General features: G+C 62.9%; 40 protein-coding genes. 24 read left to right on the top strand and 16 right to left on the bottom strand.

The window, feature by feature from the left end:
• From Q0526_RS06475 to Q0526_RS06425, 11 genes are all read left to right on the top strand, one after another.
• Positions 1-933: dihydrodipicolinate synthase family protein (locus Q0526_RS06475; protein WP_298731758.1), on the top strand; the 933-nt coding region annotated here is incomplete at its 5' end.
• 72 nt (positions 934-1,005) lie between these two features.
• Complete coding sequence (locus Q0526_RS06470) at positions 1,006-1,479, top strand: YhcH/YjgK/YiaL family protein (RefSeq protein ID WP_298731756.1); 474 nt, start codon at positions 1,006-1,008, stop codon at positions 1,477-1,479.
• Positions 1,476-2,177, top strand: a complete 702-nt coding sequence (locus Q0526_RS06465; protein ID WP_298731754.1) for an N-acetylmannosamine-6-phosphate 2-epimerase — start codon at positions 1,476-1,478, stop codon at positions 2,175-2,177. The genes Q0526_RS06470 and Q0526_RS06465 overlap by 4 nt, the downstream gene beginning before the upstream one ends.
• Before the next feature lie 10 nt (positions 2,178-2,187).
• Positions 2,188-3,105 (top strand): ROK family protein, encoded by a 918-nt coding sequence (locus Q0526_RS06460; protein ID WP_298731752.1) that lies wholly within the window; start codon positions 2,188-2,190, stop codon positions 3,103-3,105.
• Positions 3,106-3,424: 319 nt separating this feature from the next.
• Entirely contained in the window at positions 3,425-4,348 is a 924-nt protein-coding gene (locus Q0526_RS06455; protein WP_298731750.1) for a phosphotriesterase-related protein, read from the top strand.
• A gap of 14 nt (positions 4,349-4,362) precedes the next feature.
• Positions 4,363-7,173, top strand: a complete 2,811-nt coding sequence (locus tag Q0526_RS06450; protein WP_298731748.1) for a sigma 54-interacting transcriptional regulator — start codon at positions 4,363-4,365, stop codon at positions 7,171-7,173.
• 145 nt (positions 7,174-7,318) lie between these two features.
• On the top strand, positions 7,319-7,789 hold the full coding sequence (locus Q0526_RS06445; protein WP_298731746.1) for a PTS sugar transporter subunit IIA: 471 nt from the start codon (positions 7,319-7,321) through the stop codon (positions 7,787-7,789).
• Positions 7,786-8,076: a PTS lactose transporter subunit IIB gene (locus tag Q0526_RS06440; RefSeq protein WP_298731744.1), complete on the top strand. Its 291-nt coding sequence runs from the start codon at positions 7,786-7,788 to the stop codon at positions 8,074-8,076. The genes Q0526_RS06445 and Q0526_RS06440 overlap by 4 nt, the downstream gene beginning before the upstream one ends.
• Positions 8,077-8,100: 24 nt before the next feature.
• The gene (locus tag Q0526_RS06435; protein WP_298731742.1) at positions 8,101-9,363 is read left to right on the top strand and encodes a PTS transporter subunit IIC; all 1,263 of its coding nucleotides are present in this window, start codon (positions 8,101-8,103) and stop codon (positions 9,361-9,363) included.
• A gap of 82 nt (positions 9,364-9,445) precedes the next feature.
• Positions 9,446-10,591 carry a galactonate dehydratase gene (gene dgoD / locus Q0526_RS06430; protein ID WP_298731740.1) on the top strand — a complete coding sequence of 382 codons (1,146 nt, stop codon included), beginning with the start codon at positions 9,446-9,448 and terminating at the stop codon, positions 10,589-10,591.
• Between the two features lie 12 nt (positions 10,592-10,603).
• On the top strand, positions 10,604-11,230 hold the full coding sequence (locus tag Q0526_RS06425) for a bifunctional 4-hydroxy-2-oxoglutarate aldolase/2-dehydro-3-deoxy-phosphogluconate aldolase (protein WP_298731738.1): 627 nt from the start codon (positions 10,604-10,606) through the stop codon (positions 11,228-11,230).
• Positions 11,231-11,327: 97 nt separating this feature from the next.
• Here the strand turns inward: Q0526_RS06425 and rpoN are convergent, their stop codons facing one another.
• Entirely contained in the window at positions 11,328-12,596 is a 1,269-nt protein-coding gene (gene rpoN, locus Q0526_RS06420; protein ID WP_298731736.1) for an RNA polymerase factor sigma-54, read from the bottom strand.
• 166 nt (positions 12,597-12,762) lie between these two features.
• On the opposite strand from rpoN, the gene Q0526_RS06415 reads away from it, so the two are divergent.
• Positions 12,763-13,314 carry a TetR/AcrR family transcriptional regulator gene (locus Q0526_RS06415; protein ID WP_298731734.1) on the top strand — a complete coding sequence of 184 codons (552 nt, stop codon included), beginning with the start codon at positions 12,763-12,765 and terminating at the stop codon, positions 13,312-13,314.
• 6 nt (positions 13,315-13,320) lie between these two features.
• On the opposite strand, the gene Q0526_RS06410 is transcribed toward Q0526_RS06415, so the two are convergent.
• From Q0526_RS06410 to Q0526_RS06380, 7 genes are all read right to left on the bottom strand, one after another.
• Positions 13,321-14,679 carry a radical SAM protein gene (locus tag Q0526_RS06410; protein WP_298731731.1) on the bottom strand — a complete coding sequence of 453 codons (1,359 nt, stop codon included), beginning with the start codon at positions 14,677-14,679 and terminating at the stop codon, positions 13,321-13,323.
• Positions 14,680-14,938: 259 nt separating this feature from the next.
• Positions 14,939-16,273: a DUF4340 domain-containing protein gene (locus tag Q0526_RS06405; RefSeq protein ID WP_298731729.1), complete on the bottom strand. Its 1,335-nt coding sequence runs from the start codon at positions 16,271-16,273 to the stop codon at positions 14,939-14,941.
• Positions 16,270-17,739 carry a GldG family protein gene (locus Q0526_RS06400; RefSeq protein WP_298731726.1) on the bottom strand — a complete coding sequence of 490 codons (1,470 nt, stop codon included), beginning with the start codon at positions 17,737-17,739 and terminating at the stop codon, positions 16,270-16,272. Before Q0526_RS06400 ends, Q0526_RS06405 begins: the two co-directional genes overlap by 4 nt.
• Complete coding sequence (locus Q0526_RS06395; protein WP_298731724.1) at positions 17,736-18,599, bottom strand: ABC transporter permease; 864 nt, start codon at positions 18,597-18,599, stop codon at positions 17,736-17,738. The genes Q0526_RS06400 and Q0526_RS06395 overlap by 4 nt, the downstream gene beginning before the upstream one ends.
• Positions 18,583-19,725: an ABC transporter ATP-binding protein gene (locus Q0526_RS06390; RefSeq protein WP_298731722.1), complete on the bottom strand. Its 1,143-nt coding sequence runs from the start codon at positions 19,723-19,725 to the stop codon at positions 18,583-18,585. The genes Q0526_RS06395 and Q0526_RS06390 overlap by 17 nt, the downstream gene beginning before the upstream one ends.
• Positions 19,726-19,894: 169 nt before the next feature.
• Entirely contained in the window at positions 19,895-21,103 is a 1,209-nt protein-coding gene (locus tag Q0526_RS06385; RefSeq protein ID WP_298731720.1) for a HAMP domain-containing sensor histidine kinase, read from the bottom strand.
• The gene (locus Q0526_RS06380; protein ID WP_298731718.1) at positions 21,100-21,774 is read right to left on the bottom strand and encodes a response regulator transcription factor; all 675 of its coding nucleotides are present in this window, start codon (positions 21,772-21,774) and stop codon (positions 21,100-21,102) included. The genes Q0526_RS06385 and Q0526_RS06380 overlap by 4 nt, the downstream gene beginning before the upstream one ends.
• A 159-nt stretch (positions 21,775-21,933) precedes the next feature.
• Between Q0526_RS06380 and Q0526_RS06375 the strand changes: the two genes are divergently transcribed.
• From Q0526_RS06375 to Q0526_RS06355, 5 genes are all read left to right on the top strand, one after another.
• Complete coding sequence (locus Q0526_RS06375) at positions 21,934-22,311, top strand: GntR family transcriptional regulator (RefSeq protein ID WP_298731716.1); 378 nt, start codon at positions 21,934-21,936, stop codon at positions 22,309-22,311.
• Positions 22,312-22,376: 65 nt separating this feature from the next.
• Positions 22,377-23,159 (top strand): hypothetical protein, encoded by a 783-nt coding sequence (locus tag Q0526_RS06370; RefSeq protein ID WP_298731714.1) that lies wholly within the window; start codon positions 22,377-22,379, stop codon positions 23,157-23,159.
• Between the two features lie 14 nt (positions 23,160-23,173).
• On the top strand, positions 23,174-24,613 hold the full coding sequence (locus tag Q0526_RS06365) for a hypothetical protein (RefSeq protein WP_298731712.1): 1,440 nt from the start codon (positions 23,174-23,176) through the stop codon (positions 24,611-24,613).
• A complete protein-coding gene (locus Q0526_RS06360) occupies positions 24,610-26,046 on the top strand; it encodes a hypothetical protein (RefSeq protein WP_298731710.1) in 1,437 nt (478 codons plus the stop codon). The genes Q0526_RS06365 and Q0526_RS06360 overlap by 4 nt, the downstream gene beginning before the upstream one ends.
• The gene (locus tag Q0526_RS06355) at positions 26,043-26,774 is read left to right on the top strand and encodes an ABC transporter ATP-binding protein (protein WP_298731708.1); all 732 of its coding nucleotides are present in this window, start codon (positions 26,043-26,045) and stop codon (positions 26,772-26,774) included. The genes Q0526_RS06360 and Q0526_RS06355 overlap by 4 nt, the downstream gene beginning before the upstream one ends.
• A 62-nt stretch (positions 26,775-26,836) precedes the next feature.
• Here the strand turns inward: Q0526_RS06355 and Q0526_RS06350 are convergent, their stop codons facing one another.
• The 4 genes from Q0526_RS06350 to Q0526_RS06335 form a co-directional block, all read right to left on the bottom strand.
• Positions 26,837-27,178, bottom strand: a complete 342-nt coding sequence (locus Q0526_RS06350) for a hypothetical protein (protein ID WP_298731706.1) — start codon at positions 27,176-27,178, stop codon at positions 26,837-26,839.
• A gap of 24 nt (positions 27,179-27,202) precedes the next feature.
• Positions 27,203-28,114 (bottom strand): hypothetical protein, encoded by a 912-nt coding sequence (locus Q0526_RS06345; RefSeq protein ID WP_298731704.1) that lies wholly within the window; start codon positions 28,112-28,114, stop codon positions 27,203-27,205.
• 126 nt (positions 28,115-28,240) lie between these two features.
• Positions 28,241-29,335 carry a serine/threonine-protein kinase gene (locus Q0526_RS06340; protein ID WP_298731701.1) on the bottom strand — a complete coding sequence of 365 codons (1,095 nt, stop codon included), beginning with the start codon at positions 29,333-29,335 and terminating at the stop codon, positions 28,241-28,243.
• Between the two features lie 2 nt (positions 29,336-29,337).
• Positions 29,338-29,766 (bottom strand): helix-turn-helix domain-containing protein, encoded by a 429-nt coding sequence (locus tag Q0526_RS06335; RefSeq protein WP_298731699.1) that lies wholly within the window; start codon positions 29,764-29,766, stop codon positions 29,338-29,340.
• A 168-nt stretch (positions 29,767-29,934) separates the two neighbouring features.
• Here Q0526_RS06335 and Q0526_RS06330 point away from each other — a divergent pair, with 168 nt between their 5' ends.
• A complete protein-coding gene (locus Q0526_RS06330; protein WP_298731697.1) occupies positions 29,935-30,171 on the top strand; it encodes a helix-turn-helix transcriptional regulator in 237 nt (78 codons plus the stop codon).
• Positions 30,172-30,228: 57 nt separating this feature from the next.
• Here the strand turns inward: Q0526_RS06330 and Q0526_RS06325 are convergent, their stop codons facing one another.
• The 3 genes from Q0526_RS06325 to Q0526_RS06315 are packed head-to-tail and all read right to left on the bottom strand — an operon-like array spanning position 30,229 to position 33,885.
• Positions 30,229-31,965, bottom strand: coding sequence for a glycoside hydrolase family 2 TIM barrel-domain containing protein (locus Q0526_RS06325; protein ID WP_298731696.1), 1,737 nt, complete (start codon positions 31,963-31,965; stop codon positions 30,229-30,231).
• A gap of 19 nt (positions 31,966-31,984) precedes the next feature.
• The gene (locus tag Q0526_RS06320) at positions 31,985-32,485 is read right to left on the bottom strand and encodes a GNAT family N-acetyltransferase (protein ID WP_298731694.1); all 501 of its coding nucleotides are present in this window, start codon (positions 32,483-32,485) and stop codon (positions 31,985-31,987) included.
• Positions 32,473-33,885 carry an MATE family efflux transporter gene (locus Q0526_RS06315; RefSeq protein ID WP_298731692.1) on the bottom strand — a complete coding sequence of 471 codons (1,413 nt, stop codon included), beginning with the start codon at positions 33,883-33,885 and terminating at the stop codon, positions 32,473-32,475. The genes Q0526_RS06320 and Q0526_RS06315 overlap by 13 nt, the downstream gene beginning before the upstream one ends.
• A 154-nt stretch (positions 33,886-34,039) precedes the next feature.
• On the opposite strand from Q0526_RS06315, the gene sdaAB reads away from it, so the two are divergent.
• From sdaAB to Q0526_RS06285, 6 genes are all read left to right on the top strand, one after another.
• On the top strand, positions 34,040-34,696 hold the full coding sequence (gene sdaAB, locus Q0526_RS06310) for an L-serine ammonia-lyase, iron-sulfur-dependent subunit beta (RefSeq protein WP_298731690.1): 657 nt from the start codon (positions 34,040-34,042) through the stop codon (positions 34,694-34,696).
• Between the two features lie 19 nt (positions 34,697-34,715).
• Positions 34,716-35,603: an L-serine ammonia-lyase, iron-sulfur-dependent, subunit alpha gene (gene sdaAA, locus Q0526_RS06305; protein ID WP_298731688.1), complete on the top strand. Its 888-nt coding sequence runs from the start codon at positions 34,716-34,718 to the stop codon at positions 35,601-35,603.
• A gap of 132 nt (positions 35,604-35,735) precedes the next feature.
• Positions 35,736-36,896: a Gfo/Idh/MocA family oxidoreductase gene (locus Q0526_RS06300; protein WP_298731685.1), complete on the top strand. Its 1,161-nt coding sequence runs from the start codon at positions 35,736-35,738 to the stop codon at positions 36,894-36,896.
• A gap of 24 nt (positions 36,897-36,920) precedes the next feature.
• The gene (locus tag Q0526_RS06295) at positions 36,921-38,156 is read left to right on the top strand and encodes a glycerate kinase (protein ID WP_298731683.1); all 1,236 of its coding nucleotides are present in this window, start codon (positions 36,921-36,923) and stop codon (positions 38,154-38,156) included.
• Positions 38,157-38,302: 146 nt separating this feature from the next.
• Positions 38,303-39,715 (top strand): MBOAT family protein, encoded by a 1,413-nt coding sequence (locus Q0526_RS06290; protein ID WP_298731681.1) that lies wholly within the window; start codon positions 38,303-38,305, stop codon positions 39,713-39,715.
• 12 nt (positions 39,716-39,727) lie between these two features.
• The gene (locus Q0526_RS06285) at positions 39,728-40,852 is read left to right on the top strand and encodes a hypothetical protein (RefSeq protein WP_298731679.1); all 1,125 of its coding nucleotides are present in this window, start codon (positions 39,728-39,730) and stop codon (positions 40,850-40,852) included.
• Between the two features lie 53 nt (positions 40,853-40,905).
• Here the strand turns inward: Q0526_RS06285 and Q0526_RS06280 are convergent, their stop codons facing one another.
• The gene (locus tag Q0526_RS06280) at positions 40,906-41,820 is read right to left on the bottom strand and encodes a MurR/RpiR family transcriptional regulator (protein WP_298731677.1); all 915 of its coding nucleotides are present in this window, start codon (positions 41,818-41,820) and stop codon (positions 40,906-40,908) included.
• Between the last annotated feature and the right edge of the window lie 61 nt (positions 41,821-41,881).

Raw genomic sequence — 41,881 nt, 5'->3', positions numbered from 1 at the left:
GACATCAACAAATACCGCGGTGTGATCCCGGCCTTCTATGCCTGCTATGACAAGAACGGGGCGATCTCAGTGGAAGGCGTCAAGGCGCTGGCCCGGCATCTGATCGCCAAGGGCGTCAAGGGCCTGTACGTGGGCGGTTCTTCCGGCGAGTGCATCTACCAAAGCGTGGCGGAGCGCAAAACCGTGCTGGAAGCCGTCATGAGCGAGGCCAAGGGCAAGATCACCGTTATTGCCCATGTGGCCTGCAACAACACCGCCGACAGTGTGGAACTGGCCGCCCATGCGGAACAGTGCGGCGTGGATGCCATCGCGGCCATCCCGCCCATCTACTTCCACCTGCCCAACTACGCCATCGCGGACTACTGGAACGCCATGAGCGCCGCCGCCCCCAACACTGAGTTCGTCATCTACAACATCCCTCAGTTGGCGGGCACCGCCCTGACCATGCCCCTGCTGGCCGAAATGCTGAAAAACCCCAACGTGGTGGCTGTGAAGAACTCCTCCATGCCGGTGCAGGACATCCAGATGTTCAAGGATGCCGGCATCGCCGCCCGGGGCAAGGACGGCTTCGCGGTCTTCAACGGTCCCGACGAGCAGTTTGTGTCGGGCCGGGTGATGGGCGCCGACGGCGGCATCGGCGGCACCTATGCCGTCATGCCCGAGCTGTTCCTCAAGATGAACGAGCTGCTGGGCAAGGGGGACATCGCCACCGCCCGTCATGTGCAGTATCTGGCGGACCGGATCATCTACAAGATGTGCGAGGCCCACGGCAACCTGTACGCTGTGCAGAAAGAGATCCTGCGCCGCATGTACGGTTTGGAGCTGGGCGGCGTGCGCCCGCCGCTGCCCGGTTTGACCGAGGCGGACGACGCCGTTGTGGTGGCCGCCCAGACGATGATCGAAAGCGCGCTGGCCGAAGTCCAGACGCTATAATCCGGCGGCAGGCTTCCCTGATTTCAGGGGAGCCTGTCCCTGTTTGGGGCGCCGCCCCGGAAAGGACCCCCTATGATCACCGATACCTTGCAGAATCTGCCGCGCTACCGCGGCCTGCACAAAAATTTGGACGTGGCCATCCGGTGGCTGATGGCCCATGACCCTGCCGCCCTGCCCAACGGCCGCACCGAGATCGACGGCGACCGGGTGTTCATCAACGTGATGGATGCCGCCCTGCGGGACGCCGAAGGCGCCGCTTTTGAGTACCACCACCGCTATGCCGATTTGCAGATCGACCTGACGGGGTCGGAGCAGTGGGGCTGGGCCGCCGCCGGGGCCGAGGACAAGCCCTACGACGGGGAGACCGACGCCGGTTTTGTGACCGGACCGGAGCAAGCCGCCGGCACCTTGGGGGATGGGCGGTTTGCCCTGTTCTTCCCCGGCGAGCCCCACAAACCCAGTTGCCGCACCCCGGACTGCGACACCGTGCGCAAAGCCGTGGTCAAGATCGAGATGCTGCACAACAAAGGAGCGTATTTGGAATGAAGAAGGAAGAAATTTTCCAGCAAATCCATCACGGGCTGATCGTGTCCTGCCAAGCGCTGGAGCATGAACCCCTGTACACCCCCGAAGGCGGCATTATGCCGCTGATGGCCAAGGCTGCCGCCATGAGCGGAGCGGTGGGCATCCGGGCCAACACCGTGCGGGACATCACCCAGATCAAGGCGGTGGTGGACCTGCCGGTGATCGGCATTATCAAAAAAGACTACCCCGGCACCCCCATGTACATCACCGTAACGATGGCCGAGGTGGACGCGCTGGTGGCCTGCGGCGTGGACATTCTGGCCGTACAGGGCACCAGCGCCCTGCGCCCCGACGGCAAGACGGCGGCGGAGTTTATCCGGGAAATCAAGGCCAAGTATCCCGACCAGTTGGTGATGGCCGACATCGCCACCTTGGAGGAAGCCATGGCCTGTGCCGCCGCCGGGGCCGACTTTGTGGGCACCACCATGCGGGGCTACACCCCCGAGACCACCGGCATCAACGACATCGACTTCGACTTTGTGGCCCAGCTTGCCAAGGAATGCCCCGCCAAAGTGATCGCCGAGGGGCACATCCACTACCCCGAGCAGGCCCGCAAAGCGCTGGAAGCCGGCGCCTATGCGCTGGTGGTCGGCGGCGCCATCACCCGCCCCGCCGAGATCACGGCCCGGTTCACCGCGGCCATTCAGGACTGCAAGTAAAGGAGCGGCCATGAGCAAGATCTATCTGGGCATCGACATTGGCGGCACAGCGGTCAAGCTGGGCCTTGTGGACGAGACCGGCGCCGTGCTGGACCGGACGGAGCGGAGCGTGAGCTTTGACGACTACCGCACCCCCATCTTGGACACCGTACAGGCAGCCGCCGCCGACTTTACCGCCGGACGGCGGGAACTCTTGTGCGGCATCGGCGTATCGGCCACCGGGCAGATCGACAGCCGCCGGGGCATCGTAGCGGGCACCTGCGGCAGCCTGCCGGGCTGGGTGGGCGCCCCCATCCGGGACCGGCTGGAAGCCGACTACCACCTGCCGGTAACGGTCGCCAACGACGCCAACTGCATGTGTCTGGGCGAAGTGTGGGTGGGTGCGGCCCAAGGCTGCACCGATGTCATCGGCATCACCATCGGCACCGGCATCGGCGGGGGCATCCTTACCGGGGGACGGCTGCTGGAAGGCGCCCGGGGTCTGGGCGGCGAGATGGGCCACTACCGCACCCACGCGCTGGACGGGGTGCCCTGCACCTGCGGCGCCAAGGGCTGCTGGGAACGGTACGCTTCCACCACGGCGCTGGTCCGGGCCGCCAAGGCGATGGACCCCACTCTGGTGGACGGGCGCGCCATCTTTGCCGCCGCGCAGGCGGGCCGCTGCGATGTGCTGGACCTGCTGGACCACTGGATGGACGAGATCGCCCAAGGTCTGGCGGGCATGGTCCACATCTTCAACCCCCAGCGCATCTTGGTGGGCGGCGGCGTCAGCGCCCAGAACACGCTGCTCATCCAACCGCTGGAGCGCAAGGTCAAGGCGGCGGTCATGCCCGCCTTTGCCGAAGGGCTGACCCTGACCGCTGCGGCGCTGCAAAACGACGCCGGTCTGGTGGGCGCCGTCTACTATCTGTTACAGCAAACTGCATAACCGTTTTCTCTTCTCCCGACCCGCTCTGCCGCTACGGCAGGGCGGGTTTTCCATTTTTTCCCGGAACCGGGAAAACGCCCCGGCGCTTCGGCGTTCACCGCCCCGGTACGGGTCAAGTCCTACGCCGCTCTATTTACAAAAAAAGCGGAAAACCTTATAATGATTTTGTCAAAATGTCACGATAAACACCATGTAAGTCCAGCTTTTACAGGCAGATCGCGCGGGAATCTGGAATCCTTTCGATTTGCAAACAGGGGCGGGGCCTGATTTTGTATGCCCAAAATCGCTTTTGTCCCCCCTTTTTGAAAGGACTGGTAGTATGAATTGGCATTGCGCCATGACGGTAACGGGACCGGTGGACGGGCAGGCACTGGGCGTGACCTATGTGCACGAGCACCTGATGGTAAAACCCCAACTGGACGACCCCGCTTACATTCCCTACACCTTGCAGGACGAGGAAGCCTCGGCGGCGGAGACCCAATCGTTTCTGGACGCCGGCGGCTGCACGCTGGTGGAGATGACCCCGCTGCACTACGGGCGGGACCCCGCCGCCTACCGCCGCATCGCCGAAAAGACCGGGGCGCACATCCTATGCTGCACGGGCTTTCACAAAGAGCTGTTTATGCCCCCGTGGTTTGATGAAAAGAGCGACGCAGAACTCTACGACCTGCTGATGGGGGAGATCACCGACGGATTGGACGGCACCGGGGTGCGCCCCGGTGTGCTGAAGCTGGGCACCAGCTACGAACAGATCACCCCCCGGGAAGCCCGGTCGCTGGCCATCGCCGCCCGGGTCCACCGGGACACCGGCATTCCCCTGAGCACCCACTGCGACAAGGGCACCATGGGGCTGGAACAACTGCAGGCGCTGGAGCACTGCGGCGTGGACCCTTGCGAGGTGCTGCTCTGCCACATCGACAGCCGCCGGGATACCGACTATGCCAAAGCCCTCTGCCAGACCGGCGCCACCATCTGCATCGACCATGTGGGGCGGGAACTGGCGGACACCGACGCCTTCCGGGTCCAGATGATCACCGACTTGGTGGAGGCCGGCTACGCCGACCGGGTGACGCTGGCCGGCGACATGGGCAAGACCGATTATCTGCCCGCCTACGGCGGCAAGCCCGGCTTTGCCTATATCCTGACCCGGCTGTACGACGCCCTGCTGCCCCGCATTGGGGAAACCGCACTGCACACCATTCTGGTGGATAACCCCCGCCGCATCTTTGCCGGGCAACCATAAAAAGGAGAACGGTCATGACTTCGTCCCTTACCCGCCTGATAGAACAGGAGGACCCCCGCCAGCCTTACACCGACGAACAACTGGCCCAGATGTTGGGGATACGCCGGGAACAGGTGGTGGAGCTGCGCCGTACCGCCGGGGTGGCCGATTCCCGCACACGGCTGCGGCCCATCCTGACCCGGGAACTCGCCCGCCTGCTGGCGCAGGAGCCGGATCTGTCCGACCGGTCGCTGACCGCCCGCCTGAACGAAAGCGGTTTCAAAGTATCCCGCTATCTGGTGCGGGAACTGCGGGAGACCCTGCCCCCAGCCCCCGGACCGGTCACGGCTGCCGCCGAGCCGCCCGCCCCGCAGGAGGCGGAGGAAAACCTCTTTGCCCGGATGATCGGCTTTGACGGCGGCCTGAAAGCCCAGATCCATCAGGCCAAAGCGGCGGTATCCTACCCGCCCAACGGGCTGCACACCCTGATCATCGGCCCCTCGGGGTCCGGCAAGACCCTGCTGGCCGAAACGATGTACCGCTACGCCATCCAGCAAAAGCTGCTGGCCCCCGACGCCCCCTTTGTGGCCTTCAACTGTGCCGACTATGCCGACAACCCCCAGCTGCTGAACAGCCAGCTTTTCGGCTATGTGCGCGGCGCTTTCAGCGGCGCTACCACCACCCGCAGCGGTCTGGTGGACAAAGCGGACGGCGGCATCCTGTTTTTGGACGAGATCCACCGCCTGTCCGGCGAAGGGCAGGAGATGCTCTTCTACCTGCTGGACAAGGGCGCCTTCCGCCGGCTGGGGGATTCCGGCCCCGCCCATCAGGTAAAGGTGCGGCTCATTGCCGCCACCACCTCCTCCCCCGAATCGGCGCTGCTGCTCACCTTCCGCCGCCGCATCCCCATCGTCATCTCGATGCCGGCGCTGGCCGACCGGCCCTTGTCGGAGCGGTTTGCCGTGGTGCAGAGCATTCTGGAAACGGAATACCGCAAGATCGGCCGCCGTCTGGTGGTGGAGCGGGAAGCCGCCCGCCTGCTGCTGCAATACGACTGCCCCGGCAACATCGGCCAACTGCAAAGCGACATTCAGGTTTGCTGCGCCAACGCCTTTTTGGAAAGCGTTTCCCGTCAGGAGGACGCCGTCTACATCCGGGCCGAGCTGGTCCAGCAGCTTTTGCCCGCCGTCACCGGTTCCCGCACGCTGGAAATCGAGAGCCAGTATGACCGGCAGTTGGTTTTTCCGCCGGGGGATGCCAAACCGCAGGCGGAAGCCGAACCCGACGAGCTCTACAAGCGGCTAAAAGAAGCCGTGGACAGCGACGATTCCTCCCCTGAGCGGATCCGGGGCCTGCTGAACCAGTTTATCCATCCCGGGCCCCGGGTGCTGCAAGAAGCCGCCGAGGCCGCCGAAGTCCGCCGCCGCAAACATCAGGAAACGCTGGCGCTGGTGCGTACCGTGCTGGCCGACATGCAGGACTGCCTGCTCTGTCTGGGCGGGGATTTTGAGGAATCGGTGGCCCTGTGCCTGACATCCCAAGGGCCCCACGGCGACCCCACCGACACCGCCCATCTGGCCGACAAATACCCCGCCGAGTACGAGCTGGCCCGCCGCTTTGCCAGCAAATACTGTGCCCTGCGCCCCAGCAACCTGTCGGCCTACCAAATCCAGATGCTCACCCTCTGCCTGTATGCCTTCTCGGCCCGGCGCACCGGCAAGCGCATCCGCATCATCCTGATGGCCCACGGGCAGGTCGGCCCCGCCATGGCAGAGGTGGTCAACCACATTTTGCAGGACGACAACGCCATCGGCTTTTCGATGGACTGGCAGGAGAGCAGCGAGCAGGTGCTGGAACGGGCCATCCGGCTGGTCCAGCAGGTGGACGAAGGACTGGGCTGCCTGCTGCTGGTGGATATGGGGTCGCTGGCCTCCTTTGCGCCGGAAATTTCGCTGCGCACCGGCGTTCATGTGCGCTGCGTGGCCCGAGTAGATACCCTGATGGCGCTGGATGCGGTCCACCGTGCCAGTTTTCGGGAGCGGTGTACACTGGACGAGCTGGCCGACACTCTGGAGATCGGCCGTCTGCACGCCGGTTTTTCCGATTTGGAACAGCGCACCGGCAAACCCTCGGCCATTCTTACCGTCTGCATCACCGGCGAAGGCTATGCCCGCCGCATTGAAAGTTTCCTGAAAGCCACCGTGGTGGAATGCCGGGACATCAAGATCGTGGATGTGGGCCTGCTGAACCGGGACGCCATGCTGGCCCGGGTGGAAGAGCTGCGCCATGACTACGACATTGTGGCCGCCGTGGGCACCATCAACCCCGAATTGCCCGGCATCCCCTTTTTGCCGATGAACTACATCTTCTCGGGACAGGGGACGATGGCTCTGACCAATCTGCTGGAAAGCCATTGCCAGCGCCCCAACGGGCTGGGCGACCTGCTGGACCCCCAGTTGATCCTTTGCGACGCCGACTTCAACGACAAGAACGACGCGCTGGATACCCTGTGTACCATGCTGACCGAAAAGGGCTGCGTCAAGCCGGATTTTCTGCTCAGTGTCTACAAGCGGGAGAATTTGGGCGCCACCTGCCTGCCCCAGCAGATCGCCATTCCCCACGGGGACCCGGCGCTGGTCACAAAACCTGCCATCTGCATCGCCAAAACCTGCCGTCCGGTGGACTGGTCGGGCGGTTTTGTGGCAGAAATTGTTTTTCTGTTCGCTTTGGATGAAAGCTGCCAAATTTTTGTACAAAGATTTTGCGATTTGCTCAAGGACGAAAACCGCGTGAAAGCGCTTCTTTCCGCCAAATCCGCCCAAGAAATTTACGATCTTTTGCGCTAAAAACAAAACCTGCCGTCATGTTGGCACGCAACTTGCTATAAGTAATGGGTGTAAGGATTCCAGATTCCTTGCGCCCATTCTTTTTTTGCATTTTGCAGGGGCGCACAGAGTTGACAGAACACAGCCAGAGGAGGTGAAGCACAATTTGGAACTCAATGAGATTCTTTTTCCCGAATGCATTCTGACCCATGTACAAGCAGCCAACAAAGAGGAGGCGCTGCACCAGCTGTACGAAGCACTGCTGCACGCCGGCAAGGTAAAGCCCAGCTTTTACGAGGCCGTGCTGGAACGGGAACGGGACTATCCCACCGGGCTGGAGCTGGAGCAATGGAACGCGGCCATTCCCCATGTAGTCCCCGCTCATGTGGAGCATTCCGCTATGGGCATTGCCATCTTGGACACGCCGGTGACCTTCCGGCGGATGGATGACGATGAAGCCACCGTGGAGGTCAAGGTAATTTTCAACATCGCTTTGGACCACAACGGCAAACAGTTGGATATTCTGCAGCAGATCATGGGCATTGTATCCGACGCTGACATCATGGGACAGTTGGCCACGGCCGACACCCCCCAAGACGTACTGCATATTTTACAAGAAAGAAGGATTTCCGTATGAAAAAAATTATGGTTTGCTGCGGCTCTTCCATGATTACCTCTACTCTGGCAATCAACAAGCTGAAGACCGCTATGGCCAACGCCGGCATTGATGTAAAGTTCATTCAGTGCAAATTTGCCGAGGTACAAGGCAAGATCAAAGTAGATCGCCCTGATGTCATTGTACCCACCGGCGCGCTGAAAGACAGCCTGACCGATTCCATCCCGGTGGTGCGCGGCACCTGCTTTGTCACCGGTGTGGGCGAAAAAGAAGCCATCGACGAGATCGTTAAGATCCTGCGCGGCTAAGCACCACTGTAAGGAGGAATAAACATGCAAGTCGTTATTGATGCTTTGAATTGGATCGCCGGTCTGGGTCCCATGTGCATGATGCCCATTATCATGTTCATCATCGGCATCTGCCTGCGGGTCAAACTGGGCACCCTGCTGAAGTGCTGCATCACCACCGGTGTTGGTTTTTGCGGTGTCAACCTGGTCATCAACACCTTCATCGCACAGGTAGGCCCCAGCGTGCAGAACATGGTCACCCGCTTTGGCCTGCACACCGATATTATGGACGTGGGCTGGCCTGCCCGCGCCGCCGCTACTTGGGCCTACCCCTTGGCCGCCGTGGTGGTCTTTGTGGTACTGGGCCTGAACCTGATCATGCTGGCCCTCAAGCTCACCAACTGCGTGATGGTGGACTTCTGGAGCTACAACCACTTCATCTTCTGCGCCGCCATCTGCTACTACGCTTCGGGCAGCGCCATCATCGGTCTGGTCTGCGGCGCCATCTGCGCCATGGTCACCTTCAAGCTGGCCGACTGGACCCAGCCTGTGGTGGAAGAATCCTTCGGCATCCCCGGCGTTTCCTTCCCCACCTCCAACAGCATCAGCTGGGCGCCCCTGGCCTACCTGCTGAACAAGCTGTATGACCACATCCCCGGCCTGAACAAGCTGAAGGCCGACCCCGAAAGCATCCAGAAGAAATTCGGCATTCTGGGCGAGCCCCTGATGATCGGCACCATTCTGGGCGCCCTGTTCGGCATTCTGGGCGGCAACGACGTTGCCGGCGTTATGAGCGTGGCTATGTACACCGCCGCCACCATGATGCTGACCCCCAAGATGATGCAGGTCCTGATGGAAGGCCTGATCCCCTTCGCCGATGCCGTCAAGGACCTGTTGAACAAGCGCTTTGTGGGCAACAAGTTCCACATCGGCATCGACGCCGCCCTGACCATCGCCAACCCCAGCTGCATCGCCGTCGGCATCCTGATGGTGCCCACCACCATCATTCTGGCCATGGTGCTGCCCTTCAACCGCCTGCTGCCCATCTCTGACATTGCCTATCAGGCCATGTGGCTGTCCGCCTATCCGGTGGCGTTCAGCAAGGGCAACGTGGTGCGCAGCTACATTTCCTGCGTGATCTTCACCTGCATCATGCTCTTCATCGCCACGGCGCTGGCACCGGTCCACACCTCGCTGGCTGTGGCTGGCGGCTACGAGCTGGCGGGCGCCGCCCTCATCTCCACCGAGGACGCCGGTCCCCACCTGCTCTCCTACCTGCTGAGTCTGGTAGCAGGTCTGTTCCATTGATTCTCTGATCTCCCCCTGCCGGAGGCGGTCCGGAAGGACCGCCTCCGGACCTTGTGTGGGGGACATAACCGGGAGGTTCTGCATGAAAATTTCTGGTATTACCGTATATGAAGTCAAACCCCGCTGGATCTTCGTCAAGCTGAGCACCGACGAAGGCATCGAGGGCTGGGGCGAGATGATCTCGGGCACCAAGACCGAGACCGTAGTGGCCGGCGCCAAAGAGATGGGCGCCTACCTGCTGGGCCGGGATCCCTTTGAGATCGAGCGCCTTTGGCAGGAGATGTACAAGTCCTTCTTCCGGGGCGGGCCCATCAACGGCACCATCGTTTCCGGTCTGGAGATGGCCCTGTGGGACATCAAAGGCAAGGCCTTCGGCGTGCCGGTCTATGAATTTCTGGGCGGCAAGGCCCGGGACCGCATCAAGGTCTACTCTTGGATCGGCGGCGACCGCCCCGACGACGTGGCCAAGGCCGCGCTGGAGCGCCGGGCCATGGGCTTTGACGCCGTCAAGATGAACGCCACCGAGGAACTGCACTACATCGATTCCTACGACAAGATCCAAGCCGTGGTGGACCGGGTGGCCTCCATCCGGCAGGTCTGCGGCGACGGCTTCGGCATCGCGGTGGACTTCCACGGCCGGGTCCACAAGCCGATGGCCAAGGTGCTGGCCCACGCGCTGGAACCCTACAAGCTGATGTTCTTGGAGGAAGTGGTCCTGCCCGAAAACGAGGAGGGCTTCCGGGAAGTGGCCCAGCAGGTTTCCACCCCGCTGGCCACCGGCGAGCGGCTGGTCAGCCGCTGGCAGTACAAGTCCCTCTTCCGGCAGGGTGCCATCGACATCATCCAGCCCGATGTGGCCCTTGTGGGCGGCATTCTGGAAACCAAGAAGATCGTGGCCATGGCCGAAGCCTTTGACATGGCCGCTGCGCCCCACGCCCCCTACGGTCCCATTGCGCTGGCGGCTACCCTGCAGGTGGACGTCTGCTCCCCCAACGTCTTTATTCAGGAACAGAGCTTGGGCATCCACTACAACAAGGGCTTTGACCTGCTGGACTTCGTGAAGAACAAAGAGGTCTTCCAGTACAAGGACGGCTATGTGAACGTGCCCGACAAACCGGGTCTGGGGTTGGAGATCGACGAAGATCTGGTCAAGGAAGTGTCGGCGGAAGGTCTGCACTGGACCAACCCCAAGTGGCGCAACTACGACGGCACCATGGCCGAATGGTAAGAGGTGACGGAGATGGATATGTATTCGATGGTATCGCAGAACCGCCTGCTGGGCATTCTGCGCAACGTCCCGCTGGAAAAGACGGTGGATTACGCCGAGGCTGCGGTGCGGGGCGGTGTGGCCTTTTTTGAAGTCGCTTTGAACAGTCCCCATGCGCTGGAGCAGATCACCCTGCTGCGCAGCCACTTTGGGGACCGCTGTCTGGTAGGCGGCGGCACCGCCATCACGGTGGAGCGCTGCCGTTCCGCCATTGCCGCCGGCGCCCAGTTTTTGCTTACCCCCGGCACCCCGCTGGATGTATTGTCCTACTGTGCCGCCCAGAACATCGCCCTGCTGCCCGGCGTCATGACCCCCACCGATGTGGCGGTCTGCTTGGAGTACGGCTACAAAACCATGAAGCTCTTCCCCGCCGGCAGCATGCCCGACCACTACTTGAAAGACCTGAAAGGGCCTTTTGACGACACCCACTACATGGCCATCGGCGGCGTGACGCCGGACAACCTGCACCACTTAATCGCCGACGAAGGCTACCTGAGTGTGGGCTTGGCCAGCAGCCTGATGCCCAAAGACGCCGTGGCTGCCAACGACTGGGAAACCTGCGAAGCCTATGTGCGGGATCTGGTCAGCCGGCTGCCGTAACCCCAAAATTCTCCCCTTATCCTCCAAAGTTTTTCTCCAAAGCAAAGCCCCGCGGGCCGGTAGCTTTACCGGCCCGCGGGGCTTTTGGTATGGTCGATCATCGTTTGCGTTCGGCGGCGCCGGGCACGCCCAAAAACAGCCGGTATTTGGCCACCGTCCGGCGGGATACCGTGATGCCCTGACGCCCCAGCGCGTCCACCAACTGGGCGTCCGAGAGAGGATGGGCGGCGTCCTCCTGCGCCAGCAGCCCGCTGAGGGCGGCCAGAATCTCGCTGCGGCTCTCGCCGCCGGCCTCCCGGCTGCCCGCCCGGGACAAAAAGAAGGTCAGCGGATAGACCTTGTCGGGGGTCTGGACGTATTTGCCCTTCAGCGCCCGGCTCACGGTGGAGGGGTTCAGCCCGGTTTCGGCGGCCAGTTGGTCCGCCGTCAGGGTGTGCAGCGCCTCGCCCCGCTCGAGAAAGTCCTGCTGGGTCTGTACAATGCACCGCCCCAGCGCGCAGAGGGTCTGCCGCCGGCGCTCCACACAGCGGACGATCTGCTCGGCATGGCGGCGCTGGGCCTGCAGATAGCTGCGCAGTTCCGGCGCAGCGTCGGCCAGCGGGGTGGTATACAATTCGCTGTACGGCACGCCGCCGCTCCAGCGGTCCCGCACCTGCACGGTCCAGCCGTCCTTTTCCCGGGCAAACACCAGATCGGGCACAATGTAGGCCGCCGTGTCCAGCCCGCCGTACTCCGCCGTGGGGTAGGGTTCCAGCGTGCGGATCTGGGCCGCATAGTCCTCCACCTGTTCCAGCGTCAGCCCGCAGGCCCGCATGATCCGCCGGTACCGCCGGGCTGCCAGATCTTCCAGATGGTCAAAGAGGATGTCATACAGTTTGGGGTCCACCATCTGCCGGTGGTAGGCTTGCAGCACCAGACTTTCGGCGGTGGTGGCGGCCCCCACCCCGGCCGGTTCCATCTGGTGCATCCAAGACAGGCACCGTTCCACCCGGTAGAGGGGCGCCCCCAAGATCTCGGATATTTCCTGCACGCTCTCGGGCAGCAGACCGGTGCCGCTCTCGAGAAATTCAGTCATCCGGGCAAAAAGGCGGCGGTCCTCGGCGTCGGCATCGGCGGGCAGTTGGCTTTCCAGCATCAGCCGCAGATCCTCCTGCGTTTTGTCGGCCACCGCTTCCTCCCGGGGGGCGGTGTCAGGCGCCGGGGTCCTGCGGGACACCGCGATCTTCTCCAGATCAAAGACGGGGTTGTCCACCTCTTCTTGTTTGAGCAGTTCCTCCAACCCGACGCCGTCCAGCGAGAGTACCGCCAGCGCCTGCATCTGCTGCTGGCCAAGACACTGCTGCTGCCGCTGTTCCTGTGACAGCATAGGCAGCCCCCTTTCCCCGCGGTGCGGGCGTTGTATTTTGCCTTCATTATAAAGAAAAAGCCGCGCCTTGTAAATAGCGGCAAGACGCGGTAGATTGCCGCTGGACGCGGCTGGTTTGCTATGATACAATAACAAAATACGAAGTTGCAGGCGGGAGGGAACGAATATGCCGGGCGATGTAAAACGTCAGATCACCGATACGCTGCTCCAGTTGCTGGAGAAAAAAAGTTTGGAGAAGATCACCGTCAAGGAGCTGGTAACGCTGTGCGGTATCAGCCGTCAAACCTTTTACTACCACTTTCAGGACGTGCTGGACGTGGTGGATTGGTGGACCCGCCAAGGGGCCCAGCACCTGCTGGAGCAAAGCCTGCGCACCGATGACCCCCGTCTGGCGCTGCGGATGTTTGTGGACTTTGCCTGTGACCGTGACCATCGCCAGACCTTGCAGCATCTGCTGGCCAGCCGGTGGCGGGAACAGTTGGAGCGGCAGTTGGTGGAGGTGTTTACCACCTACTTGCAGGACATGCTGCACCGGGCGCACCCCAACTTGGCTATGTCCCCCGCCGACGAGGAAGCCTTTTTGCTGTTTTATGCCTGCGGCATCTCGGGGCTGCTGATGGAAGAGAACCCCCGCACCGATGCCGAGCGGGAAACCCTGGTCAACCAGCTTTACTGGCTGTTGTTCCAGAATCCCTGGGGGCACATTTTACATTCCTAAGCCGGGTCACTCCCCTTTGTGAGGATGACTCACCGCCCAGAGCTTTTCGGCCTGGGGCTTCCATGCCTCGGCATAGGGGGTGGTGCGGTCGCAGAGTGTGTCCACCGCTTCCGGCGATTCGTAGTCGGTGGACTGGGCGCCGGTGTCGTGGACCATCTGGCGGAGTTTTTCGGGGTTTTCCAGCATGGGGCAGGGCCGCAGCATATTGCCGTTGAAGGGCTGACCGTCGTGGTAGGCCATAAAGAGGGGGCTCTTGAGGGCTTCCAGCAGCGTGCAGTTGCGGATGTTCACGTTGGAATAGTGGATAAAGACGCAGGGTTCCACATCGCCCCGGGCGTTGATGTGCAGGTAGCGCCGCCCGCCGGCGATGCAGCCGCCCACATACTCCGCGTCGTTCTGGAAGTCCATCGAGAAGATGGGCTTGGTCTTGCGGAAGGCCCGGATGCGGTTGTAGACCTCGGTGCGCTGTTCCGGGGTAGGCAGCAGTTGTGGCGCGGCCCCGCTGCCCACCGGCATGTAGTGGAAGAACCAGACAAAGAGCGCCCCGGCGTCGATGAGGGAGTCGAAGAACGCCTCGCTGCTGATGTCGGCGTAGTTGGCGCTGGTATAGCAGGCCGAGATGCCGAAGGGCAGCTTGTGGTCCTTGAGGAGCTTCATGGCTTTTTGTACTTTCTGGTAAGCGCCGTCCCCCCGGCGGGAGTCGTTGGCGGCCTCGAAGCCTTCCAGACTGAAGGCGGGCACAAAGTTCTTGACCCGCAGCATCTCCTGACAGAACGCCTCGTCGATGAGGGTACCGTTGGTAAAGCTCAAAAATTCGCAGTCGCTGTGCTTTTCACACAGGGCGATGACATCCTGTTTGCGCACCAGCGGTTCGCCGCCGGTAAAGATGTACATATAGGTGCCCAGTTCCTTGCCTTGGGTGACGATGGAATCCAGCTCGTCCAAGGTCAGGTTGAGCCGGTTGCCATACTCCGCCGCCCAACAGCCCGTGCAGTGCATATTGCAGGCCGAGGTGGGGTCCAACAGGATGGCCCACGGCACGTTGCAGTTTTCCTTGGCGCTGACTTCCTGCTGCCGGGCGCTGCCCTGCAAACTGGCATTGAGGATAAAGTTGCGGAAGAAGGTCTGCCGCACACCGGGGTCCAGTTCATAGACCTTCATGATCAGCTGATACCAGTTGTTCTTCTCCTCGATGGCCTTGCGGAAGGCGGCCCGCTGCTTGGCGTACCAATCCTTGGGCGTCACGGTGTCGATGAGCTTCATGATCTTGGGGATATTGATCTCGGGATCTTTTTCCAGATAATGCAAAACCTGCTCGATGCCGGCCGAGAGCGCGGCATCTTTCAAAGGCGTATTTTGTGCCATTACGGTACACCTCCATACCTTGCTAGTCCTTTTGTACGCGGCATGCTGCCAAACTATGCAGATACCAGCGTATCATATATAGGATACCACCGCAAAGCTTGTCGAAACACTGATAGTTTCCCCACTTTGTCCTGACACATTTTTTGTTTTGTTAGGCTGCCTTGGGGACAACGCAAAAACCCCGTACTGCTTACCGCAGTACGGGGTTTTGCGTTGGGAGGAGCCGCCCCCAAGGCGGCGAAAATCCCTTAGGCGCCGGTTATTCCAGCCCCAGCGTGATGGCGTTGACCGCTTCGGTCAGGTCCACCACCAGCGACCGGGAGATGAAGCCCAGCGTGGTGCCGTCCAACTGCGCCAAGCAGTTGTCGCCGTCATACTGGTAAAGGGTGACGGTCAGGGTGGGGTAGGTGTCGTTGTCGAGGTGCACCGTGAAGGAGATCTCCTGCTTTTTGGCGGGGCTCTCGGTGTTGAACTCGTTGATCTTCAGGGCGTCGATGGCGTCGGCGGTGTCCTCAAATTCCACCTCATCGTCGCCAATCTTGTAGGTGTCGCCGCTCTTTTCCACCGTGTAGGTGGTATCGTCGATGGTAAAGTCGATGCTCTGCACGTCATCCCAGTTCAGCGCCAGAATCTCGTCGGGGCGCAGCGTGTCGTACCCTACGTCGGCGATCTCCTCGTCGTAGGTGTCGCTGTCCACTTTATAGATGATGGGGGAATCGTCCATCCGCATATAGCGGTTGTCCCCTTCCTGCCCGAAGGCCAGCGCGAAGGTGTTCTGCTCGTCATCGGCGGTATAGGTCACCGTAAAGGTCACGGTGGGCGCGTCCAGACCGTAGTTTGCCAGCACCGAATCGTCGGCGGTGTAGGTCACATAGTCGGTGCGGTCCAGATCCCCCAGCGTGGTGAGCAGCCCTTCCACCTTATCGGTGGAAAGCGCCTGATAGCTGCCGTTGTCGTTGAGGTAATACTCGTAGGCATCGGTGTAGGTCAGGTCCTCGTCGGGGTGATGCTCCACCGTGAAGGCGCTCTCGCCGGTGGCCACGATGGTGTCGAGGGTGTCGTACTCCGGCACCGTATCCTGCCGCATCAGCTCATCCCGGTCGGTGGCCACATACTCGGCCAGATCGTCGTCGATAAGGTAGACCGTGCCATCCCCCAGCGTCAGATAGCGCTTTTCGTCCATGGTGGAGTAGTCGCCCAACTGGATGACGGTGTCCCCGTCGTCGCTGGACAGCGTGATGGTGCAGCTGGGACTATCCAGCCCATACTGGCCGAAGTCCTCCACATCCTCGATGATGAAGCTGGCATGGACGCTCTCGAAATGGGCAAGGAAGTCGCTCATCTTCTCCTGATCGATGGGGAACGCCTCATCCGACGCGTCGTGCCAAGTGTCGTCGGTCTTGGTAAAGCTGAGGGAGCTGCCGTCCTTGGTCCAAGAAACGGCGGTCAGGGCGCTTTCGCTGGTGGCGAAGATCTCTTCATCCACGGTGGAGATGGTGTCGATGTGTTTCTGCACGCCGGAAACGATGGCGATGATGGCGCAGAGCGCTACCAGCACCCCGATCAGGACGGCCAGTTTTTTCTGTCGATTCATACCTTTTTCCTCCTGCGCAATACTTCATCCACGCCCAGCAGCAGGAAGCCTACGGGGATGATGCCGATCATGCAGATCTTGAGCCATGCGGCCGACGAGGAGCTGATGGTCAGATAGTTGTAATTCAAGGACTTGCTGCGGATGGACACCGCGTCGGTGTCACCGATCATCCAAGTCAGCCCGTTCATCAGGAAGTCTAAGTTGGCCCCCGACGAATAGGAGTTGTACATATCGTCCAGCAGGTAGTCGCTGGCCACCCAGAGCAGCCGTCCGCCGGCGGCGGAATCTTCCACCGAGACCGCCAGCGTGAAGGGACCGTCCACGTCGCCCTCTTCCTTGTCATAGGTGGTCATGGCGTAGCCTGCCGCCTTGGAGAAGGAGTCCGTGGAGGTTTGCAGCAGCGAGGTAACGGTGGCGCCGTTGGTGGTTTCGCCCACCGTCAGGCCCTGCGCGATGGGCACGATCACATGGTAGTCGCCGTCCTTCAGGGGGTCGGTGATGTCAGAGGACTGGATCTCTGGCATCAGCACATAGGGGGCGGTGAAGGCGTAGTAATCCCGGTTGGTGTCCACCACCACGCCGTCGGTGAAGGTGACGCCGTAGTTGGTCAGCAAGGTTTGCAGGTTGGGCAGGTCGGCATCCTCCTGCGGGCCGGAGAGCACCACCACCTTGCCGCCGTTTGTGATGTAGTCCTGCAGCATGGTCAGCTCTTCGTCCGAGATGTCGCTGGTGGGTGCGTTGATGAGCAGCACGTCGCAGTCCTCAGGGATGGCGTCCACGTTGAGCAGCGAGAAATCCGACACCGTCTCGTAGTTGCTGCGCTGCAGCTCGTCAGAGAGGGTCTGGGACGGCTCGGCTTCGCCGTGGCCGCTGAGCAGGTAGATCTGGGGCAGGTCGGTGCTGACTACATAGTCGATGGCCGAGGTAATCTGCCCCTCGCCGTCAAAGGACTGGGACACCGAACCGGTGGTGTAGTAGCTGCCGGTGTCCACCTGATAGATGTTGTCGTAGCCGATGTAGCGGCTCTTGTCGCCGGATTCCACCACCAGCGAGTTGTTGGTCACCGTTTCCTCGGTGTACTGCTGGGCAAAGGTGGGGTAGACGTCGGGGTCCTTTTTGACCACCGTAATGTGGTCGGACAGTTCGGCGTAACGGTCCAGCAGTTTCTGGATGACGGTGTCCTCTTTACCGGCCTGACTGATCCAGTAGATGGTCACATCCTGCTGCAGGTTGGTGACCACCACCTTGGTGTCGGAGGTCAGCGAGTAGAGCTGGGCGGCGGAAATATCAAACTGGGTCCAGCTAGTGGGCAGCTTGGAGGCCAGCACGTTGACGGCGATGAGAATGGCCAACACCACCAAGCTCAGCACAAAGCTGTAACCGCCCACCTTGGCAGTGCGGGTGTTCAGGGCCTGCCGGTTGCGGGCCATGGCACCCTGCCATTTGTTTTGTAAGCTGTTTTTCATCCGTTATACCTCTTTTTCTCCCAAGATTGCACGCAGAGGAACAGAAAGAAGACCGCTACGCTGATGTAGTAGATGATGGCGGTCACATCGAACACCCCGTTGACGAAGGTGTAGAACCGCTCAAACAGCGATAGCTGGTTCATCAGGTCGGGGATCAGCGTTTCCAGCGAGGTGGGGCTGACCAGCCAGGTGATGACCACCGCCGCCACACAGAGCGCCAGAATGATGAGGCCTGCCACATCGGAACGGGTCAGGCGGCGGACCAGCATGGCCATCAGCGCCGAAAGCACCAGCAGCGCGGCCACGTTGAAGGCCGTGGAGGAGATATAATCCGCCAGCGAGGCGCTGTAATAGCAGAAGAGCATGACCACCACGCAGAGGCCTGCCGCCATGCCCTGAGATTCGGTCAAGGAGGAGATGAACATGCCGATGGCGGTGAGGGCCAGCCCCAGACAGATGAAGGCGAAGAGCGCCCCGTAGGAGGTGGGCAGGTAGACATCACCGTAGAAGGAGAAGATGAAGGGATAGACGCAGGCCACCAGCATGGGGGTCACAAAGACCACCGCCATGGCAAAGTATTTGCCCAGCACGATGTCCACCCCGGTGATGGGCAGCAGCGAGAGAAGCTGGTCGGTTTTCTGCTTTTTCTCCTCGGCCATGACCCGCATGGTCAGGATGGGCACCAGCGCCACAAACCCGATGCAGAAGGTCCCCAAGGCATACTCAAAGTTGGCCACGGCGCTGTTGATGTTGTACATCATGGCGCCGATGCCGATAAAGTCCAACAAAAACGCCCCGAACACATAGGCCAGCATGCTGTGGTAGTATAGGCCGATCTCGTGTTTAAACACCGCTTTCATGGTCCGGCGCCTCCTTTCCGGACGGTTCGTCCTCGGTCAATTCGATAAAGATATTCTCCAGATCCGCCTTGATGGGGGTCATCTGCACCAAGGCGCACCCCGCCTGCGCAAAGGCGAAGAAGAGGGTGCGGCAGGCAACGGCGGGGTCCCCTGCCAGCGTTACCGTGGCTTTGCAGAGGGCCTCCGGCGCCGACGGGACAAGCTGCGCCGCGTCAGGCAGCGATTCGGGGGCCGAGAGTACCTCGGCATCCTCGGCGTCCGGTGCGGCGGCTTCGGGCTCGTCGGGGGCTTCGGCTTCCTCCGGGATGGCGGGGGCTTCGGGGGCCTGCGCCGGTTGGGCCGGCTGGGGGTACTCCACCCCGTCCACCGTGTAGCTGTCCACCACCGGCTGTCCGTCCAGAATGGCCCGCAGGCCGGCTTCGTCGGTTTCCGCCGTCAGCAGCAGCCGGTTGTTGGCCGCCAGCGTCCGCTCCAGATTCTGGGGCGTGTCAAAGGCCACCAGCTTGCCGTGGGCGATGATGAGCACACTTTCGCAGATGGCCTGTACCTCGCTGAGGATGTGGGAACTGAGGATGACGGTGTGTTTTTCCCCCAGCTCCCGGATCAGATCTCGAATCTCGATGATCTGCAAGGGGTCAAGGCCCACCGTGGGTTCGTCGAGGATGATGTACCGGGGATTGCCCAGCAGAGCCTGCGCGATCCCCACCCGCTGGCGGTAGCCTTTGGACAGGTTGCGGATCAACCGGTCCCCCATCTCGGTCAGACGGGTTTCCTCCATGACCCGGGCAACCTCGGCGGCAATGGACCGCTTGGGCAGGCCTTTGGCCTCGGCCACAAAACGCAGGTATTCCTCCGGTGTTTCGTCGGTGTAGAGCGGCGGGATCTCGGGCAGGTAGCCGATGAGCTGCTTGGCTTGGCGCGCCTGCTCAAAGATATCGTACCCGTCGATCTTCACTTCGCCGCTGGTGGCGGCCAGACACCCGGTCATGATGTTCATTGTGGTGGACTTGCCCGCGCCGTTTGGCCCGAGAAAGCCGTAGATATGGCCGTCCTCGATGGTGAAGGAGATGTCCTCCACCGCCGTGACGTCACCATACCGCTTGGTCAGGTGTTCAACTGTGATCATTGCAGATACCTCCCTGTTTCATGGGGAATACTCTACCACCCCATGCTGAAACGAAGCTGAAAAAGCCCGGCCCATTTGTGAAAATTCCGAAAAAAGGAGCGGCAAAGCCGCTCCTTTTTCTTCCCGTTTCCCTCGGGGATGGCCGGATTCGTCAGCATTCCCCGCCGTTTTACAGCGTTTTAAGGGCCACATAAAAGGTGTTGACGCCGTTTTCGCTGGTGGCCCAGATACGGCCGCCGTGCTGGGTGACGATGCCCTGGGCAATGGCCAGCCCCAGCCCGCAGCTGCCGTCCCGCCGGTGGGCGGGGTCCGCCCGGTAAAACCGCTTAAAGATGTTGTGCAGGTCCTGCGGGGCAATGGGGGCGCCGCAGTTGGTCACCGCCAGTACCGCCCGCCGCTGCCCGCTGCGGCAGAGCGCCAAGTGGATGGTGCCGCCGGGGTCGGCATATTTTTGGGCATTGTCCAGCAAAATGCCGGTCAACTGCTGCAGTTGGGCGGCATCCCCCCGCACCATCAGCCCCGGTTCGATGTTGGTGTCCAGCCCCAGCCCTTTTTCGTAATAGAGGGGTTCAAAGGGCAGCGTGGCCTCGGTGACGGCATCGCTCCAATCGATGCGGGTGTGGGCGGTCTGGGGCAGGCCTTGGTCCACCCGCGCCAGTTCCAGCAGCCGCTCGACCAAGTCCCGCATCTGCCGGGACACCGTGAGCATATTCTGGGACAGTTGGGCCTTTTCGGCCGGGGTGCCGTCCGGCGCACAAAGCAGTTCCGCGTCGGTCAAGATCACGGTCAGCGGGGTTTTCAGCTCATGGCTGGCATCGGCCACAAACTGCTTTTGCTGGATCCATGCCCGCTCGACGGGGCGCACCGCCCACCGGGCCAACAGGGTGCTGAGCACCAAAAACACCCCGAACGCCGCCCCGCAGATGAGCAGGCAACTGCGCAGCAGCCCGTTGAGGGTCTGCTTCTCGTTGGAAAGGTCGGCAAACACGATGTAGCTGTGGCGCGGGGTCTCTACCCGCAAAAATTGCAGGTTGTAGTGGGGCAGCACGCCGCTGAGTTCGCTGCTTTGCCGGGCCTCGTCGGCGGCCTGCTGCAAAAAGGCAGTGTCCGACAGGTCATAGTAGCCCCCGGCTACGGTCTGCACCGTGCCGTCCTCGGCCACTTCCAGCACAAAGTAGGGCAGCCGCATCCCGTCGATTTCCTCGTTGGGGGATTGCAGCGGCAGCGGGTTCATGGCAATGCGGTGCATGGCGTCCAGACTTTCCCGCTCCAAACTGGCCCGGGTCAGCCCCAGCACCGCCACCAGCACCCCCAGCAAGATCACCGTGACGATGCTCATGGTAATGCAGACAAATTTGATGCGCAGCCGCCGGATCATGGCGCTGCCGCCTCCAGATGGTAGCCCATCCGCCGCACCGCCGCGATTTGCACCCGGGGCCCTAAACTTTTCAGCTTTTTGCGCAAAAATCCTACATACACCTCCACATTGTTTTCCACCGCGTCGGAGTCAAAGCCCCACACGTGGGTCAGGATGACCTCCTTGGGGATGTTGCCGCCCCCCGCCTGCATCAGCAGCCGCATGACGTCAAACTCCTTGGCCGAAAGGCGCACGCTTTTGTCCCCGCAGCAGAGCTTGCCCCCCGCCAGATCCAGCGAGGCATCCCCGAAACGCAGCAAGTCCACCTGCCCGCCCTGCCGCCGCAGCAGCGCCCGGATGCAGGCCAGCAGCTCCACAATATCAAAGGGCTTGGTCAGGTAGTAGTCCGCCCCGGCGTTCAGCCCCTCGATGCGGTCCGGCAGGTCGGATTTGGCCGTCAGCATCAGGATGGGCACCGCGCTGTGCCGCTGCCGCACATGGCGCGCCAGCTCGTAGCCGTTCAGCCCCGGCATCATCACATCCAGAATCAACAGATCGTAGATGCCGGTGTCGGCGTAGTCGGCCCCGGTGTTGCCGTCATAGGCAACCTCCACCTCAAACCCTTTGCGCTGCAACAAGGTTTGCAGCGATTGGGCCAACAGGGTCTCGTCTTCCACGATCAATACCCGCACCTTACACACCTCCGGGAATTTTGTCTTGTATACAATAGTGTACGCCGCAAAACTGAAAAGAAGCTGAAAATCCTGTGTTGATTTTGTGGAAACCCTCTTGACAGCCTATGTGTATTACGGGTATAATACAGCAAAATCCAAGGAAAGGCAGGGGATTGGATGGTCAGTTTCAGCGGGCTGCAGTTTCATGACCGCGCGCCCGTCTACCAACAGATTGCAGAGCACCTAAAGCGGCAGATTTTGCTGGGGACCGTACAGGATGGCGACGCCATACCCAGCCGGCGGGAGTTGGCAGCCCAAACCGGCATCAACCCCAACACCGCCCAGAAAGCCTACCGCTTGATGACCGAGGAAGGCTACATCTACACCGACGGCAACAACGGCAGCGTGGTGCGGCTGACGCCCGGGCTGCGGGACGCCATTGAGGAAGAGCTGACCCGGGGCTTGGTGGAACGCTTTGTGGAAGAAGCCAAGCAAAACCAGCTCAGCTACAAAAAGGTCATCGCCTTGGTCAGCGAACTGTGGGGCGACGAGTGAATTTTTTTTCGCGGCAGGTGTACCAATACAGTAATACACCAACTGCAAAACAAAGGAGTGTGCGTATGAAAGCGATGTTATCTTTGGCCGGATGGAACTGGCGGCTGGCCCGCCGGTCCTACGGGATCCTCTGCGCGGTGTTTGCCGTGGAGCAACTGGCAGTGCTGCTCTTTGAGGCCAGCCGCCCCGACCAACTGGGCATGGGACTGGCCACCTATTACCAAAGCGGGCTGCAGTTTCAGGTCTTTGGCGTGGTCTTTTTGCTGGCCGGCTTTTTGGCCGGGCCCGCCGTGTCGGACCATAAGCGGGCCAAATGCAGCTATACTTGGCTGACGCTGCCTATTTCTCCTGCCCTGCGCTTGGCTGCCCAGGTGCTGACCGCCGCCGTGTTGCAGTTGGGGGTGGTAGCCTTGCAGTTCGTGCTGTACATTCTCTACTTTTTCCCGGTGCAGGCCATGGAAAGCGCCCGGGCGCTGGAGCGGTTCGGCATGTCCATGCCCGCCCAGAATCTCTACGAGCAGCTCCTCCTCAACGGGGATCTCTACTGGCTGCTGCCCCGCCGTCCCCTGCAGCTGGTGCTGCTGGTGGTCACCTGGCTGGCCTCTGCCCTGCTGCTGATCTGTGTGCGGCTCCACCGGGGCTGGCGCCGGGGCGTGGCGGTGGTCATTGGGGTGATCTGTGCCGTCTGCTGCGGGGTGCTCTTCCACGACGAACAGTACCTTGCCCTCTACGGCATCAACGAGGCTCTGGTAGAGGATTTCGTCCGGGTGGTGCCTGTGCTGGTGGTGCTGGTGCTGGTCAGCCTTGTGTGGGCGCTGCGGGCCATCCGCCGCGCCGAACCGGCCTGAAAGGAGGGGGGTGTATGACCAAAGGATTTCGCCGCGGATTTGCCCTTTTGGCGATTCTGGCGCTGGCCGTCTGGCTGGCTGCCACGGTCTGGTTCCACCGGGGCTGGCGGGCCATGGACTGCCAACTCATCGACCAGAGCGGGGACGCCGCCGCCCTGCGGGGGTTCACCCTCAATGGGCGGATCAACTGGGACGGCCTGTATGACAGCCTGCATTTTTCCCTCCATGACGGGTATCTGGACACCGAACTGGTCTTTGACGACCAGCGCGCCCCCTTTGTGCAGCGGGCTTCGGTGTATACCAATTACAACTGTGTGGTGCCGCAGCAGGCCCGGGCCGAGGTCGAGCGCAACGCCACCGTGCGGCAGCGCAACAGCGACGGCACCCCCTTTGTGGTAGAGAGCCGCACCAACACCCTGCTGCGCACCGTAACGCTGAGCCTTTCCCTGCCGGACGGCACGGAGCGTTTTGTACGAATGGCGGTGGATACCATAGAACTGGATGCCCCCGCAACGGTATCGGCCATGCTGATCGAGGACGGCTACTCCCCCACCAACGCCATGTCCGACTTTGAGCAGGAAACCTACGAGGAAGACACCTTTGCGGACTGGCCTGACTCGATGGTAGCGCCCCTGCCCTTTGCGCTGGACGGCGGGGTGGGTCTGTGCTGGCAGGAGGACTTTTTGGGCATGGCTCCGGGACTGTACCGGATGAACGGCCTGACCCGGGACGAGCTGGACGCCCTGCCCCACGACGGAACGATAAGCGGCCAGTCGGTGATCTGCGGCAGCACGCCTTTCGGCTCGCTGGAAGCCTTCTACTGCCCCGCGGATGCCAGCAAAGCGCTGCTGGGGGCGGCCATGGCGGACGGGTCTTCCCTGCTGGTCTATCTGGACAGTGAGGATACCCTCTGGGCCGACCTGGTGAACGAGGCAGGGACCCGCACCGACCACCGGGAACTGGGCACCATAGCCGCGGCAGGCAGCCTGAGCGCTGCGCTGAACAACCGCACCAATGACCGGGATGCGGTGCTGACCCTGTACGACTACCGGGATGAATCAGACCCGCAGGCGACCCTTTATTTGGCCGCTTTGCGGGCCGAGGACGGACACTTTACGCTGAGCACCCTGCTGCCCGAAAGCCGCTTTGGCGGTGGGGACGACGCGGGGATGCTGAACGCCGCAGTGCTGAACGCCGAGGGCAACGCCCTGCTGATCGGTCGCCGGCACTACGCTTCGCTGCCCGCCACCAACGACGGCTCCCAGCCGGAGGACGGCGTGCGGCTGGAAGTCTATCCGCTGGACGGGGCGGGCCCCTCCTACCGGGGGCTGTTGACCACCGGGGCCGACCGGGACTGGTTTGCCAGCTACGGCCTCAACAGCATCAATCTGCACCGCAGCGCCCGCTACTTGACCTTTGACCCGTTGCCCAAGGATGGAGGGATCGGACTATGAGCAAAGCCTTACGCATCCCTGGCCCGGGCCGCACCCGCCGCCCGGGGCTGGCGCTGGCGGTACTGACGGTGGCCTCGGTGGCGGTGCTGGCCGCCGCCGGCATCTGGCTGCACACCGGCTGGACCGGCATCGGCCTTACGCTGCGGTCCCAGCTTTGCAACGGCACCCCGCTGGAAGGGTTTACCCTGTCGGGGTCGCTGGGCTGGACGGTCACCCAGAACCGCATCCACTTTACCTTGCAGGACGGGGTGCTCCACACCGAGCTGCGGCTGGACGACCCCGACGCCGTCCACGACACCTCAGGCGTGGTGCCCACCCGCAGCTATGCCCTGCCCCCCGAGACCCGCGACCAAGCCGACGCCAACGCGGTGGTGAACCGTCCTGGCATCGAGGGCAACCGGCAGGCCAACACCACGGTGAACACCGTGCGCCGGATGTACACCATCTGGCTGCCCGACGGCACCGAACTGCGGCTGGACGCCGGTGACGTTTCCCTGTCCGAGGACGTTACCCTCACCGCCACGGAGGAAAACCCCCGGGACGATTTTTCCTACAATGACTATACGCTGCAAGTCCTGTCCGGGGACGCCGACACCAGTTGGCCCGACCTTCCGGTCAACACCCAGAGCTTTGTTCTGGGGGCCGAAAAGGGACTCTGCTGGACCCAGAATCTGGCGGGCCGGGCGCCGGGACTGGACAAGGGGCAGGGGCTGACCCGGTATCAGATCAGGCAACTGCCCACCGACGGCATGGTACAGGGCTATCCGGTGGTCTGCAACTCCACCGAGTACGGCAGCCTGACCCCCTTCTACTGCCCGGCCGATGCTAAGCAGGCACTGGCGGGGGCGTCGATGGCGGACGGGTCCACCCTGCTGCTCTATCTGAACGGGGAGAACGTCCTCTGTGCCGACCTTGTCAACGCGGCGGGGACCCGCACCGACCACCGGGAACTGACCACGCTGGAGGAGGCAGCCCACATCCATGCCAAGCTGCTGCCCCGCACCACCGACCGGGACGCCGTCCTGTGGGTGGAGGGCTACGACCAGCAGATCGACGAGTACCTGTACAGCAGCACCCAGCCGGTGATCGCTTTGCTGCGCGCCGAGAACGGCAAGTTCACGGTGGCCGGCACCATGGAGGACAAGGATCATCTGAACCCCGACACCGTCCTGCTGAACGAAGCCGGGGACAAGGTGCTGTTTGCCTACGAAAACACCGTCTTTCAGGACGGCGTGCCCACCGTAGCGGGGGAAAACGGCCGGGGCATGGACCTGCGGGTCTATGATCTGGAAGGCGGACGGCTGCAATACTGGGGCACGATGACCACCGGCGCCGAGCGGGACTGGTACGCCGACTATCTTTGGAACGGAAAACTGCTGCGGCGGGAGCTCCACTTTGACAGCCTGCAAAAGGACGGAGGGAACTGGAAATGATCGAAGTAACCAACCTGCAAAAGACCTACCGGCAACACGGGGCCACCGTGGGGCTGCTGGGGGTGGATTTCACGGTGCCCGACGGGCAGATCGTGGGCATTTTGGGCGAGAACGGCGCCGGCAAGACCACCCTGCTGCGGGCGATGGCCGGGCTGCTGCCCGCCAAGGGCCGCGCCCTGTTTGACGGCAAGCCCGCCGCGGCCCAGTACCAGCGGCTGAGCTATATCACCGCCGAGGGCAGCTACTACCCTGCCCTGACCACCGCCGAGTACGGCGCCCTGCTGGCCGACCTGAGCCCCGCCTTTGACGAGGTGCGGTACCGGGAATTTTTGGACTTTTTCAGCCTTTCGGGCCGGGACGTGATCGGGCGGCTTTCCACCGGGCAGAAAGCCCGGCTAGAGCTGGCTGCGGGCTTTGCCAAGCGGGCCGCCTACTACCTGATGGACGAACCCTTTTTGGGCAAGGACCCCTTCACCCGCAAGGACTTTATCAAGCTGATGAGCGGCACCCTCCACGGGGAGGAGACCATCCTGCTGTCCACCCACTATCTGGACGATGTAGAGCACTTTTTGGACCGGGCGCTGATCTTGCACAAGGGGCGCATCGTGGACGATGTGCTGACCGACGACCTGCACGAAAACGGGGAAACGCTGTTGACCCGCATGGCCTCCGCCTGCGGCTGGGACCCCCAGCACTACCTGCAATTTGGGCAGGAAAAAGACGACTGACCCCTATACGAGCAAAGCGGGCCGCCCCAAAAGGGGCGGCCCGTTGGTTTTGTATGCCGCTTTTAAGAGGATTTCCGCGAGCCTGCCAGACAGACCACGCCGAACACAAGGCTGAGCACCGACCAGACGTACAAATCGCCGTAGCTGCCGGCCCCCAGCAGGCCGACCACGCCGCCTACCAGATAAAACCCGGCGCTGACCAGCCCGCCTTTGCCCCCGTTGCGGGTGCAGATGGCCACGATGCCCGCCACCAGCAGGCAGATCGCCACCAACAGACCGGCGGTGCCGCCCATCTCGCCGTTGTTGCTCATCGTGTTGCCCAGCCCCGCCACGCAGGACTGCATGCCCACCAGCACAAACAGCACGATGCTGAGAATCCCAATGACCAATTTTGCCGTTTTCATTCCTTGTTCCTCCTTATGATGCCGTCAGGCCCCCGGCTGCAAGGTGATGGGGTCCGTCTGGTCGATGGTCGAAAAACTGTCGGGGTCCACCAGCTTGAGGGAAAACTCCACCGTGTCCACCGTTTCGATGCCGTTGTCCTCCAGCTCGCTGTTCAGCAGGGTCAGCGGTTCCACTGCCCGGGCGCCGGGCACCACATCGGCATAGAAGAAGTTGCTGACCATGTACCCATTGACCGAAAGATCCTCGCTTTCCACCACCACGGCCCGGTCCGAGGTATTTTCCACATAGAAGCAGAGGTTCTGGCCAAACAGGTCCTCGGTCATCTGCTGGGCTACCACCCGCCCCCCGTTGGCGTTGTAGATCTCCTCGCCGCTGTCATCATAGGTCTGGGTGTAGCTGCCCGCCGCCGAGGTTTGCAGGGTGACGCCCTCGGTGGTGGTCAGAATCTGATAGGTACCGCCGTCAATGATCTTGAGCTGCAGGCCGATCTCCGCCACCGTGTCCACCCCGCACCGCGCCAGCGCCGTGCTGGGGAAATAAAAACTCTCGTTGGCGGTCTTGCCCGCTGCCACATCGGCAGAGAAGAGGTCGCTCATCATATACCCGTTGACAGTACACCACGCGGGCTGCACCACCAGATTTTGGGCGGTGCCGTTCTCGATGCGCAGCGTCAGCTCCGGGCCCATCAGCCCATCGGTGTCCAGACCGGTGGCGGTGATCCGCACGCCGTCTGCATCGTAGATCACCGTTTCGTCCAGCGTCACCTCCGCCGCCTGCGGTTCCGGCGTTTCCGCCGCCGCGGTGGATTCCGCCGCCGACTCCGCCGCCGGAGAAGCCGCTTCCGCGGTGTCGGACACGGTACTTTCGGGGGCCGAACAGCCCGCCAGCCCCACCAGACAGAGGGCGGCCAGCCCCGCCGCAATTTGTTGTTTCATCCTGCTATCCCCTTTCGTCGTATACCCCAAAGTATAGTCGAAGCCCGTCGCCTTTTGGTGGGCTGCCAGCCCACACCGGCATAAAAAATCCCCCGACGGTCTTTTCAACCGTCGGGGACTCGTTCTTTACAAAGCTGCCCACAGGGCTGTGAGTTTTTCGGCCACCAAAACGCCGAAGAACATCACCAAGATCCACACCGCCAACCAAAGGGCCATCAGGCAGACACAGTAGGGTTTGTACCACCGGGTGCCCCGGTACCGTTCCAACGGGGCCCAGCGGCTGCGCAGCCCCGCCACATCGAACCGGAAGAGATAGCACCCCACCGCCATGGCCAGCAGCGGCATGCCCACCATAAAGTTGCTCAGCGATTCCAGCGAGACCACCACCAGCGCCGCCCCAAACAGCAGCGCCAAACCGTACAGGCCAATGGCCATCAGCATATGGGCCGGGTCCCCCCGCCGAAAGCCCGGCACACCGCCCCAGCGCGCCCCCACCGGGCCGCCGGGCTGGGGTTCCGGCTGGGCCGTTTGCTCGGGGAAACTTTGGGCCAGCGCCAGATGCAAAGCGGCAGCATCGGCATAGCGCTGGGCCGGTTCCAAAGCCGTACAGCGGCGCACGATCTCCCCCAGCGGCGCCGGGGCCAACTGCTCCTGCGGGAAAGCCCCCGTCACCAGCTGGTTGAGCAGCACCCCCACGGCGTACAAGTCCGCCCGGGCATCGGTCTGCCGGAAGCCGAACTGCTCCGGGGCGGCATAGCCCGGGGTGCCCAGCAGTACGGTATCCCGCACCGGGGCCTGTTTATGGGTACGGGCAATGTCAAAATCGATGAGCCAGATCTGCCCTTCCGCGGTGCGCAGCACGTTGGCGGGCTTGATGTCCCGGTGGATGATGCCCTGCCGGTGCAGCCCATCCAGTGCCCGGCAAAGCTGCATACCGACCTGCGCGGCCTGTTGGGGCAGCAACTGCCCCCGGGCCAGCAGCGCTTCCAGCGTGATGCCCGGCACATAGTCCTGCAAAACCAAAAACTGGCCGTCCGGCTCGGGCTGTACCGCCCGCACCCGGGGCACATGGTCCACCGGGTTCTGCGCCAAGGTCTGGTAGATTTTTTGCTGGGGCGCCGGGACCCGCCGTCCGGTCAAGATCCGCCCGGTGGAGGTCTGGCGGATCAGATACAGCGTGCCCCGCTCGTTCAGCGTTTCAAGAAACTGCAATTCCTCCATCGTCACTCCCCCAGTACCGGTTCGCCGTACCGCTCCAGTTGGGCGTTGCAGGCCATGACCGACAGCCCCTGCCCCAACGCATGGAGAAGGATGCTGTCCCGCCGTACCCGGGGATAGAGCATGGCCTGCCCGGCCATCCGCAGCAGGGACTGGGTCTCGGTCAGGGAAAGATGCATGGCCAGCGCCAAGGACAGCAGTACATCCCGGGAAGGTGTGTCCCGCCGCCCCGAAAAGAGCTGGTACCCGTAACTGCGCTCGATCTGAGCGGCCTCGATGACCGGGCCTTTTTTCAGCCCATGACGCTGCAAAAGGGTGTTCAACTGCTCCGCCAGCGTGCCGTGCAGCAGTTCGCCGGCGTTTTCCTGCCAGTAGGCCTGCACATCCTGTTTGGTGAGCAGGGCATTCATCAATTCATCGGTGGTGCGGTTCATCCTGTCATCCTTTTGTGTGGTAGATTTACCTGTATTGTAGCGCACCCCGCGGGAAAAGGCAATTCCCGCGCCGCGCATCTGGACCCGTTCTGGTCCCATTCTACCACCGAAACCCTCTACAATCAAGGCAGATTGGACCAGTTTTGGTTCACACGGGAGGAACCGGCCATGGCAGCACAGAAAATCAAACAGGACGAGATCCAGATCGGCCAGAACATCCGCCGGGTACGGCTGGCCAAAGGCATCGGCCAGACCGAACTGGTGCGGCGGCTGCAACTGCAGGGCATTGCCATCACCCGGGAGACCTTGGTCAAGATCGAGCGGGGCACCCAGCACATCCAAGCCGTACAACTGCGGGGCATCCGGGATGCGCTGGACACCAGCTACGACGAACTGCTGCGATAACGCCAAAAGCGGGCCGCCCCTTTCGGGGCGGCCCGTTGGTTTTATATCGCGGCCGATTCAGCCGGCAGGCCCGCCGCAGGATTCCCCAAAGGCGGTCTGCAAGGCGTCGGCCACCGCCTGCATGGCGGCGGGGTCGGGTTTGCAGACCCGCCGGTCGTAGGTCAGCAGACCGTTGATCTCGTCCTCCACGTCGGACAGTTGGGTGTAGATGGCGGCACACAGCCCCCGCCGGACGGCAGGCAGCACCTTGCGGGTATACAGCGCTGTGATGGCCTGCTGCAGCGCCGCCGGGGTGGTGCTGGTGCTGTACCCGTAGCTGGCGTCGGGGTTGAAGCGGTGGCCTTCCACCGCCAAGCAGGCCCCGCCGAACTCGCTGAGGACCAGCGGTTTTTCCTTGGCGTGCAGCCGCCACGGGCCATAATAGATATGGCGGCTGTCCACGTCGGTCTCGCTGCCCCGGAACCACCCCGAGGTGGTGTCGATCCAGCGGGAATCGTCCAGTGCCCGCAGCTTTTCATAGGCGCCGGACCCGTCAAACTGCCCCCATCCCTCGTTGAAGATGGTCCAGTACAGGATGCAGGGGTGGTTGCGCAGTTGACGCACCGTGGCTTCCATCCCGGTGAGAAAGGCCTGCCGGGCCGCCGGATCCCGGTGCAGGCGGCGGTCATCCCGGCAGCGCTGGTGCCCCAGCGTGGGCCAGACGGTGTCCCGCCAGTAGGCGTAGTCGCCGTTGTTGACCATATCCTGAAAGATCACCATGCCCAGCTTGTCGCAGAGATAGTAGTAAATTTCCGGTTCCACCTTGATGTGCTTGCGCAGCGTGTTGAACCCCAGCTCCCGCATGGCGCGGATGTCCGCTTCGTACCCCTCGGGGCCTGCCGGGGTGAACAGTCCGTCGCTGTAATAGCCTTGGTCCAGCACCCCGTGGAAAAACATCGGCTGCCCGTTCAGACAGAGCCGCCGGTAGCCTCCCGCTTCCTGTATGGTCAGTTTGCGCAGGGCAAAGTAGCTTTCCACATGGTCGGTGGCGGTGTCGATGGCAAAGGTGTAGAGATAGGGGTCCGCAGGGCTCCACAGCCGGGGCGCTTCGGGCCGGATGGCCGCCCGGCCGCTGTGCAGCGGGGCCGTCAGGGGCCCTTGGGGCGTGTCCACCGTGACGATGCCCTCCTGCGTGGAGTCCCCGGTGTCCAACAGGGCGACCCGGTCATCCGCCCGGATCACCAGCCCCGGAATGGCCTGCGTGGGCAGGCTTTCCAGCCAGACGGTCTGCCAGATGCCCGATACCGGCGTATACCACATGCCGCCCCGGGCCGTCACCTGCTTGCCGTAGGGCAGCACCAGGCTGCGCAGGTCGTCCCGCACCCGCAGCCGTATCTCGTTTTCGCCGGGGCCCAGCGCCTCGGTGATGTCAAAGGCCATGGCCTCGTACCCACCCACATGCCGTCCCACCGGGATGTCGTTGACCCAGCCATCCAAGATCTGGTCGGCGGCTCCCACATGAAGCACCACCCGGTCCTGCACAAAGCCTTCCGGCAGGGTGAACCGGCGGCGATACCACAGGGCGCTGCCCTCGGCAAAATGGGTGCCGATGCCGGAGAGGACGCTCTCGGGGCAGAAGGGCACAACGATCTCCCGGTCAAAAACGGCGGGCGGGTCGTCGCCGTCGGTGACGGCAAAATCCCACGCGCCATTCAGATTGAGAAAGCTCTGCCGCCGGAATTGGGGCCGGGGATAGTCCGGCCACGGCAGGGTGGGCAGATGTTCCCCCGCAGGGGTCAACAGGGTATGGAGCATAACGGGTCCCCTTTCCGGTTCAGACTGGGTCGGGCAGGCGTTCGTAGGCTAGGCGGGGGGTGTCGTCCTCCACATGGATGACGCCGCAGTAAACAAACCCCGCCCGGGGAATGAGGGTGCGCATGGGATGGTTGTCTTGGTGGGTGTCGATGCGCAGATGGGGGTACCGGCTTGCCGCAAAGGACACCGCCGCGTCAAACACCCCGTGGCGGCTGCCGTCCCCGGCCAAGCGGTGGATGGTGGCGTAGGGGGCATCGCTGCGCCACGCCCCGTCGATGACCCCATAGGTGGGGTCATCCCCCGGCACCAAGGCAAAGGCGCCGCAGGGGGTATCCCCGTCACAGACGACGAAGAGCTGCCCCCGCCGGATGTCCCGCTCCAACGTGGCCATCGGCGGATTGGTAGTGCCCCACTGGGTGGGGTTGCCCGCAGCCGCCATAAAAGCCCGGGCGCAGCGGTAGATTGTGGCCAAGGCGGGCAGGTCGGCGGCGGTGGCGGGGCGGATGGTCAGCGGGCACATGGGGCGGCCTCCTTGTGGGGGGATTCCATCTCTTTCAGTTCCGGCATGACGGTGCGGCGCATCGTGATGTAGCAGGCCAGACCGCCGATGCAGTTCGAGATGGGTTCGGCCAGAAAGACGCCGTTGACCCCCAGCCCGGCCAGATGGGGCAGCAGCAGCGTAAGGGGCACCACGATGATGGCCTTGCGCAGCAGCGAGAAGAAGATGGCCATTTTGGCCTTGTTCAGCGACTTAAAGACGCTTTGCCCGCTGAACTGGAAGGCCATCATCACAAAACCGAAGAAATAGATGTGCAGCGAGGGCACGGCGGCAGCCAGCAGGTCGGGGTCGTGGTTGAAGATCATGATAAAACCCGCAGGGAACAGCGAGATCAGCCCCCAGATGAGCAGCGTATAGCCGAAGCCCAGTTGGGTCATGAACCGGATGGCCCCCCGCACCCGGGGCACATTGCGGGCGCCGTAGTTGTAGCTGATGACGGGGGAAGCGCCGTCGGTAAGGGCCATGACGGGGGTCTGGGCGATCTGCCGCACCGAGTTGATGACCGTCATGACGCTGATGTACAGATCCCCGCCGAAGGTGCGCAGCGTGGCATTGCAGGCCACCTGCACCAGACTGTCGGTGAAGGACATGACAAAGCTGGAGGTGCCCAGCGCCGCGATGCGCCGGATGCAGGCCCAGTCGGGGCGGAAGCCGTGGAATTGGAGGCGCAGTTCGGTCTGGGGCCCCGTGAGGAACCGCAGCACCCACACCGCCGACAACCCTTGGGACACCACCGTAGCGATGGCCGCCCCCCGCCCCCCCATGCCCAAGCCATAGATGAGAAGGGGGTCCAGCACGATGTTGGCGGCCGCGCCCAGCAGCACGGTGAGCATGCCGATGCGGGCAAAGCCCTGACTGTTGATGTAGGGGTTCAGCCCCAGCGAAGTCATGACAAAGACGGTGCCCAGCAGGTAGATGGTCATATAGTCGGCGGCATAGCGGTAGGTCTCGTCGCTAGCGCCGAAGAGATAGAGCACCGGTTTGTGGAACACCAGCCCCACCACGGTGAGCACCAACCCGCAGACCACCAGCATAAAATAAGCGTTGGCCATGATCTTGCCGGCGGTTTTGTCGTCCTTTTGGCCCCGGGCGATGGAGCAGAGCGGTGCGCCGCCCACCCCGAACAGGTTGGCAAACGCGGTGACCAAGGTGACGATGGGGAAACACAGCCCCAACCCGGCCAAGGCCAGCGTGCCCTCGCCGGGGATCTTACCGATGTAGATGCGGTCCACAATGTTGTACAGCAGGTTGAGCACCTGCGCCACCAGCATGGGGGCGGCCACATCCAAAATGTTGCGGCGCACGTCGCCGGTGGAAAAATCCACCTGCCGTCCGCCGCGATGGGAGGTTGAAACTGCCATGGGGAACTCCTTTTTTCCGTTTTTCCTATACCCTAAAAACCAGAACCATTATAGCACATTTTTTGCGCACCGTTAAGCGGCGGAGCGGTTGTTTTTGCCCGGGGGCTATGGTACAATTTAGCCAAAACGCTATGCCATGGGGGATGGGGCAACCATGAACGTATTTGACATCATTGGACCGGTGATGATCGGTCCTTCCAGCAGCCATACGGCGGGGGCGGCCCGTATCGGGCAGATCGCCCGGCAGCTTTTGCAGGATGAGCCGGTGGCCGCCCAGATCGTACTGTACGGCAGCTTTGCCAAGACCTACAAGGGCCACGGCACCGACAAGGCGCTGATCGCCGGGATTTTGGGGATGACCCCCGACGATGCCCGGCTGCGGTTTTCCCCCCAGATCGCCCGGGAAACGGGGCTGGAGGTAACGCTTTCCACCGGGGAATTGCCCGAAGGCCACCCCAACACCGCCGTGCTGACCCTGACGGGACGCCGGGGCGGCACCATCACGGTGCGGGGGTCCAGCATCGGCGGGGGCAACATCGTTATCGACGCCATCAACGGCATGCCGGTGCGGATCAGCGGCCAGCATCCCAGCCTGATCGTACAGCATCGGGACCGGCCCGGCGTCATTGCCGAGGTCACCGACCTGCTGGCCGACCGGGGCGTGAATATCTGCAACTTTTCCCTGTCCCGCCGTCAAAAAGGCGGCGTGGCGGTCATGACCATCGAGATGGACGGCGGCTTGGATGAAGCCTTGGCCGCACAGGTCCGGGCGCTGCCCGACGTGATGCTCTGCGTCACGCTGCTGCCCTGACCCGGAAGGAGGACGTGCGATGTCGGAAGAACTGAACTATCATTCCTTGGCCGGGCTGGTGGAAGCCGCCGCCCGGGCGGGCGAACCGCTGTCGGCGCTGGTGCTGCGCCAGCAGGCCGCCCAGTTGGAACAGAGCGAGGCGGAAGTCTACCGCCGTATGCAGGAGAATTTCAAGGTAATGGCAGCCTGCATCGAGCCGGGGTGCCAGCCCGACCTGCGGTCCACCAGCGGGCTGACGGGGGGCGACGCCTACAAGATGCGCCGCCGGGTAGAAAGCGGCCAAAACCTGACCGGCCCGGTGCTGGGCGGGGCGCTCTACCGGGCGCTGGCAGTCAGCGAACTGAACGCCGCCATGGGCCGGGTGGTGGCGGCCCCCACCGCCGGCAGCTGCGGCATTCTGCCCGCCGTGCTGCTGACCATGCAGGAACAGGGCGCCACCGAACAGGACTGCGTGATGAGTCTTTTCACGGCCAGCGCCGTGGGGCTGGTCATTGCCGAAAACGCCTGTCTGGCCGGGGCGCAGGGCGGCTGCCAAGCGGAGTGCGGCAGCGCCGCGGCCATGGCGGCCGCCGCCTTGGTGGAACTGAGCGGCGGGACGCCCCAGATGCTGGACGACGCGGTGGCCATCGCCCTGAAATGCCAGTTGGGTCTGGTCTGTGATCCGGTGGCGGGGCTGGTGGAGATCCCCTGCATCAAGCGCAATGCCTCGGGGGCAGCCATCGCCTTTATGGCCGCCGAGCTGGCCTTGGCGGGCATCGGCAGCCGCATTCCCGCCGACGAGGTCATTGTGGCCATGCGCCGGGTGGGCAACGCCATGTCCCCCACCCTAAAGGAGACCGCCGAGGGCGGTCTGGCCGCCACCCCCACCGCCTGCCGCCTTTGCAAACAGGTATTCGGCGACCGTTGACGCTCGCCGTTTCCGCCCCCGGCCGCGCCCTGCGGCCGGGGGCTTTTTGCGCGGTCGGGCCGCGTTGCAATCCCCCGCGGGCTGTGGTATCATCGAAGCAAGAAAAACCATTCGCCGCAGGGAGGGTTCTGTATGCAGCACAAGGTATTGCTCATCGGGGCGGGGTCCATCTGTCCCGCCCACATTCAGGCGTTCGGCGCCCTGGGGGACCGGGCCAAGGTGGTAGGCATCGTGGCCCGCCACACCGAATCGGCCCGCCAAGCCATCGAAGCCGCCGGGCTGGACGCCGTGGCCTACACCGACTACCGGCAGGCCATCGAGGAATCGGGGTGTGACATCGTCTCGGTGATGACGCCCCCCGACAGCCATTGCGAGATCACCGTCTGGGCGCTGGAACACGGCTGCCATGTGCTGGTGGAAAAACCCATGGCGCCCTCGCTGGCGGAGTGCGACACCATGCTGGACGCCGCCCGCCGCACCGGGAACCAACTGGCGGTGGTGGCCCAAAGCCGCTGCCTGACCCCCATCTGGCGGACCAAGCAGTTGCTGGACAGCGGTCTGCCCGGCAAGCTGCTCTACACGCAGGTAAATTCCCTGTGGTACCGGGGCCGCAGCTACTACGACTTGGCTTGGCGGGGCAGTTGGGCCACCGAGGGCGGCGGCTGCACGCTGGTCCATGCCGTACACCACATCGACCTGCTGGCTTGGATGGCGGGCATGCCCCGGCAGGTGACGGCGATGATCGGCAACGTGGCCCACACCAACAGCGAGGAAGAGGACCTGTCCATGGCGATGCTGCGGTTTGACGACGGCAGCTTTGCCCAGCTCACCGCCAATCTGGTAAGCCACGGCCAGAAGCAGGCCCTGAGCTTTGCCTGTGAGAACGCCGTGCTGGAGATCCCCCACGCGCTGAGCGCCGACACCCCGCAGGAGAACGGGTTTCCCCGGGAAAACACCGCCCTGCTGACCGAGCTGGAGGCCGCCTACGCGGCGATGCCGCCCCTTGCCTACGAGGGTCACGCCGGGTTGGCGGACAACCTGCTGCGGGCGGTGGACGAGGGCGCGCCGCTGATCAGCGATGGACAGGCGGGCCGCAACACGATGGAGCTGATCATGGCCATCTACAAGTCGGCGTCGGAAAACGCCCCGGTGACGCTGCCCATCACCCCCGACGACCCCTTCTACACCCGAACGGGCGTCCAGACCCGAATGCCCCACTTTTATAAAAAGACCGGCTTTTTGTCCCAGTTCACCCACAACGAAATCACCTTGGCCAGCAGCAACATGGGCTGACCGGTTTGTAAAGGAGAATCCCCCATGAACACCCAACTGCGCGCCGACGCCGACGCGATTTTGACCGCCAGTATTCAGGCCGTGCTGCCCGATCAGGCGGTGGCCCGGGCGCTGCAAACCTTTGTGCCGGGGTCCGGCCGCACCCTGTTGGTGGCGGTGGGCAAGGCGGCTTGGCAGATGGCCCACGCGGCGCTGGCCGTGCTGGGCCGGGTGGACGATGGCATCGTCATTACCAAATACGGCCATCTGCGGGGGGAATTGCCCGGTCTGCGCTGCCGGGAGGCAGGCCACCCCGTGCCCGATGCCCAGAGCTTTGCCGCCACCGAGGAAGCCCTGACGCTGGTGCGGGGCCTGACCGAGCAGGACACCGTGGTGTTTTTGCTCTCCGGCGGGGGCAGCGCCCTGTTGGAAAAGCCCTTGCTGCCCGCCGAGGAATTGCAGGACATTACCCGCCAACTGCTGGCCTGCGGCGCCGACATCGTCCAGATGAACACGGTGCGCAAGCGGCTGTCGGCGGTCAAAGGGGGCCGGTTTGGGCTGGCCTGTGCCCCTGCCAAGGTCTTTGCGGTGGTGCTCTCCGACATTTTGGGGGACCCGCCGGCGATGATCGCCTCGGGACCGGTAAGCCCCGACCCGTCCACCTGCACCGAGGCCCGGGCCATCGCCGCCCAATATGGCCTGCGGCTTTCCCCCACGGCCCGGGCGCTGCTGGACCAAGAGACCCCCAAGGCGCTGGACAACGTGACCTTGCAGATCACCGGCAGCGTGCGGACTCTTTGCGCCGCTGCGGCCAGCCAGTGCCAAGCGCTGGGCTACGAGCCGGTCCTGCTTACCGACCGGCTGTGCTGCCAAGCCCGAGAGGCCGGCAGCTTTCTGGCCAGCATTCTGCACAGCCACGCCGGGCAGGGCCGCAAGCTGGCCTTTGTGGCCGGGGGCGAAACGGTGGTGCGGCTGACCGGCACCGGGTTGGGGGGCCGCAACCAAGAACTGGCGCTGGCCGCCGCCCCGGAACTGGACGGCCTGCCGGGGGTGGCCCTTTTCAGCGTGGGGTCGGACGGCACTGACGGCCCCACCGACGCCGCCGGCGGCTATGTGGACGGCGAAACCATGCAGGCCCTGCGGGCCGCCGGGCTGGAGGTGCCCACCGTGCTGGCCCAAAACGACGCCTACCACGCCTTGCAGGCGGTGGGCGGGCTGGTCATCACCGGGCCGACCGGCACCAACGTCAATGACGTGGCGGTGGGACTGGTACAGGGCTGAGCGCCCTCGTCCCCTGCCTTTTCCCCCTTTCCTGCGCGGAAGGGGGGCTTTTTTTGTGTACCGCTCCATTGCGGCTTGAGTAGAAAAATGTTATACTGACAAGGATTCTAGCCCCCCTTGCGGGCCTGCAAAGGAGAACTTCGCCCATGCTCTTTTCCAGCCTTGTCTTTCTTTGGCTGTTCCTTCCCGTGGTTTTGCTGGTCTACCAACTGCTGCCCGGCATCCGGTCCAAGAATGCCCTGCTGCTCTTCGCCAGCCTTTTTTTCTACGGCTGGGGGGAACCCAAGTACATCCTGCTGATGCTGGTTTCCATCACCCTAAATTATCTGGGCGGGCTGTGTCTGGGCCGGTTTGGCGCCGCCCCCGCCCGCAAAGCGGCCCTCGTCTGCACGGTGGCCGCCAACTTGGGGCTGTTGGGCTACTTTAAATATTACACCTTCGCCGCCAATACGCTGGCTGCACTGGCGGGCCGGCAACTGCTGCCGGTGCGGGACATTGCCCTGCCGCTGGGCATCAGCTTCTACACCTTTCAGGCCATGAGCTATGTCATCGACCTTTACCGGGGCAAGACCGCCGTGCAGAAAAGCTGGTTCCGGGTGGCTTTGTATGTGAGCTTTTTCCCCCAGTTGGTGGCCGGTCCCATCGTGCTGTACACCCAAGTGGAAAACCAACTGTCCTGCCGGTCGGTTTCCCTGACCCGGTTTTCCTACGGCGTCAAGCGGTTTTTGTACGGGCTGGGCAAAAAGGTGATTTTGGCCAACGGGTTCGCCGCCCGGGCCGATCAGGTCTTTGCGCTGGAACCGGGACTGGTCAGCACCCCGCTGGCTTGGCTGGGTACATTGTACTACACCTTGCAGATCTACTACGACTTTTCCGGCTATTCCGATATGGCCATCGGGCTGGGCCAGATGTTCGGCTTCGACTTCCCGGAAAACTTCAACTACCCCTATCTGTCCAAGACGGTCAGCGAGTTCTGGCGGCGGTGGCATATGACCTTGTCCGGGTGGTTCCGGGACTACCTGTACATCCCCTTAGGCGGCAACCGCAAAGGTCTGGCGCGCACCCTCATCAACCTTTTCCTTGTATTTCTGGCCACCGGCCTTTGGCATGGCGCCAACTGGCAGTTTGTGGCTTGGGGTGTTTGGTACGGGGTGCTGCTGATTCTGGAACGGACGGTGCTGAAGCCCCTTCTGCCCCGGCTGCCCGCTTGGCTGTCCCGGGTGTATGCCCTCTTCTTTATCCTGTGCGGCTGGGTCATCTTCCGGGCGCCGGGTCTGCGGGCCGGGCTGCTTTGGCTGAAAGCGATGCTGCTGCCCGCCGCCGGGTTCGCCGCCTACCCCGTGACCCGCTACCTCGACCCCCGCACCCTGCTGCTGGTGGCGGCGGGGCTGGCCCTCTGCGGACCGGTACAGGCCCTTTTCCCCCGGTTCAAGGCTGCCCTTTATAATAAGGAGGTCACCGGCCCGCTGCAAACCGTGACTCTGCTGGTCATCGGCTTTGCCTGCACGGTCCTGCTGGTCAGCGGCACCTACAACCCCTTTATTTATTTCCGCTTTTAAGGAGCGCCGGATATGGACAAAAACCGCAAAATACAGTTGGGACTCGTCGCCGGGTTTGCCGCCCTGCTGGTGGGGCCCGGGCTGCTCTGGCTGGGCCTAAAACCCCTGTGCGATACCACCAACTACGAAAACCGTACCCTGACCGCCTTTCCCTCCGCCGAGACCTCTTTGGAACAGTGGCCGGCCCAGTTTGAGGATTGGCTGGAGGACCACGCCCCCTTCCGCAACGGGTTCCTTACCCTGAAAGCCGGGGCGGACCGGCTGGTGGGCAGTCTGGATTCCTCCAACGTGCTGCTGGGCAAAAACGGCTGGCTCTTCTTACAGGATGTGGGGGATTCCAGCAGTATCTCGGACTATCAGGGCCTTACCGCCTACTCGCAGGAGGAGATGGCGGCCTTGGCCGACAAGGTACAGCAGTTGGCAGACGTTCTGGCCCAAAAGGGCAGCCGTCTGGCGATTCTGTTTGCCCCTGCCAAGGAGGGCGTGTACAGCCAGTACATGCCGGACAGCATCCCGGTGGTAGCCCGCCCCACCCGGGTGCAGAGCCTGACGGACTACCTGCGCCAAAATACCGAGGTGCCGGTGCTTTTCCCGCTGGAAGCACTGCAAACCGCCGGACAGACCACGCAGGTTTACTACAAATACGACACCCACTGGAACGACGTGGGCGCTTGGCTGGCCGCCCAACAGTTGCTGCAAGCGCTGGACCTGCCCTATGCCGACACCCTGCCCGCCGTACAGGTGAACGAGGAAAAGACCGCCCCCACCGATTTGGCCAACATGTGCGGGAGCTGGGCCTTTTGCACCGACGATCTCTACTATGAGGTGGACGCCCCCGCCGCCCAGTGTACCGAGGGCACCTCCGAAACCGAGCTGACCCGCTATCAGGGCAGCGGCACCCAAAACCTGCTGCTGGTGCGGGACAGCTTTGGCGCCGCCTTGGGCAGCCGTCTGGCCCAAGGCTTTGATAAGACCTTGGTGCTCCACGGCAACCTGCTGTCGGTGGAAAACCTGACGGCCCAGCAGCCCACCCTGCCCCCTGTGGTCGTGGTGGAAGTGGGCGAACGGTTCAGCGACAATCTTTCGGGCCGTCTGGACACCCTGCTGACTTGGGCAGCCCAGACCGACCCAGCCTGACCGGCATACCGAGAAAAAAAGACACCCGCGCGGCTGCGCGGGTGTCTTTTGGTTTACGGTTGTTTGATCCGCACATCGGCCAGACGGGCGGCGTCAGAGCGTACAAAGGCGGTGTTGCGGGCGTAGTCCATCTGGTACAGGTGGGCAAACAGCACATCCAGCACCGCTTTTTCGGCAATGGAGGAGGCAAAGGTGGAGATTTTATCGTCGTTGGATTCCAGCGGTGGCAGCAACAACAGGGCATCGGCCTGCATACCGGCCATGCTGTCCGGCCGGGCGGTGATGGTCACCACCGGCACCTGATGTTCCCGGGCGGCTTGCAGCGAGATGCGCAGTTGTTCGTTGGCGCCGGAGTAGGACGCCACCAACAGGCAGTGGGTGGCATCCATCTGCTGGATGCTGTAACTCAGGTCCACCCGGTCGGAAACCACATTGACCCGCCGCCCGAACTTGCGCAGCCGGAAGGCGAAGTCCGCGCTCATATGGCCGCTGGTGCCGATGGCGCAGAGGTCGATGGACTGAGCCTTGGCCAGCAGTTCCACCGCCCGGGCCACCTGCTCGGGCTGCAGGGTCAGCCACAGACGGCGCAGAGCCTCCTGCTCCAGCCGCAGCACCGACGCCGTGACCTGCGCCGCCGGGGTATCCGGCCCAAAGGGATAGTTGCCGTCCGGCGGCTCTTCCTCGGCTAGGGCGCTCGTCTGGGCGAACAGCTCGGCTTTGAAGTCCTTCAGCCCCTTGCAGCCGAATTTTTGGCAGAAGCGGATGACCGCCGACGGGCTGGTAAAGCTGGCTTGGGCCAGTTCCCGGGTGTTCATCTGGGCCACCTTTTCGGGGTAGCGCAAAATGTAGTCCCGCAGATGGCACTCGTTCTTGGTCAGCCAACCACCGCTCACATCGCTGGCTCCGGGCAGCCCGCAAGCGGCAGCCGCCTGCGGCAGGGTCATACTGACAAGCCATAGAACGTGCATGGCGGGACCTCCTTGTATTATAGAGTAGTAGTTATTAGAGCCCCTCTCCAAGGGCTGTGCT

The organism is uncultured Subdoligranulum sp. (assembly GCF_937890665.1).
Note: the sequence above shows the minus strand (reverse complement) of the source record. Positions and strands in the feature narration are given on the sequence as shown.

Bases quoted from the DNA above. Each gene is read 5' to 3' on its own strand.
- Q0526_RS06335 (WP_298731699.1), bottom strand. From the start codon at position 29,766: ATGAACCGCACCACCGATGAATTGATGAATGCCCTGCTCACCAAACAG.
- Q0526_RS06355 (WP_298731708.1), top strand. From the start codon at position 26,043: ATGATCGAAGTAACCAACCTGCAAAAGACCTACCGGCAACACGGGGCC.
- Q0526_RS06290 (WP_298731681.1), top strand. From the start codon at position 38,303: ATGCTCTTTTCCAGCCTTGTCTTTCTTTGGCTGTTCCTTCCCGTGGTT.
- Q0526_RS06385 (WP_298731720.1), bottom strand. From the start codon at position 21,103: ATGATCCGGCGGCTGCGCATCAAATTTGTCTGCATTACCATGAGCATC.
- Q0526_RS06415 (WP_298731734.1), top strand. From the start codon at position 12,763: ATGCCGGGCGATGTAAAACGTCAGATCACCGATACGCTGCTCCAGTTG.
- Q0526_RS06425 (WP_298731738.1), top strand. From the start codon at position 10,604: ATGGATATGTATTCGATGGTATCGCAGAACCGCCTGCTGGGCATTCTG.
- Q0526_RS06345 (WP_298731704.1), bottom strand. From the start codon at position 28,114: ATGAAACAACAAATTGCGGCGGGGCTGGCCGCCCTCTGTCTGGTGGGG.
- dgoD (WP_298731740.1), top strand. From the start codon at position 9,446: ATGAAAATTTCTGGTATTACCGTATATGAAGTCAAACCCCGCTGGATC.
- Q0526_RS06440 (WP_298731744.1), top strand. From the start codon at position 7,786: ATGAAAAAAATTATGGTTTGCTGCGGCTCTTCCATGATTACCTCTACT.
- sdaAA (WP_298731688.1), top strand. From the start codon at position 34,716: ATGTCGGAAGAACTGAACTATCATTCCTTGGCCGGGCTGGTGGAAGCC.
- Q0526_RS06350 (WP_298731706.1), bottom strand. From the start codon at position 27,178: ATGAAAACGGCAAAATTGGTCATTGGGATTCTCAGCATCGTGCTGTTT.
- Q0526_RS06460 (WP_298731752.1), top strand. From the start codon at position 2,188: ATGAGCAAGATCTATCTGGGCATCGACATTGGCGGCACAGCGGTCAAG.
- Q0526_RS06365 (WP_298731712.1), top strand. From the start codon at position 23,174: ATGACCAAAGGATTTCGCCGCGGATTTGCCCTTTTGGCGATTCTGGCG.
- Q0526_RS06295 (WP_298731683.1), top strand. From the start codon at position 36,921: ATGAACACCCAACTGCGCGCCGACGCCGACGCGATTTTGACCGCCAGT.
- Q0526_RS06330 (WP_298731697.1), top strand. From the start codon at position 29,935: ATGGCAGCACAGAAAATCAAACAGGACGAGATCCAGATCGGCCAGAAC.
- Q0526_RS06315 (WP_298731692.1), bottom strand. From the start codon at position 33,885: ATGGCAGTTTCAACCTCCCATCGCGGCGGACGGCAGGTGGATTTTTCC.
- Q0526_RS06320 (WP_298731694.1), bottom strand. From the start codon at position 32,485: ATGTGCCCGCTGACCATCCGCCCCGCCACCGCCGCCGACCTGCCCGCC.
- Q0526_RS06325 (WP_298731696.1), bottom strand. From the start codon at position 31,965: ATGCTCCATACCCTGTTGACCCCTGCGGGGGAACATCTGCCCACCCTG.
- Q0526_RS06405 (WP_298731729.1), bottom strand. From the start codon at position 16,273: ATGAATCGACAGAAAAAACTGGCCGTCCTGATCGGGGTGCTGGTAGCG.
- Q0526_RS06395 (WP_298731724.1), bottom strand. From the start codon at position 18,599: ATGAAAGCGGTGTTTAAACACGAGATCGGCCTATACTACCACAGCATG.
- Q0526_RS06400 (WP_298731726.1), bottom strand. From the start codon at position 17,739: ATGAAAAACAGCTTACAAAACAAATGGCAGGGTGCCATGGCCCGCAAC.
- Q0526_RS06455 (WP_298731750.1), top strand. From the start codon at position 3,425: ATGAATTGGCATTGCGCCATGACGGTAACGGGACCGGTGGACGGGCAG.
- Q0526_RS06370 (WP_298731714.1), top strand. From the start codon at position 22,377: ATGAAAGCGATGTTATCTTTGGCCGGATGGAACTGGCGGCTGGCCCGC.
- Q0526_RS06465 (WP_298731754.1), top strand. From the start codon at position 1,476: ATGAAGAAGGAAGAAATTTTCCAGCAAATCCATCACGGGCTGATCGTG.
- Q0526_RS06280 (WP_298731677.1), bottom strand. From the start codon at position 41,820: ATGCACGTTCTATGGCTTGTCAGTATGACCCTGCCGCAGGCGGCTGCC.
- Q0526_RS06285 (WP_298731679.1), top strand. From the start codon at position 39,728: ATGGACAAAAACCGCAAAATACAGTTGGGACTCGTCGCCGGGTTTGCC.
- rpoN (WP_298731736.1), bottom strand. From the start codon at position 12,596: ATGCTGTCACAGGAACAGCGGCAGCAGCAGTGTCTTGGCCAGCAGCAG.
- Q0526_RS06435 (WP_298731742.1), top strand. From the start codon at position 8,101: ATGCAAGTCGTTATTGATGCTTTGAATTGGATCGCCGGTCTGGGTCCC.
- Q0526_RS06375 (WP_298731716.1), top strand. From the start codon at position 21,934: ATGGTCAGTTTCAGCGGGCTGCAGTTTCATGACCGCGCGCCCGTCTAC.
- Q0526_RS06470 (WP_298731756.1), top strand. From the start codon at position 1,006: ATGATCACCGATACCTTGCAGAATCTGCCGCGCTACCGCGGCCTGCAC.
- Q0526_RS06390 (WP_298731722.1), bottom strand. From the start codon at position 19,725: ATGATCACAGTTGAACACCTGACCAAGCGGTATGGTGACGTCACGGCG.
- Q0526_RS06340 (WP_298731701.1), bottom strand. From the start codon at position 29,335: ATGGAGGAATTGCAGTTTCTTGAAACGCTGAACGAGCGGGGCACGCTG.
- Q0526_RS06300 (WP_298731685.1), top strand. From the start codon at position 35,736: ATGCAGCACAAGGTATTGCTCATCGGGGCGGGGTCCATCTGTCCCGCC.
- Q0526_RS06410 (WP_298731731.1), bottom strand. From the start codon at position 14,679: ATGGCACAAAATACGCCTTTGAAAGATGCCGCGCTCTCGGCCGGCATC.
- Q0526_RS06360 (WP_298731710.1), top strand. From the start codon at position 24,610: ATGAGCAAAGCCTTACGCATCCCTGGCCCGGGCCGCACCCGCCGCCCG.
- Q0526_RS06450 (WP_298731748.1), top strand. From the start codon at position 4,363: ATGACTTCGTCCCTTACCCGCCTGATAGAACAGGAGGACCCCCGCCAG.
- sdaAB (WP_298731690.1), top strand. From the start codon at position 34,040: ATGAACGTATTTGACATCATTGGACCGGTGATGATCGGTCCTTCCAGC.